52 protein-coding genes and 3 pseudogenes (1 of these 55 running past the window's edge) are annotated in these 56369 nt (G+C 64.9%); 32 read left to right on the top strand and 23 right to left on the bottom strand.

Annotated features, from left to right (window positions below; all coding sequences use genetic code 11):
- Positions 1-393: 393 nt before the first annotated feature.
- The 3 genes from PX554_RS17485 to PX554_RS17495 form a co-directional block, all read right to left on the bottom strand.
- Positions 394-978: a TetR/AcrR family transcriptional regulator gene (locus PX554_RS17485; RefSeq protein WP_093226553.1), complete on the bottom strand. Its 585-nt coding sequence runs from the start codon at positions 976-978 to the stop codon at positions 394-396.
- Entirely contained in the window at positions 975-2111 is a 1137-nt protein-coding gene (locus PX554_RS17490) for an MDR/zinc-dependent alcohol dehydrogenase-like family protein (RefSeq protein ID WP_275503842.1), read from the bottom strand. Before PX554_RS17490 ends, PX554_RS17485 begins: the two co-directional genes overlap by 4 nt.
- Before the next feature lie 453 nt (positions 2112-2564).
- On the bottom strand, positions 2565-3500 hold the full coding sequence (locus tag PX554_RS17495) for an SDR family oxidoreductase (protein WP_093226550.1): 936 nt from the start codon (positions 3498-3500) through the stop codon (positions 2565-2567).
- An 80-nt stretch (positions 3501-3580) separates the two neighbouring features.
- Here PX554_RS17495 and PX554_RS17500 point away from each other — a divergent pair, with 80 nt between their 5' ends.
- A complete protein-coding gene (locus PX554_RS17500; RefSeq protein ID WP_256326362.1) occupies positions 3581-4207 on the top strand; it encodes a TetR/AcrR family transcriptional regulator in 627 nt (208 codons plus the stop codon).
- Positions 4208-4373: 166 nt separating this feature from the next.
- Here the strand turns inward: PX554_RS17500 and PX554_RS17505 are convergent, their stop codons facing one another.
- Positions 4374-5213, bottom strand: a complete 840-nt coding sequence (locus tag PX554_RS17505) for an RMD1 family protein (protein WP_275503843.1) — start codon at positions 5211-5213, stop codon at positions 4374-4376.
- 139 nt (positions 5214-5352) lie between these two features.
- Here PX554_RS17505 and mobF point away from each other — a divergent pair, with 139 nt between their 5' ends.
- The 4 genes from mobF to PX554_RS17525 are packed head-to-tail and all read left to right on the top strand — an operon-like array spanning position 5353 to position 8710.
- Positions 5353-6087 carry a MobF family relaxase gene (mobF, locus tag PX554_RS17510; protein WP_275503844.1) on the top strand — a complete coding sequence of 245 codons (735 nt, stop codon included), beginning with the start codon at positions 5353-5355 and terminating at the stop codon, positions 6085-6087.
- 48 nt (positions 6088-6135) lie between these two features.
- Positions 6136-7572, top strand: coding sequence for a cytochrome ubiquinol oxidase subunit I (locus tag PX554_RS17515; RefSeq protein WP_093226546.1), 1437 nt, complete (start codon positions 6136-6138; stop codon positions 7570-7572).
- Positions 7572-8579: a cytochrome d ubiquinol oxidase subunit II gene (cydB, locus tag PX554_RS17520; protein ID WP_093226544.1), complete on the top strand. Its 1008-nt coding sequence runs from the start codon at positions 7572-7574 to the stop codon at positions 8577-8579. The genes PX554_RS17515 and cydB overlap by 1 nt, the downstream gene beginning before the upstream one ends.
- Positions 8579-8710 carry a DUF2474 family protein gene (locus PX554_RS17525; protein ID WP_143023420.1) on the top strand — a complete coding sequence of 44 codons (132 nt, stop codon included), beginning with the start codon at positions 8579-8581 and terminating at the stop codon, positions 8708-8710. The genes cydB and PX554_RS17525 overlap by 1 nt, the downstream gene beginning before the upstream one ends.
- Before the next feature lie 159 nt (positions 8711-8869).
- Here PX554_RS17525 and PX554_RS17530 read toward each other — a convergent pair whose 3' ends face one another.
- The 3 genes from PX554_RS17530 to PX554_RS17540 all read right to left on the bottom strand — a co-directional run bounded on the left by PX554_RS17530 (position 8870) and on the right by PX554_RS17540 (position 10419).
- Complete coding sequence (locus PX554_RS17530) at positions 8870-9160, bottom strand: hypothetical protein (protein ID WP_275503974.1); 291 nt, start codon at positions 9158-9160, stop codon at positions 8870-8872.
- A complete protein-coding gene (locus tag PX554_RS17535) occupies positions 9132-9638 on the bottom strand; it encodes an Rrf2 family transcriptional regulator (RefSeq protein ID WP_093226543.1) in 507 nt (168 codons plus the stop codon). The genes PX554_RS17530 and PX554_RS17535 overlap by 29 nt, the downstream gene beginning before the upstream one ends.
- Positions 9639-9738: 100 nt before the next feature.
- A complete protein-coding gene (locus tag PX554_RS17540) occupies positions 9739-10419 on the bottom strand; it encodes an alternative oxidase (protein WP_093226562.1) in 681 nt (226 codons plus the stop codon).
- A 162-nt stretch (positions 10420-10581) separates the two neighbouring features.
- Between PX554_RS17540 and PX554_RS17545 the strand changes: the two genes are divergently transcribed.
- Genes PX554_RS17545 through PX554_RS17565 form a run of 5 tightly spaced genes read left to right on the top strand, consistent with a single transcriptional unit; the run spans position 10582 to position 13015 of the window.
- Positions 10582-10959 (top strand): group III truncated hemoglobin, encoded by a 378-nt coding sequence (locus PX554_RS17545; protein ID WP_093226541.1) that lies wholly within the window; start codon positions 10582-10584, stop codon positions 10957-10959.
- A 22-nt stretch (positions 10960-10981) separates the two neighbouring features.
- Positions 10982-12196 carry an NO-inducible flavohemoprotein gene (gene hmpA / locus PX554_RS17550; protein ID WP_093226561.1) on the top strand — a complete coding sequence of 405 codons (1215 nt, stop codon included), beginning with the start codon at positions 10982-10984 and terminating at the stop codon, positions 12194-12196.
- 4 nt (positions 12197-12200) lie between these two features.
- Positions 12201-12434 carry a hypothetical protein gene (locus PX554_RS17555; RefSeq protein ID WP_093226539.1) on the top strand — a complete coding sequence of 78 codons (234 nt, stop codon included), beginning with the start codon at positions 12201-12203 and terminating at the stop codon, positions 12432-12434.
- A 12-nt stretch (positions 12435-12446) separates the two neighbouring features.
- A complete protein-coding gene (locus PX554_RS17560; protein ID WP_093226559.1) occupies positions 12447-12806 on the top strand; it encodes a TehB family protein in 360 nt (119 codons plus the stop codon).
- Positions 12794-13015 (top strand): hypothetical protein, encoded by a 222-nt coding sequence (locus tag PX554_RS17565; protein WP_093226538.1) that lies wholly within the window; start codon positions 12794-12796, stop codon positions 13013-13015. The genes PX554_RS17560 and PX554_RS17565 overlap by 13 nt, the downstream gene beginning before the upstream one ends.
- A 224-nt stretch (positions 13016-13239) precedes the next feature.
- Here PX554_RS17565 and PX554_RS17570 read toward each other — a convergent pair whose 3' ends face one another.
- Entirely contained in the window at positions 13240-13821 is a 582-nt protein-coding gene (locus PX554_RS17570; RefSeq protein ID WP_093226536.1) for an NADPH-dependent FMN reductase, read from the bottom strand.
- A gap of 319 nt (positions 13822-14140) precedes the next feature.
- On the opposite strand from PX554_RS17570, the gene PX554_RS17575 reads away from it, so the two are divergent.
- Both PX554_RS17575 and PX554_RS17580 read left to right on the top strand, forming a co-directional pair.
- Positions 14141-15424 (top strand): sensor histidine kinase, encoded by a 1284-nt coding sequence (locus tag PX554_RS17575; protein WP_093226535.1) that lies wholly within the window; start codon positions 14141-14143, stop codon positions 15422-15424.
- An 87-nt stretch (positions 15425-15511) separates the two neighbouring features.
- Positions 15512-15775, top strand: a pseudogene (locus tag PX554_RS17580) (acetyl-CoA hydrolase/transferase C-terminal domain-containing protein); the annotation flags it as partial.
- 126 nt (positions 15776-15901) lie between these two features.
- Here PX554_RS17580 and PX554_RS17585 read toward each other — a convergent pair.
- The 3 genes from PX554_RS17585 to PX554_RS17595 all read right to left on the bottom strand — a co-directional run bounded on the left by PX554_RS17585 (position 15902) and on the right by PX554_RS17595 (position 19187).
- The gene (locus PX554_RS17585) at positions 15902-16696 is read right to left on the bottom strand and encodes an NAD(P)H-dependent oxidoreductase (protein WP_275503845.1); all 795 of its coding nucleotides are present in this window, start codon (positions 16694-16696) and stop codon (positions 15902-15904) included.
- Positions 16697-16780: 84 nt separating this feature from the next.
- Positions 16781-17260 carry a carboxymuconolactone decarboxylase family protein gene (locus PX554_RS17590; protein ID WP_093226532.1) on the bottom strand — a complete coding sequence of 160 codons (480 nt, stop codon included), beginning with the start codon at positions 17258-17260 and terminating at the stop codon, positions 16781-16783.
- A gap of 460 nt (positions 17261-17720) precedes the next feature.
- Entirely contained in the window at positions 17721-19187 is a 1467-nt protein-coding gene (locus tag PX554_RS17595) for a mechanosensitive ion channel family protein (protein ID WP_275503846.1), read from the bottom strand.
- 482 nt (positions 19188-19669) lie between these two features.
- Between PX554_RS17595 and PX554_RS17600 the strand changes: the two genes are divergently transcribed.
- Positions 19670-20356, top strand: coding sequence for a response regulator transcription factor (locus PX554_RS17600; RefSeq protein WP_338061605.1), 687 nt, complete (start codon positions 19670-19672; stop codon positions 20354-20356).
- 18 nt (positions 20357-20374) lie between these two features.
- Positions 20375-20824: a response regulator gene (locus PX554_RS17605; RefSeq protein ID WP_093226527.1), complete on the top strand. Its 450-nt coding sequence runs from the start codon at positions 20375-20377 to the stop codon at positions 20822-20824.
- Here the strand turns inward: PX554_RS17605 and PX554_RS17610 are convergent.
- The gene (locus tag PX554_RS17610; RefSeq protein WP_093226600.1) at positions 20821-21486 is read right to left on the bottom strand and encodes a response regulator transcription factor; all 666 of its coding nucleotides are present in this window, start codon (positions 21484-21486) and stop codon (positions 20821-20823) included. The two genes, PX554_RS17605 and PX554_RS17610, sit on opposite strands and share 4 nt — an antisense overlap.
- A gap of 210 nt (positions 21487-21696) precedes the next feature.
- Here PX554_RS17610 and PX554_RS17615 point away from each other — a divergent pair, with 210 nt between their 5' ends.
- From PX554_RS17615 to PX554_RS17625, 3 genes are read left to right on the top strand one after another with little or no spacing between them, the layout of a single operon-like run.
- Positions 21697-23277 carry an MFS transporter gene (locus PX554_RS17615; RefSeq protein ID WP_275503847.1) on the top strand — a complete coding sequence of 527 codons (1581 nt, stop codon included), beginning with the start codon at positions 21697-21699 and terminating at the stop codon, positions 23275-23277.
- Complete coding sequence (locus PX554_RS17620; RefSeq protein ID WP_275503848.1) at positions 23274-24452, top strand: HlyD family secretion protein; 1179 nt, start codon at positions 23274-23276, stop codon at positions 24450-24452. The genes PX554_RS17615 and PX554_RS17620 overlap by 4 nt, the downstream gene beginning before the upstream one ends.
- A complete protein-coding gene (locus PX554_RS17625) occupies positions 24449-25852 on the top strand; it encodes an efflux transporter outer membrane subunit (protein ID WP_275503849.1) in 1404 nt (467 codons plus the stop codon). Before PX554_RS17620 ends, PX554_RS17625 begins: the two co-directional genes overlap by 4 nt.
- A 312-nt stretch (positions 25853-26164) precedes the next feature.
- Here the strand turns inward: PX554_RS17625 and PX554_RS17630 are convergent, their stop codons facing one another.
- From PX554_RS17630 to PX554_RS17645, 4 genes are all read right to left on the bottom strand, one after another.
- Positions 26165-26842: a sensor histidine kinase gene (locus PX554_RS17630; protein ID WP_275503850.1), complete on the bottom strand. Its 678-nt coding sequence runs from the start codon at positions 26840-26842 to the stop codon at positions 26165-26167.
- Between the two features lie 71 nt (positions 26843-26913).
- Complete coding sequence (locus PX554_RS17635) at positions 26914-27342, bottom strand: cupin domain-containing protein (protein ID WP_275503851.1); 429 nt, start codon at positions 27340-27342, stop codon at positions 26914-26916.
- A gap of 54 nt (positions 27343-27396) precedes the next feature.
- The gene (locus PX554_RS17640) at positions 27397-28158 is read right to left on the bottom strand and encodes an SDR family oxidoreductase (RefSeq protein ID WP_275503852.1); all 762 of its coding nucleotides are present in this window, start codon (positions 28156-28158) and stop codon (positions 27397-27399) included.
- 822 nt (positions 28159-28980) lie between these two features.
- Positions 28981-30057, bottom strand: coding sequence for an AraC family transcriptional regulator (locus PX554_RS17645; protein WP_275503853.1), 1077 nt, complete (start codon positions 30055-30057; stop codon positions 28981-28983).
- Here PX554_RS17645 and PX554_RS17650 point away from each other — a divergent pair.
- Positions 30012-30974 carry an oxidoreductase gene (locus tag PX554_RS17650; RefSeq protein WP_093225838.1) on the top strand — a complete coding sequence of 321 codons (963 nt, stop codon included), beginning with the start codon at positions 30012-30014 and terminating at the stop codon, positions 30972-30974. The two genes, PX554_RS17645 and PX554_RS17650, sit on opposite strands and share 46 nt — an antisense overlap.
- A gap of 479 nt (positions 30975-31453) precedes the next feature.
- Positions 31454-31576, top strand: a pseudogene (locus PX554_RS26680) (DUF6961 family protein); the annotation flags it as partial.
- A gap of 72 nt (positions 31577-31648) precedes the next feature.
- Here PX554_RS26680 and PX554_RS17655 read toward each other — a convergent pair.
- Positions 31649-33199 carry a PAS domain-containing sensor histidine kinase gene (locus PX554_RS17655; RefSeq protein WP_176787235.1) on the bottom strand — a complete coding sequence of 517 codons (1551 nt, stop codon included), beginning with the start codon at positions 33197-33199 and terminating at the stop codon, positions 31649-31651.
- A 400-nt stretch (positions 33200-33599) separates the two neighbouring features.
- Here PX554_RS17655 and PX554_RS17660 point away from each other — a divergent pair, with 400 nt between their 5' ends.
- Positions 33600-35141: a winged helix-turn-helix domain-containing protein gene (locus PX554_RS17660; RefSeq protein ID WP_275503854.1), complete on the top strand. Its 1542-nt coding sequence runs from the start codon at positions 33600-33602 to the stop codon at positions 35139-35141.
- Positions 35142-35971: 830 nt separating this feature from the next.
- Here the strand turns inward: PX554_RS17660 and PX554_RS17665 are convergent.
- Positions 35972-36721, bottom strand: a complete 750-nt coding sequence (locus PX554_RS17665; RefSeq protein WP_275503855.1) for an SDR family NAD(P)-dependent oxidoreductase — start codon at positions 36719-36721, stop codon at positions 35972-35974.
- Positions 36722-36813: 92 nt separating this feature from the next.
- Here PX554_RS17665 and PX554_RS17670 point away from each other — a divergent pair, with 92 nt between their 5' ends.
- Positions 36814-37689, top strand: a complete 876-nt coding sequence (locus tag PX554_RS17670) for a LysR family transcriptional regulator (RefSeq protein WP_275503856.1) — start codon at positions 36814-36816, stop codon at positions 37687-37689.
- 475 nt (positions 37690-38164) lie between these two features.
- Positions 38165-41200: a sensor histidine kinase gene (locus tag PX554_RS17675; protein ID WP_275503857.1), complete on the top strand. Its 3036-nt coding sequence runs from the start codon at positions 38165-38167 to the stop codon at positions 41198-41200.
- On the opposite strand, the gene PX554_RS17680 is transcribed toward PX554_RS17675, so the two are convergent.
- Positions 41197-41829, bottom strand: coding sequence for a response regulator (locus PX554_RS17680; RefSeq protein WP_093225847.1), 633 nt, complete (start codon positions 41827-41829; stop codon positions 41197-41199). The two genes, PX554_RS17675 and PX554_RS17680, sit on opposite strands and share 4 nt — an antisense overlap.
- 392 nt (positions 41830-42221) lie before the next feature.
- Between PX554_RS17680 and PX554_RS17685 the strand changes: the two genes are divergently transcribed.
- Complete coding sequence (locus PX554_RS17685; RefSeq protein WP_093225848.1) at positions 42222-42650, top strand: DoxX family protein; 429 nt, start codon at positions 42222-42224, stop codon at positions 42648-42650.
- A gap of 263 nt (positions 42651-42913) precedes the next feature.
- Here the strand turns inward: PX554_RS17685 and PX554_RS17690 are convergent.
- Positions 42914-43175: pseudogene (locus PX554_RS17690) on the bottom strand (catalase); the annotation flags it as partial.
- Between the two features lie 421 nt (positions 43176-43596).
- On the opposite strand from PX554_RS17690, the gene PX554_RS17695 reads away from it, so the two are divergent.
- Positions 43597-44427, top strand: a complete 831-nt coding sequence (locus PX554_RS17695) for an alpha/beta fold hydrolase (RefSeq protein WP_218123163.1) — start codon at positions 43597-43599, stop codon at positions 44425-44427.
- 405 nt (positions 44428-44832) lie between these two features.
- Here the strand turns inward: PX554_RS17695 and PX554_RS17700 are convergent, their stop codons facing one another.
- Positions 44833-45594: an SDR family oxidoreductase gene (locus PX554_RS17700; protein WP_275503858.1), complete on the bottom strand. Its 762-nt coding sequence runs from the start codon at positions 45592-45594 to the stop codon at positions 44833-44835.
- Between the two features lie 130 nt (positions 45595-45724).
- Between PX554_RS17700 and PX554_RS17705 the strand changes: the two genes are divergently transcribed.
- From PX554_RS17705 to PX554_RS17725, 5 genes are all read left to right on the top strand, one after another.
- Positions 45725-46222: a carboxymuconolactone decarboxylase family protein gene (locus PX554_RS17705; RefSeq protein WP_275503859.1), complete on the top strand. Its 498-nt coding sequence runs from the start codon at positions 45725-45727 to the stop codon at positions 46220-46222.
- Between the two features lie 478 nt (positions 46223-46700).
- On the top strand, positions 46701-47240 hold the full coding sequence (locus tag PX554_RS17710; protein ID WP_275503860.1) for a fimbrial protein: 540 nt from the start codon (positions 46701-46703) through the stop codon (positions 47238-47240).
- Positions 47241-47436: 196 nt separating this feature from the next.
- The gene (locus PX554_RS17715) at positions 47437-48183 is read left to right on the top strand and encodes a fimbria/pilus periplasmic chaperone (protein WP_275503861.1); all 747 of its coding nucleotides are present in this window, start codon (positions 47437-47439) and stop codon (positions 48181-48183) included.
- A 9-nt stretch (positions 48184-48192) separates the two neighbouring features.
- Entirely contained in the window at positions 48193-50847 is a 2655-nt protein-coding gene (locus PX554_RS17720; RefSeq protein WP_275503862.1) for a fimbria/pilus outer membrane usher protein, read from the top strand.
- Positions 50844-51857: a fimbrial protein gene (locus PX554_RS17725; RefSeq protein ID WP_275503863.1), complete on the top strand. Its 1014-nt coding sequence runs from the start codon at positions 50844-50846 to the stop codon at positions 51855-51857. Before PX554_RS17720 ends, PX554_RS17725 begins: the two co-directional genes overlap by 4 nt.
- A gap of 104 nt (positions 51858-51961) precedes the next feature.
- Here the strand turns inward: PX554_RS17725 and PX554_RS17730 are convergent, their stop codons facing one another.
- Together PX554_RS17730 and PX554_RS17735 are read right to left on the bottom strand one after the other, a co-directional pair.
- Positions 51962-52417 carry a hypothetical protein gene (locus PX554_RS17730; protein WP_275503864.1) on the bottom strand — a complete coding sequence of 152 codons (456 nt, stop codon included), beginning with the start codon at positions 52415-52417 and terminating at the stop codon, positions 51962-51964.
- 153 nt (positions 52418-52570) lie between these two features.
- The gene (locus tag PX554_RS17735) at positions 52571-53341 is read right to left on the bottom strand and encodes an AraC family transcriptional regulator (RefSeq protein WP_275503865.1); all 771 of its coding nucleotides are present in this window, start codon (positions 53339-53341) and stop codon (positions 52571-52573) included.
- 163 nt (positions 53342-53504) lie between these two features.
- On the opposite strand from PX554_RS17735, the gene PX554_RS17740 reads away from it, so the two are divergent.
- The 3 genes in view from PX554_RS17740 to PX554_RS17750 are tightly spaced (each overlapping or abutting the next) and all read left to right on the top strand, a layout consistent with a single transcriptional unit that may run on beyond the window.
- Positions 53505-55541: an FUSC family protein gene (locus PX554_RS17740; protein WP_275503866.1), complete on the top strand. Its 2037-nt coding sequence runs from the start codon at positions 53505-53507 to the stop codon at positions 55539-55541.
- Positions 55538-55753 carry a DUF1656 domain-containing protein gene (locus tag PX554_RS17745; protein WP_275503867.1) on the top strand — a complete coding sequence of 72 codons (216 nt, stop codon included), beginning with the start codon at positions 55538-55540 and terminating at the stop codon, positions 55751-55753. The genes PX554_RS17740 and PX554_RS17745 overlap by 4 nt, the downstream gene beginning before the upstream one ends.
- On the top strand, positions 55750-56369 hold the 5' portion of the coding sequence (locus tag PX554_RS17750) for an HlyD family secretion protein (RefSeq protein ID WP_275503868.1). The gene runs 277 nt beyond the window's last position; 620 of the gene's 897 nt are visible here — the first part of the coding sequence; its start codon is at positions 55750-55752; the stop codon falls past the right edge of the window. The genes PX554_RS17745 and PX554_RS17750 overlap by 4 nt, the downstream gene beginning before the upstream one ends.

Consider the following 56369-nt stretch of genomic DNA (forward strand, 5'->3'; position numbering starts at 1 on the left):
GCCCGGTAGCTCGTCAGGCTCATAACCTGAAGGTCACAGGTTCAAATCCTGTCCCCGCAACCAATCACCACACGCCCATGACCGCCCGAGATACCTCAGGGCGGCTTTTTTGTGCGTTTCTCCCTGCCTTGTGCCGTCTCGGCAGCTTCGCGCGTGTCTCGCCATATGTCCATGCGGCAACCGGACGCCGGTTCATGCCCGCTGCGACGTTCCTGCCTTCCTGCCGACCTGACGTGACCCCCGTCTTTCATCCAGCGGCAACCAGAGACCGACCGTTGTTCGGTGGTGATGAGGGCAAAGGCCCCCAAGGCCAGGACATAGAGGATTGCGGGCATCGGGAATGTCTCTGAATGACGGAACGAGCCGTATCGGGTATCGTGCGACCGTCTCCGGTCAGGTGGCGGCGCCGAGCCCGTTCATCACCAGCACGGCGATCTTGGCCACAGCGCGTTCGTCGATCGGGCCGTCGCTCGCCAGCAGGCGGTAGTAGATCGGGCTGTACAGCGCGTCGATCGCCGCATCGGCATCGACATCCGATCGGAACTCCCCGGCTGCCTGACCGCGCCGGAACACGGCGCGTGCCGCTTCCCGTCGCGGTGCCAGGAACAGATCGTGGAACGCGCTGCGCATCGCGGGATCGCTCTGGCTGGAACCAATCATCTCCCGAACGAAGCGGCCGGTCGGCCCACGGTAGAGTTCCGCGAGCGCCTGCATCTGGGCGATCATGTCCTCTTTCGCCGAGCCGGTTTCACGAAAGGCGATCGCCGGCTCCACCATCGTTAGGAACGCCTCGACCGCGAGCACGCCGCGGCTTTCCCACCACCGATAGATGGTGGTCTTGCCGACCCCGGCCCGCGCCGCCACACCCTCGATCGACATGCGGTCGAAGCCGACTTCCTCCATCAGCGCGAACGCCGCCTGGAGGATCGCCAGCCGCGAGCTCTCGCTGCGTTTCCGCCCGGCCTTGAGCTCGGTCATGGCAGGCCACGCTGCGGTGCGATCAGATACTTCTCCCCGGTGGCGCGTCGAGAATAGGCGCGGATCACATCGAGCGACAGCGCCTCGGCCAACCCGATCTCCGCCGTATAGCGGCTCGCGAAGATCGTGCCGAGATTGTCCGCGACGCGCTGCCTGAGCCGTGCCACGTCGGTCGCGGGCAGGGTGTCGTAGAACCAACTCATCAGCCAGCCGCCGACACCCCACGACATGCCGATCGGTCCGCCCAAGACCTTGGGACCGGGATCCAGGACACCGTAGATATAAACCTGCTTGCGGGTCGGCGAGCCGTAGCGGCTGTATTGCGTGAGCTTGCGCCCGGCGACCGTCTCCATCGCGATCAGGATGTCGGACGCCATCCTGCCCCCGCCGATCGCATCGAAGGCGAGCGTCGCGCCGGTCTTCTCGAGCGCATCGACGAGCTTGTCGGCGAAGCCCGGCGCGGTGCTGTCGAGCACGTGGCGCGCACCCTGGTCGCGCAGCAGCGTCTCCTGCGTGGACGATCGGACGATGTTGACGAGCGGAATGCCGTCGGCGAGGCACAGCCGGTTGAGCATCTGCCCGAGGTTGGACGCGGCCGCCGTATGGACGAGGCCGACATGCCCCTCGCGCCGCATCGTCTCGGTCATGCCGAGCGCGGTCAGCGGATTGATGAACGCGGCGGCACCCGCGCGCGCGGTCAGGCCGTCCGGCAGGACGAGGCACCCGCCTGCCTTGACCCGCTGATATTGGGAATAAGTGCCGGTGGACGCGCGCAGCGCCACGAGGCGGCCGACCAGATGCTCGACATCGCGCCCCGCGCGAACCACCGTTCCGGCGCCTTCGTTGCCGACGGGCAGGGACCGATCCACGCGTCCGGCGATCGCGGGCAGGACCGCCCGAGGGACGGTCCCGTCCACGACGGCGTCGAAGCCCGACCCCGACGCCCGCAAAGTGGCGGGATCGGCCGGACCGAACAGGAGCAGGACGTCGGACGGATTGATCGGCGCCGCCTCGATCCGCACGATCACCTCGTCGGCAGCGGGTTCACCGACGGTGGTACGCTCGAACGACAGCCGAAGCGCACCTGCCGCATCGATGCGCGAACGCATCTCCAGGCTTGTTAGATCGGACACGGCCACATGCCTCCAGCGATGCTGCTTCAAACGACACGGTGAATATATTACGATACGCATCGTTTCACAATAGACGTCGGCGATCTTGCTGGTCTCATACTGAGCCGGCGCAATCAGACGAACGGCGCCGCTGGCGAGCGAATTTCTCGCCACGTTCGTCACGTCGGGCGGCACGGGCTCTCCGCGTCAACCGCATCAAGTGCATACACTGGATCACCCCCCCCGTTGCGTTGTTGAACAACCAGCGAGGCTACCAGCTCCATCGTGTGGATTCGGGGCATTGGTTGGCGGACATCAAGGTGCTGGACCAAGTCGACCGGCCCGGCGGGCGATTGAAGAGCCTCGCGACCTATGTGGTGGAGCATGGTAAGCCCGGCCCGACACTATCCTGACGCGCGTTTGACGAGCGTCGCCGGTACGGATGCACAGGCCCTGGGACGTCGACAACGCTTCTTACGCGGCACGTGGCTGCGAACGGCCGTCCGGGAAGCGGACGCCGGTAAGCTCCTCGGAGACCTGCCAGAGGCGCGCCGCGACCGTCCTGTCCGTCGCCTGCGCAGGCACCTTCGCCGTCGTTGGATATCCACGCACCTCCGCGATGCCGTCCGGGCCGTAATAGGCGCCGCCCTCCGCGTCGTGCGCTGTCGCCGCGTAGAGCGTGGGCAGTGCCCCCCGATCGGCCGGCTGGAACAGGAACGGCAGAAGCGTTCTCGCAAGCCCATGAGCGCTGTGGCGCCCCGGACCGTTGTGGAGGAGGTCTGTCCGCGCGATCCCGGGATGCGTCGTGATGCTGCGGACGCCCCAGCCCATGGCGTCGCTCCGCCGCTGGAGCTCCAGCCCGAACATCAGGCAGGCGAGCTTCGACTGGCTGTAGGCTTTCATCGCAGCGTAGCCTTGGGTCGCGTTCAGGTTGTCGAAGTCGATGGCGCCTGCCCGTGCGGCGACGCTGGAGAGCGAAACGACACGTCCGCCCGCCCGCAGCAGCGGCAGCAGGTGTGCGGTCAGAGTGAAGTGGCCGAGGTGGTTGGTCCCGAACTGGAGTTCAAAACCGTCGGTGGTGACTTCACGGCGAGGCGGCACCATCACGCCGGCGTTGTTGATCAGCACGTCGACGCCCGCGTGACGTTCGGCGATCCGGGATGCGAACGCCGCTACTGAGGCGAGGTTAGCGAGGTCCAGTTCCTCGAAGGAAACGTTGGCGGGAGGAACGGCCGCACGAATCCTGCTCAAGGCTTCGGCGCCTTTGGATCCGCTCCGTCCCGCAACGACGACGGACGCACCTGCACGCGCCAGGGCGAGTGCGTCCTCGAAGCCGAGCCCGCCAGTACCGGTGACGATCACCGTTCGGCCATGCTGCGAGGGTATGTCGGCTTGTGTCCACCTTGTCATCAGCGGTCCTTCTCGGTAAATCTGCACCCGGTGTAAAACTAATAATGCACTGGGTGCAACTACATATTTGAAGGCTCTTGGTGATCGACTCTCCCAGCACCCCTCCGTTGCCGGGCACTCGCGAGCGCAAGCGTCGGGAGACGCACCGGCGGATCGCAGATGCCGGGGTATCCCTGTTCATCGAGAAGGGCTTCGACGGAACTACGGTTGAGGAGATCGCCACCGCTGCGGGCATCTCGCGCCGAACCTTCTTCCACTACTTCGATTCGAAGGATGACATCCTGCTGTCGCTGCAAAGCGACATCGGCGGGCTGTTTGCCGCCGAAATCCGCAAGGCGCCCGCGGGTGGTTCGCCCTTCATGCTTGTACGCGACGCCGCGCTGAGCGTCTGTGCATCAATTTCGCACGACGACATGCTGGCCCTGGACCGCCTGATGCGCGGCAGCGCCTCGGTGCGAGCGCGCAAGCAGGCGAGCTATCGATTGCAGGAGGAGGCACTGTTCGCAGCACTGTGCGAACGATGGCCCGAGCCCGAGCGCGAGACGAGGCTTCGGGTTCTTGCGATGATCGCTGTCGGCACGACGCGCCTCGCGTCCGAGACGTTCAACCAAGAGGGCGGAACTCGGCCGTTCGACGTAGTGCTCCGCGATGCGTTCGACGCAGTAGCCACTGAGTTCAGCGCCTTCCCGCCATCATCAGGCGCCTAGTGCGCGCTCGCGGCACGTATCTGGCGTGGCTTTCGTTAGATCATTCCATGACCGAGAATGCTGACCCAGACGCGGCCGTTCTGGACTCCTCAACGGCTTCTTGAAACTTGGCCCCTGTTCACATCCGGGGCGGCGATGACACGCCGCATGATGGATGAGGCCAGCGTTAGTGAGGCCACCGAGACGCGATCTCGTAAAGACCAATGGCCACTTCGAAAGCGATGAGTCCGATTACGGACAATTCGAGGCGCAACGAGCGTTTGTCCTGCACCAAGTCCAGCAGCCACTCGGCCGAGTCGCCGAGTATCTCGAGCTTGCGCTCGATGGTGCGCGTGCGATCGCCCAGCTCGTATTCGGCCTCGAGGCGTCCGTAAAGACGGTCGAGCTCCGGATGCTCCCAGAGCAGATCCGGCTTTTCGCCGATCCGCGCTCGTCCGACGACGCGGTGCTGGGCGGAGAGGACGCTGCCGATCTGGCGCATGATCTGGCGAATGGGCAGATGAGCGCGACCATGCTCCCGCATATCGGCAAGAAGCGGCTCGATCCGGTCGAAAGCGTCCGCGATGCGAAGCTCGTCGCGCGCGAGGACCACGGAGCGCGCTAGAACCGTGGCGGCGAGCAGCAGCCGCTCGGCAGTCGCCTCTCGCAGCCGGATGCGTCCGTCGGCGAATACCGTCTCCTCGCCGTCGTCACGGAGTTCGATACGAGCGGTCTCGATCTCAGGCGTGGCCGGCGGATCAGAGGCGTGCGGCGCGACCTGCGCCAGGATGCCCGCCTCTTCCGCAGATGTTGCGCCGACGATGACAACGGCGCCGTAGCGGAAGACGAAGGCGCCCGCGCCTTGCAGCTCAACTGTCTCGGGATCACCGAATCCGGTGAGCGCGCGCATGTCGATCCGCGTGCCCAGAAGGTGCGCGCGCATCTCGACCTGGTCACCTCTTCCGGGCAGCGGTGCAACAAGCGCCTCCGGCGCGGCCGTCGGACGCAGGGTCGGTATGTCGGTCACGAGCATATCCCCTATATCGGGCGGCTCTCGAAAGCATGGATGTTCCCTGCGATTCGCCGCAGCCACACCGCAGTCGTTCCGCCATATACCTGGAACGCGTGACCGTGACAGAGGCGACGGACGTAGGCCTTTCCGTCCGATGGCGCGAACCCGTCGTCGCGCGCTAGATGAACGAACATCCGCTTACGCCTCGTTGCCGCCGAAAGCGAACACGCGGCTCTCCACCGGAATGACCTCAAAAACAGCCGGCCAGGTATTTCGCGTCCGACAATTACTACACCGTAGAGCGATCCTCCGAATATTCGGCATGGCGCGGGGAGGGGGTCGCCGGGCTTGGCCTGGGCGGCCGGTCAATAATCTCGCGGCCGTCAAGGACACGATGGCCTGGGCGGAAAAGACCATCGCCGAAGGTCGCTGCTACGCGCGGATCAAGAACGGCAAGGCGGTCCGCACCGGCAACCTCGTCTATGCGCTGTTCCAGCACGACACCAGCCGCAAGTTGGACCCCAACGGCCACATCCACGCCGTCGTCGCGCCGGTCACACAGCGCGCCGATGGTACGTGGGTCGCGTTGGGGAACAACCAGCTCTTCACGAAGAACACCACGCTTGGCTTGATCCACGCGGCTGCGTTTCGGGGAAGGATCCAGGCGCTCGGCTACGAGACCGTCTCGACCGGCAAGCACGGCCGGTTCGAGATCGCCGGCGTCTCGCGCGAGGTGATCGAGCATTACAGCCAGCGCCGCGTCGAGATCATCGAGAAGGCCAACGAGCTGCGCATTTCGACGCCGCAGGGCATGGATAGGCTAGCCTTTCGTTTGAATGCTGCTGAACCAGTGGCTGATTGCGAGAACCCTGGTTCAATTGGAGGTTAGATGAACGGAAGGCGTTATCGCTGTCTTCGGCTGAGAATTGGGGGTGCCATGTTAGATGAACTTGATGGGGTAATGCTCGCACGAGCCCAGTTCGCGTTCACGATCACCATCCACTTTCTGTTTCCCGGGTTCACGATCGGGCTGGCGAGCTATCTGGCGGTGTTGAATTGGCTTTGGCTGCGAACCCGGCAGGCCCGGTATCTGAACCTGTTCAACTACTGGGTTAAGATCTTCGCGCTCGCCTTTGCCATGGGCGTCGTCTCCGGCATTGTCATGTCCTACGAGATCGGTACGAACTGGGCGACCTTCGCCGACAAGGCCGGTCCGGTGATCGGTCCGCCAATGGCCTACGAGGTGCTCTCGGCTTTCTTTCTGGAGGCAGGCTTCCTCGGAATCATGCTGTTCGGCCGCGATCGCGTGGGCCCCGGGCTGCACATGTTCGCCTGCGCCGCCGTTGCTGTGGGGACCTGTACGTCAGCATTCTGGATCCTTTCCGTGAATAGCTGGATGCAGACGCCGACCGGCTACACGATAGACCCGGCGACGGGCCGGTTCCTGCCGGTCAGCTTCTGGCTGACAGTGTTCAACCCATCCTTTCCCTATCGTCTGCTTCATACGGTTTGCGCTGCCTACCTTGGAACGGCGTTCGTAATTGGGGGCGTCGGGGCCTGGCACCTTCTCAAGGGCAGGGCCGATGCCGGCGCTGCCGTCCGCACGATGTTCTCGATGGCAATGTGGATGGCGGCCATCGTAGTTCCGATTCAGATCGTCATCGGCGACCAGCACGGACTGAACACCCTCGGACATCAGCCACAGAAGGTGATGGCGATGGAGGGACACTTCGAGAGCCACCCGTCGGGCGCTCCGTTGTACCTGTTCGGGGTGCCAAACGAACGTGAGCGCCGAGTGGACTATGCCGTCGCGATTCCGAAGCTGGGAAGCCTGATCCTCAAACACGATATCAACGCGCCGCTTGCCGGCCTCGACACCATACCGCGAGATCAGCAGCCGCCTGTTGCGATTGTTTTCTGGTCCTTCCGCGTGATGGTTGGCCTAGGGTTACTGATGCTGGCGTTGGGCGTCTGGGGTTTGTGGTGCCGCTGGCATCGCACGCTCTATTCGAACCGCGCGCTGCTATGGACCGCGGTGGTGATGAGTCCGGCGGGCTTGGCCGCGATCACTGCCGGCTGGATCACCACAGAGGTTGGACGCCAGCCCTATACCGTCTTCGGTCTCCTACGCACACGAGAGAGCGTCGCGCCTGTGTCTGCTGGGGCGGTCGGCGCAACCCTCATCGCCTTCATCCTGGTCTACTTCGCGGTATTCGGCGCCGGGACGCTTTACATGCTTCGCCTCATGGCGAAGTCACCACATACCGGTGAGCCAGGGCTTGAGGCGGCAACGCGCAAGCCGCTGCGGGCGGCCGGAATCACGCCGGCGCCGGCGATGGACCCGCGAACGCTCCCCAAGCCTGAGGATCTGTGATGCACCTCGATCTCACAATTGTTTGGGCGGCGATCATCGCTTCGGCAATCGCCGCCTATGTCGTCCTTGACGGGTTCGATCTCGGGCTCGGCATCCTGTTCCCACTCTATCCTGGAAAGCCAGACCGAGACGTCATCATGAACAGTGTTGCTCCCGTTTGGGACGGCAACGAAACCTGGCTGGTGCTGGGGGGCGGGGGGCTTTTCGCAGCCTTCCCGCTGGCGTTCGCGATCCTCATGCCTGCCGTCTACCTGCCTGTGTACATCATGTTGCTTGCGCTGATCTTCCGCGGCGTAGCCTTCGAATTTCGCTGGCGCTCCGAACGTCGGCGAGGTTGGTGGGACGCCTCCTTCATCTGCGGCTCGACGATCGCCGCCTTCTTTCAGGGCGTGACGCTCGGCGCGGTTCTGCAGGGCGTGAAGGTCAATGGGCGGATGTTTGGCGGTGGGCCGTTCGACTGGTGCACGGCCTTCTCGGTTCTGACCGGTCTCGCGGTTGTCGTTGGCTATGCTCTACTCGGTGCCACATGGCTCGTCATGAAGACCGACGGACCCCTTCAGGACCGCGCACGCCGGATGGCGTGGCCCTTAGCCGTTGGCACCGTGTTTTTCATCGCTGCAATCAGCCTTGCCACCCCGGCGCTTGAGCCAAGTTACCACACGCGATGGCTCTCGATGCCGAACCTCGTGTTCACGGCTCCGGTCCCGGTCGCTGTCGCGGTCGTCACTGGGCTCCTGTTCCGGTCGCTTCAGGTCCACCGGCACGAGTACCGGCCCTTTCTCTTGGCCCTCGCCCTTTTTGGGCTGACGTTTTTCGGCCTTGGTATCAGCGTCTTCCCCTACGTGGTTCCGGCCAGGATAACGATCTGGGAGGCCGCTGCCCCGCTGATGAGTCAAGCCTTCCTGCTGGCCGGCACCGCCATCTTACTTCCGATGATCCTCGCCTACACCGCCTATGCTTATTGGGTGTTCCGCGGCAAGGTCGGCGCCGACCATGGGTATCACTGATGGCGAGCTGCCCTACGTCCAAGCGGTTCGGATGGCTCGCTCGTCTCGGCTGGTTCGCCGGGCTCTGGCTGGCAAGCGTGTCCGCACTTGGTATCGTCGGTTTGCTGATCCGCATGGTGCTCCGGACGTGATGATCGCCACCACCGGGATGTCTGAGACGGTGACAAATTTGGTATCCCGTCACTCCGAGCGCTCGACGGATGCAGACAACCTCGCCGGGGGCTTACCGCGTCAATTGGATCGCGTCCCACAGCCCGTGGGCGACATAGCCGGCAGGGATGATCCAAGGGTTACCAGAGTCCGGCAAGCGCTACCGTCACGAAGCCGGTCGCGACGAGCGCTTCGGCAACGGTCTGGACGACGGAGCCGCGCTGGAGCGCGAAGCCAACGTAGATGGCGCCGATCACCGCGACCACAATTGCTGAAAGGTCCACGGATTGGCGTGCGTCGAGCACAAGGTGGAGCGGCAATGTCGCAAGGCTGAGGACGATGCCGACCACTGCGCCGCCGATATGGACATGCCCCGCATGGGCGTAGCGTGAAGCGGTTGCGTCAGGTATCGGTGGAGGTTCTTTCCGCATCGGCGACGTCGGGTTCCGCCTTCTCGGCCACCCGCTTGATCGTCTTCGCCAGGGGCTGGAAGCCGCCGAACAGCCCGCGCAGGTCGGCGCGCCGGCTGAGGACATCGGCAAGCGTGTAGCGGTCGAGCACGGCCAGGAACGCCTGGGTCGCCTCGTTGAGGATGTTGGGTAGCCCGCAGGCCGGCGCGATGATGCAGGAGCTACAATCGACGAGGTCGAAACCCTGTTCGGCGTGCCGGACGATCTCGCCGATGGTGATCGCCCTGGCGTCCCGGCCCAGCTTCAGCCCGCCATTCCGGCCGCGCACCGTCGTGAGGAATCCCGCCTGGCCGAGGTCCTGGACGACCTTCATCAGGTGGCTCTTCGATATGCCGTAGATGCTGGCGATCTCGGAGATGGACGAGAGGCTACCCTCGTCGCGCGCTCCGACATGCAGCAGCACGCGGATGGCATAGTCGGTATAGCGGGTTAGCTGCATCGGATGCTCCTAGCAGAAAGCCCGCGCCGTTTGTCGCATTTCATGCACGCGGGATGGCCCGGCGCCTGCAAGGCCATCCACGGTAGGGTGCTGGACGGGATCAAGCCGCCATGTCGAGCTGTGCGGCGTGCTCGGGGTACGGAGCGATGCCCTGCACCTGCCGGCCGCCCAGTTCGTCCGCAAAGCCGTGGTTCACGTCGCGATGGTGCGCTTCGTCCGCGCGGACCTTCAGGACGACGTCCCGCAGCGTCGCGCTCTGCGGCATTTTCCAATAGTGGCACGCGATCGCCGGGGCGGGACCGTCCGGCATCCTGCCTTCGTCGATGGCATGGAGGAAGTGGGTGTAGCTGATCACCGCTTCTTCCTCGAAATAGCCCACCACGCGGTGCGCGATACGGGGTGCGACCAGGTAGAGGCCGAAAAAGGCGCAATAGAAGCCCCACTGCACGAGCAGGATGAGCAGGCGCTCGAGGATGTTGGGCTGCGCCACCTTGATGAAGGTCATCAGGTGCATGCGTTCGTTCTCGGCTTCCTCCATCAGCGTGCGGATCCAGCCGTTGTCGTCGCACATCCGGCGCAGGCAGCGCAGATGGGTCAGGGTAGCACCGACCATGCCGGGTACCGCCGCGACGGTCTCGATCACGATCGCGCGGTGGCCATGCCGCTCGCGGAAAAAGGTGTCGGCGAAAAAACGCATCGTCTTGGTAAAGCCCAACGCCACGCGGTCGCCGAGATTCTCCGGCCGGCGGTGTTCGATGCGTACGGGAACGTGGTCGATCATCTTGTCCTCCCTTGATGCGCGGCGCGTCACCATGGCGAGTCGCATAAGGTGCATGCAAGATGATCCTTTTCTCCGGGCCGCGCAACCAAAAGATTCACTTGCGGTAGATCATTTACTCGGAATAGATGTATTCAAGATGAATGATTGATTCGGAGCATAGCCATGGGCGGCGCCAAGCTTGAAGAATCCGAGATTCGGCCGGTGGTCGAACGCTTCTACGATCGCGTGCGCGCCGACGAGGCGCTCGGGCCGGTGTTTGGGGCAGCGGTCCATGACTGGGACGACCACCATGCGCGGCTGGCCGATTTCTGGTCGTCCGTGATGCTCACGAGCGGGCGGTACAAGGGCAACCCAGTCGCGCTGCATCTTCGCCATGCCGACGCGCTCACACCCGCCGCTTTCGCGCGGTGGCTGACCCTATGGGCCCAGACGACCGACGAGATGCTGCCGCACGCGGTCGCCCAGGCGATGCAGGCGAAGGCCGCGCGCATCGCCGAGAGCCTGCAGCTCGCCATCCAGTACCGGCGCACCGCCGCCTGACGCCATTCCCAAGGAGAAAATGATGACCCAACCCCTCAGCCCCGCAACGATCGCGGTCGTCAAGGCGACCGTGCCCGCACTTTCGGAGCATGGCACCGCCATCACGACGGCCATGTATGCGCGCCTGTTCGAGACCGACCATATCCGCGCGCTGTTCAACCAGGCCAACCAGGGCGAGAGTGGCGCGCAGGTCCACGCGCTGGCGGCGGCGATCCTGGCCTATGCGCGCAACATCGAGAATCTCGGCGCGCTGGCGCCCGCCGTCGAGCGGATCGCCTACAAGCATGTCGGCTACCACATCCTGCCCGAGCACTATCCCTATGTGGCGACGGCGCTGCTCGCCGCGATCAAGGAGGTTCTGGGCGAGTTGGCCACCGACGAGGTCATCGCCGCCTGGGGCGAGGCATATTGGTTCCTCGCGGATATCCTCAAGGCGCGCGAGGTGGTGCTGCGCGACGACATCCTGCACGCCGAGGGCGGCTGGAACGGCTGGCGCAAGTTCGTCGTTGCCGAGAAGATCCGCGAGAGCAGCGTGATCACCTCCTTCGTCCTGCGCCCTGCGGACGGCGGCCCGGTGCTGCGGCATCGCGCAGGGCAGTATCTGACGTTCAAGCTGAACCCGGCGGGGCAGCCCGAGCTGAAGCGCAACTACTCGATTTCGTGCGCGCCCAACGGTGAATTCTATCGCATTTCGGTTAAGCGGGAGGAGCATGGTCAGGGCGGCTCGCGCTTCCTGCACGACGTCGTGCAGGTCGGCGACGTGCTGGAGAGCACCCCGCCGGCAGGGGACTTCTTCCTCGCGGAGACGCCGCAGCGTCCCGTTATCCTGCTGTCGGGCGGCGTCGGCCTGACGCCGATGGTGAGCATGGTGGAGGCGATCGCCGCCGATCACGATACTCTCGAGGCCCACTTCATCCACGGAACGGTCAACAGCGACACGCACGCGATGGACGCGCATGTGCGTGCGCTGGCCAAGGGGCACGGGAACATCTCCGTAGCGACATTCTACAGCGAGCCGCAGGAGAAGGACCGTCTGGGCGAGACGCACGAAGAAGAGGGCTTTATCTCGATCGACTGGCTCGCGCAGCGCACGCCGCTCCACGATGCCGACGTCTATCTGTGCGGGCCCAAGCCCTTCCTGCGGGCTTTCGTGAGCGGTTTGGCGCTCGCTGGCGTGCCGACCGAGCGGATCCACTACGAGTTCTTCGGCCCGGCCGACGAACTGATGGCAGCGTGACGGCATGATCCTCGAGGAGGAGCTCGATCGCGTACGCGTCGTCGGGGACGATGGCAGCTGGCTGATCGCGATCGAGTTTCGCCTCGTGACGGTGAAGAGCTCGCCGCGTGGCGACCGGCGGGAGATCGGCAGGCGCGCCTGGCGCCTGAGTACGGGCGAACCCCTGACGATCGTGGATCGAGACAACTTCGAGATGCCGGAGACGGGCGAACTTCTTCGGCGAGCAGACACGGAATGAAGGAGGTTGGCGATGCGTGACAGCGGCGGCACACTATCGGAACAGGAAACACGTCGGCACATCCGCAGCGCGGCTTCACGCCCGCCATCGCTGCCGTACCGGTCCTCGCCCGTGTTCACGCAGGATAGCTTGCCCAAGGCGCTACAGCAGGAGCACCGGACCAAGCGCGGCGTCTGGGCGGTCATCAACATCCTGGAGGGCCAGTTGCGATACTGCCGGATGGACGGCGGTCCGGCGGTCCTGCTGAGTCCGGCTTGCCCTGGCCTCGTGCGCCCCGATCAACCGCATTTCGTCGAACTGATCGGTCCCGTGTCGGTCCGCATCGACTTCTTCGATCATCCGCCGGTGGGAGAGGGACCATGGACTTGCTGAGCATTGCCGCCGAAACGGGATCGATCGAGGGTTGGGTCGATCTGGGCTCCACGCGCGACGCGACCCTCCTGCACGCGGCATACGAGATCGGCGCTGCGGACGCGCGCAACGGCGTCCGGGTGCGAACGAGGTCGGGCTCCAGGATCGTCGAAGCGTTGCGCCTGGTGTCCGCTCAAGGCATAGCGACGCGTCCACGGCCACCTTGGTGACCGTGTTGCTGTGGGCGAGCTGTTCGATCTGAAAGCAGGCGATCACGCGAGCGGCGGATCGATATCCCGGCCATGTGCGACCAGCTTGTCCCACGTCGCCGATGGCGGCGCCGCCGGCGGATTGTGGGGAGTGGACGACGCATAAGGCCGTCCTGTGCCATGACGGCAGTGGACATCAGGGTGGCGCCGAGAAGCATCAAGCAGATCGCGCGCATCGGGCCGGACTATGCTTCTGACCGGGCGCGGGTGAGAGAAAGCCATCCCGCGTAAGCGTCGACGATCTTCGACAGGAGTTCCCTCAGCGGCTCGTCAGTCACGACACCATCCGCACCGAACTTCTCGGGCGTGACCCTGCCCAGATAGGCCTCCGGCTGCTGGAGCATCGGCATGTCAAGAAATGCGCAGAGCTGTCGCACCTGGTGGTTGGCGCCGAAGCCGCCGATCGGGTAGGGCGAAACGCTGATGACGGCGGTCGGCTTCTCGGCCCAGACGATCTCGCCAGGGGGACGCGAGCCCACGTCGATGGCGTTCTTCAACGCTCCGGGCACCCCGCGATTGTATTCGGGAGTGCAGAAGACGACGCCGTCCATCCGGGCGATCTGCTCGCGGAAGCGGCCCCATTCGGCGGGTGGGGTGGGATCGAGATCCTCATTGTAGAGCGGCAGGTCGGCGATGTTCGCGATCTCGAAATCGATGCGGTCGCGCGCGAGCGCCGCGATGCTCTTTCCGACCTTAAGGTTGAGGCTTTCTGCACGCAGGCTGCCCACGACGATGGCGGCCGTGAGACGACGGAACTGTTGGGCCATAGAGCTTCTTCTCCTGAAAGGATGAGGGAAGGCGATCCGTCGGGAGATTGCCAAAGCCGGTGCCGACTGCAATCATGCGAAGGTCGAGGATGCCGTCGTCCGCCGCCGCTCGAACGTGCGGATCCGGAAGCCCTCCGCAGACGGATCGCCCGTTACCCGTTCGGGGATTGCGTTGTTGCTGAGGTGTAAGCAAAGCGCGGATCCGGCCACCTGACGACCGAATTTGGCCGCGGCCGGACCTAGGGAAGGCCGTGCAATTCGGATCGCGTGGAACGAGATCGTCAGGGGACGCCATCGCCTGCAGGCCGGGAGTCGAGGAGTGAGTAGTCTGTTGCCAGAGGCGCACGCCGCCGTTCTCGCGCTCGCCGACGTCTTCGAGCCCAATATCGACGACGCAAGCATCAACCTAACCTTCTCCCGGCTGCTGCGGCACATGCCGATCGCGCTGTGGGTCGTCGATTCCCGCAGCGCGGCTGCGGCCTTCGATCGGCTGAGGGCGGAAGGCGTCGAGGACATCGAGGCGTATCTGCTAGAGCATCCCGAACTGGTCGAACTCGCCTGCGACACGGTCATGGTGTCCCGTGCCAACGATGCTGCGCTGCGTCTGATCGGTCAGGACGACGAGTCCTACTATCCGCGGTCCGTCCGCCACATGTTCGAGGCGACGCCTCAGGCGGCAGTTCGTGTGATGACGGCCCACTTCAACGGTCTTCGCACCCACGTCGAGGAGCTCCGCATCAACGCGTCCGGCGGACGCGTGGTGGATGTGCTCTTCCTGGTCACCTACCCGAGGCCGCCCGAGCGGCTGGACGTCACATTCATCATCATGGTGGAGATCACCGAGAGGTTGGTGGCGGAGACGCAGCTGCGCCAGCTGCAGGCGGACCTCGCCCATGCGTCCCGGGTGTCGACCCTCGGGGAACTGGCGAGTTCTATCGCGCACGAGGTCAGGCAGCCGCTGGGAGCGATCATCCTCAACGGCAACACCAGTATCCGCTGGCTCGACAAGCCGGAGCCCAATCTCGACAAGGTGCGGCATCTGCTCGAGCGCATGGTGGAGAATGCGACCGAGGCAACGGAGATCATCGACCGCATCCAGGGTATGGCGTCGAAGCGTATTCCCATCCGGAGCCGGCTCTCTCTGAACGAGATCGTCGACGTCGCCCTCCGCTTCATCCACCAAGAGAGCATCCAGCGCAACGTCGCGATCAGACCGTCGCTAGGCGTGGACCTTCCTCAGGTCATCGGTGATCGAATCCAGCTTCAGCAGGTCGTCGTCAACCTCCTGGTCAATGCAATGCATGCCATTGATCATCGGGAAGGGGTCGGTCCGCGCCAGATCGTCGTGACGACGGAGCACGAGGTCGATGGGCTGATCACCCTTACGGTGGCGGACACCGGGCCGGGAATCGCCGAAACGCACCTCGACAACCTGTTCGATGGCTTCTTCTCGACCAAAGACGACGGGATGGGGATGGGGCTGACTATTTGCGCCAGCATCATGCGGGCACACGAAGGCGAAATCACCGCGGCCAACAGGGCGGACGGCGGGGCCGTGTTCAGCTGCAGGCTCCCGGCCGCCGGGGACGAGGCGACGGTCTGACGCGCGTTGGTCGCAGGCTTCAGCCTGCGCCGTTAACCGGACAGTCTCCGTCGGAACCCGGCGCGACGTGGAGGGCGGCCGTCAGGTCATGTGAGCCATGCCGACCACATCTCGCAGGACGTGCAGGTGCTGGTGACAGAGCAGGGGTTCGCCGATCTGCGCGGCCTGGGGCCCGCGAGCCCGCGAAGGTCATCATCTCCAACCGCGCGCACCCCGCCTCCCGGCCGGCGCTCTTCGACTACTCCAATCGGGGGCTGAAAGGATTGCTCGGCCTCCAGTCCCCCCTCGCTCCCGTCCGAGGCGTTGTCTTGGCATCAGCGGTTTATCGAGACCAGGACGATGCGCACCTGAGCCGGATAGCGTGGCGACCGGTCCGCCTGCGGGCAGACTTCAATTCGCCGCGTGCCTGCCCACCCAGCATAGATCGCAACCTTCGGGCAACCGGACGCTCCACTACTTGCAGGTTCGTCATCTGCCTCATGCCTCCGCCCCTTGCGGGCGGACCAACTCGACGAGCCGGCCCGCCCGTGACCGTGCCTGCCGGGGAGGGCGATGGCAGCACGGCGTGCTCGGAGTGGAGGGAGGTTCCAAGCGATCTAAAGATGCTCGGGTGGCGAGGTTCGCGATATCAGACCAGCCGCCAGCGCCCGTCATCCAAGGGTATAGTGCTCCCGGCGAAGATTTGGGAAAACTCGCTCGCGGGCGCACCGGTTCCGAAAACTGCATCCTGTTCGATCGTTCGGGCGCAGTCCGCCGCCACCTGCTCGGCCCGCACCAGACTGGTGATGCCTCGAGGCAGACGAACCTGAGGTCGTGGATGCCAACGGTCGACAGAACGTCGCCGAGGTATCCGGTGAGATAGTCGGGCTGGATTCTGCCGTCACCGCTCACGATCCCGCCCGCTGTCACGACCACGAGGGTCGGACGGTCCTTGAGGGGGCCGGTCTTGGCGCCGTCGATCGGGGCGGAGCTGCGTCCGTAGCGCAGTACGAAGTCGATCCACATCTTGAGCGATGCAGGCACGGTGTAATCGTGCATCGGGGTCGCGATCACGACGACCGCGGCGCCCTCGAGTTCTCGGATCAGCTCCTCGGACAGGACAAGGGCCTCCGCATCATGGGCCAAGCCGCCGACGACGGCCTCCGCGTAGCTCGAAGGGATCGTCGCGGTCGCGAGCGCCGACAGGTCCCGCACGACGAAGTCGAGCGACGGATGGTTCCGCTGCAGGTTCTCTACTGCCCGCGACGATGGATGCCATGTGCGGTGTTCCACTTCGTAGTCGGGGTCTCCTTGGTCGCCGACCGCTTACCAGGGATGGGCGCGCGGGCGGGCGGGCCGCTCACGCGGTGGGTGCGATTAGGACAGGTTTGCCTTGTCGAGGCCGAACGCCTTGTCCTGCGAGCCCGGGACGGACCGGAAGGCAATCGACCCGCGATTCCAGGCGTTGATGACCATGACCATGTAGGTCAGGTAGACGGTCTCCTCCTCGGAGAAATGGGCGCGGACGGCGTCGTAGATCTCGTCCGGGACGCCGTGGGGCGACAGCTTGGTCAGAGCTTCCGTCCACTCGAGTGCGGCGCGCTCGCGGGCGCTGAACAGGTTGGACTCGCGCCAGATCGCCAGGTGATGGAGGCGTAATTCGCGCTCCCCGTGGATCTTCGCCTGCTTGATGTGCATGTCGAGGCAGAACGCGCATCCGTTGAGCTGCGAGGCGCGGATCTCGATGAGGCTGAGCACGCTGTGCTCGACGGTGCCCTTCTGCACGGCGAATGTCAGTTCGCTTAGCTTCTGGGTCAGCGTCGGCACGAGCTTGAGGTGGTCGATTCGCTGGGTCATTCTCCGGTCTCCTTCACGTTGTTCGATAGCGCGGAGATACGGTGAGGTAATTCATACGATCAGGTAGGTGAATGTCATCCGATCGATGCCTGGAAGCGCCACATAGAGATTGACGATCTTTGCCAAGCAACCGTGGCCAAATTTGCCTGAACTGCCGCAAATATGAATGCCGACCACTTCAGCTCTGCGGACGAACTGATGGCGGTATGGCGTTGCAGGCGAGGAGGAGCTCGAGTCCGGGCGCGCGCGTCGTCAGCGACGATCGCAGCTGGTCGTCGCGATCGAGTTCCGTCCGATCGAGCATCGCTCGACCGGACGGTTTGAGGAAAATTCTCTTCGCCAGTGGCGGCTTTCGACGCGCGAGCGGCTGGAGCGTCGTAGGCGCGGACGCGTTACTGGTCAGCGCGACCGGGAAGATACTTCGCTCGGTCGTGCCGTGACTTCGGCGAGGCGGACAGCGCTAGCTGTCGAAGCTTTGCCGTTCGACTTCGGGCGCGGGCGCTCTAGCGGGGTCGAAGAACGCCCGCAGGCGGGGAAGGAAGTCGGTGAGTCCGTGTGGATTCGCCGTCCGCCGGGTGATCCTGCCGCGCTCCAGCAAGACGTCGCCGCGCTTCACCGCCGCTTCGAAGGCCTGCGCTAGGGCTGGCGAGGATTTCAGCAGCGGCTCCAGCGTATCCTTGGTGAGGATCTGCACGACTGTCCGCGTCTTCGCGACGGCGGAGACCTCCTTGCTCGCGCCGGTCACCAGCCCGATCTCGCCGATGTAATCGCCGGGTCCGATTCTGCCGCCGATCTCAAGCGCGCCGTCGCTTCCTCTCCGACTGACCTCGAGGACGCCGTCGGCCACGATGTAGAGGTTGGTATCGAAGTCGCCCTGCCGGAAAAGAGCGTCACCCGGCGCCATCTCCCGGACGGTGAACGTCCTGCTGAGACAATCGAGCTGCTCGGCGGTCAAGCTCTCGAAGAGCCGCATCGAGGATAGGGGGGGGCCCCGATCCATGTGATGCGGGTCGCCGGGTCGTTCCAGCAACCCGGCCCGCAGGAGCAGCGACCTGACGTGGCACAGCGCTACGCTCTTGGCCTGTCCAAGCTGCTTCGGGCTTTCCACGAAGAAGTGCACCTTGTGTGTGCTGGTCTTCATGCCGAGGCGCACGAGATTTATCGATGGCGCGGGCTTCTCGAGGACCGCCGGCGTCAGCAGAAGCGCCTGTGCGATCAGATCCTGGACCCGTTCGGGATCGGCCGCCGTGCTTGTGGTGATCCCGAAGGCGGCACCCCGCCGCGATGTCGGGAAGCTGCGGTTGACGATCCTGGCCTTTGCCACCGTGCTGTTCGGCACGATCGCGACATCGTCGTCGTCTGTGGAGATGCGGATCGAGCGCCAGTTGATCTGCGATACGCTGCCCTCGATGCCGTCGCCCAGACTGATGCTGTCTCCGAGGCGGAATGGCTGTTCGATACCCACCGCGATGCCCGAGAAGAGATCCGCCAGCGTGCTCTGCAGGGCGAGGCCCAGGACGACGGCGACGATGCCCGAGGTGGCGACCAGCCCGGAGAGCGGCAGCTTCAGGACGAAGTCCATCACGGCGAGCAGCGCCCCGAGATAGACGCCGGCCGACAGCAGGTCCGACATCAGGCGGCTCTGCCGGGATCTGCCGTCGTGACCCAGCGTGTATTGGACTACGAACGACAGTCCGCTCGCCGCCAGCACCCACCATAGACCGGCGATCAGTTGATCCACCGCTCCATGGCTCGTGGTAGGGTCGCCCGGGGACAGGAGCGGTGTCCGCCCTTCCAGCAGGAACGCTACGCTGAGCGCGGTGAGGAGCGCTCCGACCGCTCCTGTGCGCCACCTCGAACCGCCGCGACGGACCCACGCGGCGAGCATCGCGGCGATGCCGATGGCGACGCCGATGAGCAGGAGCATGTGCGATGGGCTCACCTCCTATACGGCCCTTGCATCGCCGTTGAGCGGGACCGACAGTGGTCGCGAGCCGGAGGATTGTGGCTCCTGACCGTTAGGGCGCTCAGGGTCGGGCGATCTGCGCGGATCTCGTCTTCGCGGCGCGTCAGGAGATGATCCGCGCCCGCGAGGCAGGCGAAGCTCTTCGGGGGGCGGGCTGCCGCATAGATGCGAGATGCGTGTCCGACCCCGACGACCCTGTCGCGCGGCGGCCCGGCGGGCAGTTCGATCCGACCCACGAGATCGTTCGCGTCTGACCCACGGAATTTGTAGGTGTTCGGCATCTTCCCGCCCATTGTTTCTGGTCCCGGAACGATACCGCATCCGCGGCGCGGCTCCTTCCCAGGAGAGGGTCGCAGCCTACTCATACGAAAGGCTATGTGCGGGCCTTCCTCCTTGGTGGCACCTGGACGCTCTGCTAGGACTAAGGCTGGAGGTCCAAGGCTTTGATCGAGGATAGTTCGCCCGCTACAGGCGTCGCGCCGAGTTTTTCGGCCGTCGATGCCGACGAACCGCTGATCGTAATCGCCGACGACAACGTCGATCAGCGCGAGGCGATGGAGGAGCTCTTCGATTCCGTGGCGATTGAGACGCTGACCTTCGCCAATGCCCGAGTTCTTCTGGACAGCCCGCTTCCCGACAGACCGGGGTGCTTCATCCTCGACGTCCGCATGCCAGGGCCTAGCGGCCTCGATCTTCAGGCGCAACTCGTCGAGAAGGGGCAGTTGATGCCTATCATCTTCGTCACCGGCCACGGCGACGTGCCGATGAGCATCCGTGCGATCAAAGCTGGGGCGTTCGACTTCAAGACGAAGCCCGTGCGCGACCAGGACCTGCTCGATGCCGCGACCACGGCCATCGAAGCTGACCGCTCTCGCCGCGCGATTCACCGCGTCGCGCAGGACAGCCTCGCGAGGTTCAGCAGCCTGTCGGCGCGGGAGCGCCAAGTACTCGAACTGATCGTCGGCGGATCCCTGAACAAGCAGATCGCTTATGAGCTCGGTGTTACCGAGGTCACGATCAAGCTGCACCGTGGGAACGTCATGAAGAAGATGGGCGTGAGGTCAATCGCGGAACTTGTCAGGATGTGGGATCACATCCCTTCGCCGTTCCGTCGGGGCGATGCCGGATAGACGTCCGTATGGCTTCACATGCGCCGGACGATCGCCGATTTGACGGTGTCCCGGTTCCCGGCTTTTGAGGAACACCGTTTGCAGCGAAGTCATCTGATTGCGGTCGTCGACGACGATGCCGGCATGTGCGATGCGATCGCCGAGTTGTTGGAGGTGCTCGAGTTCGACAGCGACCAGTTCTCCTCTGCCGAGGCCTTCCTGTCGGCGCTCGCGGAGCGCTCGTTCGACTGCCTGATCTCCGACATCCGCATGCCCGGCATGGACGGCCTCGAGCTCGGATGGCGGACCGCGATCCTGGTCCCGGAGATGCCGGTGATCTTTGTCAGTTCGATGGACAACGAACAGGTTCGCAGAAAGGCGTCTCGCCTCGGCGCGGTGGCGTTCCTGCGGAAGCCGATTGATGTCGACCAGTTGCAGCTCCAGGTGGAGCGGGCGCTTCGACGGACCCACCCGTCCACTGGTTGCTAATCTTCCGGCGTCTCGGCGTGGACGTTTGCCCCGCTGAGGACGAAATCCAGGAGCCGGTCCATCCGGACGAGATCCTGGACGTTGTGGGCACCAAGCTTGCGCATCGCGTTGCTGCGGTGGATCTTGACCGTGATCTCGCTCAGTCCGATATCGTCGGCCACCTGCCGGTTCTTGCGACCGGCGAGTATCAGCGAGGCGACCTGCTTTTCGCGTGTCGTAAGCGAGGCGAACAGCAGACGCGCCTTCCCGCCCTCGACCGCGAGCACCCGTGAGTGTCGGTCGAACTCGATTGCCGCGTTCGCCGCGTCGAGCACGTCCTGATCGCGCAGCGGCTTAAGGAGGAAGTCGCGTGCTCCGCCCTTGAGGCCGCGAACCGCCATTGGGATATCCGCGAAGCCGCTCATGAAGACGACGGGAAGCAGGAAGCCGTGGGACGCGAGACGCTCCTGCAGTTCCAATCCGCCGAGCTGAGGAAGCCGCACGTCGCTGACGAGGCATCCGGGTAGCAGTGGGTCCGCGCGGTCGAGGAAGTCGATCGCGGTCGCGTAGCTGCGTGCCTGCAGGCCGACGGACAGGAACAGATCCTCCAGCGCATCGCGAATGCCGTCGTCGTCGTCCACGATGTGGACGACCGGCTCGGTGCTTGGCGACTGCGCTTCCATCGTCCCCTCCGGCTTTGACGGCGAACGAGCCGGACCCAGGACCGGCATTCTCGCGAGCAGCTTAACCGGCCGGACGGCCGGAAGCCATCATACGAAAGGTGAGGCATTCCTCGCTGATCGGCACCAGTGACCTGCCGGTTGGGCCGATAATCGAAGCAGTTGTTCGACCCTATCCTCCGGGTGTCGTGAACGCCCATCCGGGAGACGTGCGTGTCCTCTGCCGCAGAACAGAAACCGTCCTACGCGGCGCTCGCCGTGGCCGGCTACGGCGCAGTTCTCGGGTCGCTCTTTCCTCTCGTCGCCGTTTACTCCGTCGCGGACATATCCGGCGGGCTGCACGTCGCGGCCGACAGCGCCGCCCTCGTGAACACCTTCCAGAACGTAGGTGCGATCGGCGGCATCCTCGCAACCCCGGCGCTCGCGTTCGGGGTCGGACGGGGACGGGCGATGGCCGTGATAGGCGCCGGCTTCGCAATCAGCTCTGCGCTGTGTGCGATGGCACCGAACCTGCCGGTCATGCTCTTCGCGCGCACGCTGCACGGCGTGTTCGGCGGAGCGATGCCGCTGATGTTCATGCTGCTCGTGATGACGACGCTGATGCCGGGCAGGGGACGCTTCGAGGGCATGGCGCTCTTCGCGACGTCGACCTCCCTGTTCTTCGGATTGGCGGCGACGGTCGGCGGGGCGCTCGTCGATGCGTTCGGCTGGCGGAGCCTCTTCTGGGCCCAGGCCATCCTGGCGCTTCCCTACTGGTTCCTCGCGCGTCGGGTCATGGCGCAGGAGAGGGGACGGATCGAGGTATTGAAGGGGGCGGACTGGCCGGCCTTCACGCTGCTCTCCCTCGGCCTCGCGCTGATCGTCATCGCCGCCTCCGAAGGCGAGCGCCACTTCTGGTTGGAGGCCTGGTGGGTGCCGGCGCTGCTGCTCGGCGGCAGCGTCATGGCGGGGTCCGCGGTCGTCCGCATGCTGAGGACGGAGAAGCCGCTGCTGTTGCTGTCGGTGTTTCGCCGGGCGACGTTCACCTGGGGGATCGTGCTCTCCGTGTTCTTCCGCTTCGGGCAGATGTTCGCCGTCTACATCGTGCCGTCATATCTCGGGCGCGTGCAGGGATACCGCCCGATCGACACCGGGGCCGTCCTTCTCGCCATGATGCCGAGCACAACGATCGCCCTGGTGATCTCGTATCTCTGGGGTCGTCGTCTCGACAGCCGTTGGCTGCTTTCGGCCGGGCTGGCCAGCTTTGCAGCGGCAGCCGCGCTGTGCGTTCAGCTGACCCCGGATTGGGCGGCCGATCAGTTGCGCGTGGGAGCGGCCGTCGCCGGGTTCGGCATGGGCTTGTTCAGCGTCGCCGTGCTCCGGTTCGCCACCTATCAGGTGACCATGCAGGACGGCCCGACCGTCGGCATGATCTTCAATCTGACCCGCGTCTTCGGCATCGTGTCCGGCCTCGGTATCCTCTCGCACCTCGTGGTTGAGCGCGAGAAATTCCATTCCGCGATCCTCGTCGAGGCGATCGGCGCGACGTCGCCCGAAACAGCGCAGCGGCTTGCCCAGACGACCGGTGCCTTCGCGCGGTTTAGCAGCGATGCGGACGATGCGCAGGCGGCGGCCCTGACGGCACTCGCCAGGGCATCCGGTGGACAGGCGTTCACACTCGCCTTCTCCGACGCCTTCTTCGTCTCCGCGATCGCGCTCGGCTTGGGCACGATTCTCGTCTGGGCGCTGCCCGCTGTGCCGTCCGAGGAGCCGGTTCCTTCCAGGAAGACCGAAACGAAGGGGAAGACCGCATGAGCACGACCGCACCTTCACGCCCGGAAGCGGTGGCGGGCGGCGCCCCCGCCGCGCCGGCGCCCACGACCTGGAGCGCGGGGGCGCGCGTCGTCGCGGCCGTGCTGCTCGGCGGTGCCGCGATCCTCTCGGTGGCGGGCCTGTATGCCTATGGCCCGGGAAGCGTGGCGTTCGTCTCGACCGACAACGCCTATGTGAAAGGCGACGTCACTTTCGTGTCCCCGAAGGTGCCGGGATATGTGACCGCCGTCCTGACGGAGAACAACGCGAAGGTCTCGCCGGGACAAGTGCTGATACGGATCGATCCGACCGACTACAACTCGGCGGTCGCCGACACGGAGGCGGCGATCGCCCAGGCCAAGGCGTCCCTCGGTCAGATAGCCGCGCAGCAGCGGTTGCAGGATTCCCAGATCCGGGCGGCCGACGCGAGCGTGACGTCTGCGAAGGCAAGTGCGGTGCGCAGCGGCGCGGACTTCGAGCGGTCGAACGCCTTGGTCGGGCAGGGGGCGGTCAGTCGCCAGCTGTTCGAGGCGGCGCAAGCGGAGAACGTGCGGTCCCGGTCAGCCGTCACCCAGACCGTCGCTCAAGCCGACGTCGCCCGCAAGCAGCTCGGCGTGCTCAGCGCCCAGCGCCTCACCGCGCAGGCGCAGCTGCAGAGCGCCGAGGCTAAGCTCATGCGCGCCCGCGCCGACCTCGGCCGGACCGCGATCGTCGCGCCGCGCGAGGGCCGCGTGGCCGCGCGCAACGTGCGGCTGGGCGAATACGTCAACACTGGCACGCGTCTTCTTGCGATCACACCGACCACCGGGCTGTGGATCGAAGCGAACCTGCGTGAGACGCAGCTCGCGCGCATCCGGCCGAGCGACCGGGTTCAAGTCGGCATCGACGCCGTCCCGGACGTGACGTTCTGCGGCGTCGTCGAAGGCACTTTTGGTGCCAGCGGCTCGGAGTTCGCGGTCATCCCGCCCGACAACGCGACCGGCAATTTCACGAAGATCGTCCGCCGGTTCACGGTCCGCATCCTGATCGATCCGAAGCAGCCGGGTCTCGACAGGCTGGCGACCGGCATGTCGGCGACGTCCCGCATCGAGATCGGCTCGCACGTCGACGGCCGGTCGCATGGCGGGCTGATATCGTGGCTGGTGGGTGGTTCCTTCCGTTGCGGGAGGCCGTCGTGAGGTCGCCGATCGCTTTGGCCGTCGCTGGCCTGCTCGCGGGCTGCGTCACACCGCCGCATCTTGGGCCGGCGCCCGAGGTGAAGGCACCCGCGACCTACCGCGGCGCGGAGACCTTCTCGGCGGCCGGAGCGGCCTGGCCGATCGACGACTGGTGGGCGGCCTATGGCGACCCTCAACTGAGTTCGCTGATCGAGGAAGGGCTCTCGAATGCGCCCACCATGGCCCAGGCATCGGCCCGCCTGCGCCGAGCGGAGGCGCTGGCGGGAGTTGCGAACGCGGCCCTCCTTCCTTCGGTTTCTGCAGATGGCTCTCTTACGGTGAGCAAGCCCAGCACCAATGACGGGATACCGGTCACGCCGGAGCGGCGGGGCTATCACGACAGCGGTCGCGCGAGCCTCGGTTTCAGCTGGGAGCTGGACTTTTGGGGCAAGAACCGGGCCGCGCTCGCGGCCGCGACTTCGGATGCCGAGGCGGCGCGGGCAGACGCCGCAGCGGCGCGGCTGGTCGTTTCGGCATCGATCGCCGCGACCTATGCGGATCTCGTCCGCCTCTACAACGACCGCGACGTGCTTCAGGAGACGCTTAAGGTGCGGCAAAAGTCGCTCGAGCTCGTGAGCGCTCGGGTGCAGCACGGGTTCGATTCCGACTCCGATCTCGCGCAGGCCCAGGCTGGACCGCCGGCGGCGCGTTCCGAGCTGGCGCAGGCCGACGAGGCGATCGGCCTCGCGTGCAATCGGCTGGCCGCGCTTCTCGGCGCGGGGCCGGACCGCGGGCGCTCAATCGCGCGGCCGATGACGCCGGCTCTCAAGGCATTCGGCCTGCCTGCCAACCTGTCCGTCGATCTGCTGGGGCGGCGTCCCGACATTGTCGCGGCGCGGTCCCGGGTAGAGGCTTCCGCCAAGCGGATTAAGGTCGCCAAGGCACAGTTCTATCCAAACGTGAACTTGCTCGGCCTGATCGGCTTCCAATCCCTCGGTATCGGCAACCTGCTCAACAGCGGCAGCGACATCGGTACAGCCGGACCTGCGGTCAGCCTTCCTATATTCGACGGTGGGCGCCGACGCGCGAACTACCGCGGCGCACGCGCGGACTACGACCTGTCAGTGGCGACCTATGACGAGACCCTGACGCAGGCGCTGCGCGAGGTCGCCGACGTCACAGTCAGCAGCAGGCAGCTCACGGAGGAAGTCGCGGGTGCGAATACCGCCCTGACGGCCACCGAACGCGCCTATCGACTGGCGCAGTTCCGCTACACCGAAGGCGCGGCCGACTACCAATCCGTGCTGATCGTGGAGGAACGTCTCCTGCTTCGCCGCCGTGTCGCCGCCGCGCTCCAGTCCCGGAGCTTCATCCTGGACGTGGCGCTTGTCCGCAGCCTCGGCGGAGGCGTGATGCGCTAAGGCGATTGCTCCGCCTTCGACGCCGGCCGCCCTCGGTGGCGAGACCAGTTCCGCGACCAGGATCCCGACGCTGATGGCGTGTTCGGCCGACAGGTAGCGTGTCTCGGTCTGGATGGTGCGCTGACGCCGGCGCCGGGTGTCCTGGCAGACCGTTTGCAGGTCGTCGCCGAGGTCGTTGAGGTAGCTCGACAGGTCGATCCAGCCCTCGCGGTCGGCCTGGTAGAGCCTGCGGTGGATGTTGCATGCGCCGGCGGGCGGGCATCGCCGAGACGGCGAATTCGGATTATACGAAGGTGGAGCGCCTCCGTCGGCCTACTCTAGAGGATCGCCGTTCGTTCGGCCGGGCGGCCGTGCCTCGAGCGTCGGACCGTAGTGCATGACGAACCGCGTGCCGGGCATGGCGTCCTCCCAGCGGCAGGTCGCACCGAGACGTCCGACGCTGGCACCGATGATGCGCGAGCCGAGGCCCGCGTTCGAACCCGATGGCCCGGGCGAGTAGCCGCGCCCCTCGTCCTCCACCGTCAGGCACCAGCCACCCGCTTCCAATCCGGAAAGGCCGATGCGGACGACGCCGGCTGCCGATGCGGGATATGCGTGCTTGCAGGCGTTGCCGACGAGTTCAGCGACGAGGATGCCGATCGCGCTCGCCTCGTCGGGGGTGACGAAGACGCTGGTGCCCTCGAAGTAGAGGCGGCGCTCTCGCCCGGCGTTCTCGCAGACGCTCCTGAGATCGCGCGCGAGATCCTCGATGAAGTCGCAAAGGTCGAGGTGGTCGATCGCCTCGATCTTGTAGAGGCGGCGATGGACGTTCGCGATCGCGTGAATGCGGTTCCGTGCGGCCTCGAGGACCACGACGGCGCCCGGGTCGGCGATCTCACGGCTATCGATCTCGATGAGCGAGGCCAGCAGCGCGAGGTTGTTGGCGATTCGGTGGTTCATCTCCGCCGCCTCGTGCGGAGATGCCGCGAACGCCGTGGTCGTCCCGGTCATCACGTCGTCTCCCCCGAGGTGTTGGGTAGTTTCTCCGGGCCTCGCTTGGATGGTGGCCGGCGGAGTTGATCTCAGTGGTGCTCGTCGGGCACGGTCAGCGGTCCGTCATTGTCGTCAACGACGAAGATGGCGAGCAGCTTCGCGGGCTTGGTCTTGCTCGCGTTCGCGCTGACGCCGTGCTTGTCACCCGGGCTCTCCGTCCAGTATTCGCCCGCCTTGAAGGTCTGCGGTTCGCCCCCATTCACGCCGCTGATGATCGCGCCCTCGAGGACATAGGCGACGATGAAGGCGGATTTAGCGTGGGTGTGTGCGGGCGACTTGTCGCCCGGGGCGTAGGTGACGAGTACCGTCTTCACCGATTTGCCGGGGATGTTGGTGATCCGATGGGAGAATTCCGGCTTGATCGAGGTGAGCACCTGGGCCGCCTTGGCGGTCTGGGCGTTCGCCGCGTTCGGGGCGATGAGTGTGGCTGCGAGCATGGCCGCGAGGGTGGAGCGCATCGATGTTCCTCTCTGGTGAGCGAGTGGGTTGGTGGAGCCTGCCTTTGTGCGCGCTCAGGCGGCGGCGGGCATTCGCTTGCTGGCCAGCCAGTCCTCGAAGGTGGTCGCCTGGATGTGGACGTCGGTTCCCGGCAGCAGCGTGTCGTCGGCCAGCGGGGCACCGAAGTAGGTGCCGTTCGGATCGGCCTCGATCTTCACGGTGCCGCCGGTTTCGCGGACATAGCGTTGGGCGAGCTCGTCTATGCGGAAGACCTCGGGACCCGCGATCTCGTATGCACCGTTGACCGGGTCGGCGAGGACGCGTTCGACCAGCGTCTCCGCGACGTCCTCGGCCGCGACGGGCTGAAACCGTGCGTCGGCGAGCCGGGCGACGCCGTCGACCGCTCCCATCTCGACCATCATGGGCACCAGTTCGAAGAACTGGGCCGCCCGCACGAGCGTGAAGGGAATGGGCCCCCGGAGGATGTGCGCCTCTTGCGCGACCTTGCCGGCGATGTAGCCGCTCTCAACCAGCCGGTCGCTGCGTAGAACCGAAAGCCCGACGTGGTGGCGGACGCCGGCGGCGATCTCCGCAGCCATGATATTGCGTGCTGCGGTCTCGAAGAAGCCCATGGAGGCCCTGCGGTCCATCGTGATCTTGTTGGTGACGTCTACGACGACTTGCGCACCGTGAAGGGCATCGTCGAGCCCATTGCCGGAGATGATGTCGACGCCAGTGTCCGGCGCCGCGGCGACCGCCTCGTGGCCCAAATCCCTCAGCTTGGCAACGACCTTCGAACCGACCTGGCCCGTGCCTCCGATGACGACTACCCGCATCACATGCCTCTCAGTTTCTGATTGCGTGGCGTTCTCAATAGCGGGCTGACCGGTCGGTTTGGATTATAGCTAGGTCCCGTTCCGGCTATACGAAGGTCGAGGCCCGTCGCCCGTCAGCGCGGCCATCCTAACCCCAGCGCCCCTGCATCTCCGACCGATCCCGGATCGTGAGCGGCTGGGGCGACATCCAAACTTCCGGACGATCCGGCTGCGCCCACCGCGTGGTGGTGAGCGCAGGGAGCCGCTTCCCGTATCGATCGGTCATGAAGCTGGGAGCGCCTCATGGCGGTGGGTTCGGCACGACTCGTTTTCTGTCTGCCGATCGCTCTCGGAACGCGCAGCAGGCAATGCTCGCGACCGACATCGTCGCGTTGATCGAAGCGCCGGGATCAGGCGCGCCACGCTTGGCGGCTTCGACTGGGGCGCCCGCTCGGCCTACATCGCGGCGGTACTTTGGCCGGGACGGTGCGCGGGTCTGGTGTCCGTAAGCGGCTATCTGATCGGAAGTCAGAAGGCGGAATTGGCCTGTTGGTATCGGTTCTACTTCGCGACCGAGCGCGGCCTCGCCGGATAGGCGCCCAGGTGCAGGGCCTTCAATGAGCAGATCTCGCGCGTCGCGTCACCGCGGGCTTGCCGACCATCACGACGGCGGGTGAGGCCAACGGCGCGCCGCATCCCGAGCCTGTCGCCTGCCATGCCAGGCTCACGTCGCGATACGAGCATCGGCTGATCCGCGGCGGGATCGGTCACAACCTCCCGTAAGCGGCGCCGAGGGAGTTCGCGCAGGCGATCCGGTCGATCGCGTCGGGCGCGTGAGATGCATCAGGCCGCCGCCGTTTCAGGATCTGCCGTCAAGACGGCTTCCGACGTCGCGCGAGGACCGGCCTTTGCCCTGTATTGTCCCGGGGAGACGCCGAACTTCCGCTTGAACGCCGCTCCAAATGCGCTGTCCGACAGGAAGCCGATCGAACGCGCGATGGACGAGGCGGACTCGCGACCTGCCCTGAGGCGCGAGGCGGCGATGGTGAGCCGCCAGCCTGTGGCGTATTCGACCGGCGTCGCGCCCACCCGTGCGCGGAACCGGGCCGCGAATGTCGAGCGCGACTGCCCCGCGACGTCCGCGAGATCCTCCAGCCGCCAGAGTCGGGCGGGATCGGCGTGGATCGCCCGGATCGCCGCGGCGAGTGGCGGATCGGAGAGACCGCCGATCCAGCCGAGTGCGTTTTCGCCCCGGCTTTCGAAATCGGCCCGGAGCGCGTGGACGAACATCAGGCGGAGGATGTCGTCGCAGGCCGCACGGGATCCGGCCTTGCCGCTGCGCCATTCACTGTCAAGCTGGTCGAGCAGCCAGCCCAAGGGTGCCGCCGCCGTCGCCGCGCCTTCTATTACCAGGGTCGATGGCAGGAGGTCGAGGATCTGCGATGCGCCGTCCGGACCAAATGTCACGCTCCCGCCCAGCAGGTCGACGTCGTGCCCAACGCCATACCGTCCGGCCAGCGCGTCGTCGCCGAACGCCAGCGCCGCATCGACCGGCTCGAGCGCTGGATCGCTGGTCAGGACGAACTCTGCACACTCCTTGATGACGACGCAGTCACCAGCGCGCAGATGTCGCTGGTCGTTGCCGACCACCAGCCAGCACTCCCCCTTGCGCACCACGTTGAACTTGCAGCTCTGCGGCCTGAACCGCAGCGACCACGCGCCGCCCGCCTCGAGCCGGACGGAGCAGGCGGGTTTTGCGTGCACCATCTCGAGAAGGTCCGAAAGCGGATCGACCGGTGCGTTCTGGATTATCACGACAGAAATTCCGACGATGGATGATGTCTCGTCCAGGCCATATGGCGTAGAATAGCGGCATGACAACTCCTCAGACCCCAATCCGCTCGGGCTTCGGACCCGCATCGACCGCAGGCGATATCATGAAGGACATCGATCTCGCCGGCACCACCGCTATCGTCACGGGAGGCTATTCGGGTATCGGCCTCGTCACGACGTTCGCGCTGTCAGATGCCGGTGCCACCGTCATCGTGCCGGCGCGCGACATGGACAAGGCCGCAGCGGCCATCGATGGACGTCCCGGTGTTGAACTTGCCGCGATGGATCTCACCGATCCGCGCTCGATCTCAGATTTCGCCCGGCGATTCCTTGACAGCGGCCGTCCGCTCCCGATCCTGATCAATAGCGCGGGCGTCATGGCGACGTCACTGTTCCGGGATGCCGACGGCCACGAGGGGCAGTTCGCGACCAACCATCTCGGCCACTACCGCCTGGTCTGTGCTTTGTGGCCGGCCCTGCGCGCGGCGGGCGCGCGCGTCGTGGCCGTGTCGTCTCGGGGGCATCAAATCTCCCCGGTGCATTTCGACGACATCGACTTCCGGGATCGCGAATACGACAAGTGGCAGGCCTATGGGCAGTCGAAGACCGCCAACGCGCTGTTCGCGCGCGGTCTCGACTGTCGCGGGGCAGAGCATGGCGTCCGCGCTTTCTCCCTTCATCCCGGACAGATCATAACCGACTTGGCGCGCCATCTTTCGAAGGAGGAACTGAACGGCTTCGATGCCTTCGATGGCGAGGGTCGGCCGAAGATCGATCCGGAAGCGGGCATGAAGAACGTCGAGCAGGGTGCGGCCACCAGCCTGTGGTGCGCGACGAGCCCGGCGCTCGCCGGCCTGGGCGGCGTGTATTGCGAGGACTGCGACATCGCCGGCATCAACGAGAAGGAGGTGGGCCGCAAAGGCGTCGCGCCTTGGGCCGCGGATGACGAGGCGGCTGAAAGGCTGTGGTCTCTGTCCGAGGACTGGACCGGGGTGAGTGTCTGAACATTGCGAGGATGCTTCGTCGCGCAAAGTCTGTCGTTGTCCGTCGCATCGGCTCGAGATACCTTGAGATCCACCCTTTTTGCGCATCGTTTGATACGTTTCTGCCAGATCCTGGGATTTAGAACGATCCGTTTTGATTGCAGTGTTTTCTCTGAAGGCGATTTGCGGCTGATGGTCAATTCGAGCAACCCGGACAGGTCATCGAGGCGCTGGACGATCACTTGGAAGACCTTGCTCTCCATCTGGTCCACTGCCCGCGCACGCCCATCAATGACGCGCCGAGCACGATCCGCCGGTGCCGCTCGAGGGGCTTGGGCCACATAGCGAGGTATGCGACGTCCATTTCGTCCTCCAGTGTGATGAACGTCGTGCCCTGGGTGGATCCTCGCTTCTGGCGCAACACTGTTGCTGGAGCGCAAGGCGCCTGTGGATGGAGCGCCGCTCCTGTAATGTCCGAGGAGGAGCGATAGGCCGAGACGCTGGCCGTCGAGCGCATGCGCGGCGACCGCCCGAACGGTCATGTCGCCGAGCGGATCGGGGAGCTGACCATCCGCCGTGACGAGGCCGGCGTCGCGCCGTGGAAGGCGATCGCCGAGCGCCTCGACGGCCTCTCGGGGTGGAGGAGGCGCGGCAGTAGCCACGCCATGCGCCCCGTCCGATCCGTCGGCGATTGTTCAGCCGCGTGTCTGGGCGAGGAAGACCTGACCCACCCCGTCCGGCAGCGCCGCGACCTTCTCGGCGGTCAGGACGATGGTGGGCAGGCGGACGGTGAAGACGGCTCCGCCGAGGCCGCCGTTCGATGCCAGGAGCGAGCCGTTGTGGGCCTCGACGATGGAGCGCGACACGGCCAGTCCGATCCCGAGCCCAGCGCTTTTCGTGGTGAAGAAGCTGTCGAAGATGCGCGTCAAATGGGCCGCCCCGATGCCCGGGCCGCTGTCCTTCACCTCGAGCGCCAGCCATCCGTCGTCGAGGAGGCGCGTCACGATGTCGATCGCGGGCCTAACGGACCCGGACTTCTCCATCGCCTGCATCGCGTTGATGATGAGGTTCACCATCACCTGATTGAGCTGGACGTGGTCGCCCGGCAGCGTGGGCAGTTCCTCGTCGAGGTGCAGGCGCACCTCCACCGCCTTTGCGAGTATTTCGTCGTTGAGGATGAGGAGGGCTTCGCGCACAACGGCGTTGAGATCGACATCCGACCGTTCGACTAGGACGCCCGATGACATGTCGCGCATGCGACTGATGACGACGTTCGCGCGCTCCGCATCGTCCAAGATGCATTGGATACGGCTGGCCGCCCGCCTCAAGTCGGGGGGTGACTTTGAGAGCCAGCGCAGGGCCGTAGCGCCGTTGGTGGCGATCGACGACAGCGGCTGGCTGACCTCGTGCGCGATCGAGGCTGCGAGCTCGTTCGTGGTGGACGTGCGCGCGGCGTCCGCGAAGCGGGCCTGCGTGCGCCGCAGCTCCGCCTCAGCCCGTATCTGGCCGCTCATGTCGATCATGCCCATCAGGCTGTTCCCCAGCCGCGGGTCGTTGATGGGAAATGCCATCGAGAACAGGACCGGCACCCGCTGGCCGGCGACGCCGCACACGACTGTCTCCTCGATCACGTCTCGGCGACCGGAGTATCGCGCCATGAGGATACGTCGGAAAGTATCCGGGCGGGCCTGCCAGAAGACGCGCACCGGCCTCAGGATCGAACGGGGCGTGCCGTCGCCGAACATCTTCTCGGCATGCTCGTTCGCCTCCGCGATGCATATCGTGTCGAGTGCGCGCTCGAAGGCGGCCGGGTTCGCCCGCAGATAGGCGTCGAAATCCGTCACGCCTTGGCGGCGCGACTCTTGGAACATCGCCAGGCTTCCCCGAGAGTCGATGCGCAGAAGCGCGATGGGCATCGCATGGAAGAGCTGACGGTAACGCTGCTCGCTCGCGCGCAGGCGGGACGCGGTCTGGTCGATTGCCTCGATCATGGCGAAGACGAGCCGGATCGAACCGGGCTCGACCAGCCTCGCTCCGACCCTGACGGGCACGTGGTCGCCGGGAAGAGTCCGGGCGGAGATCTCGACCGGGGTAGGGCAGGCGCCGGTCGCAGCGGCCGCGAGAAGCGACCAGAGGGCATGGAAGTCCCGGCCGGAGACGATCTGACCGAGCGGCTCGCCGACGAGGTCGCTCGGGTCGAAGACGCCGAGGAGCTCTAGCGCGCGCGTGTTGGCGCGCTCGATCATCCAGGAGAGGTCAGGTGCGCTACCGACGCATCTCAGGAGGAGCGATGGCGTAAGGTCCTCGATGAGATCAATGTAGGGATCGGCATTCGCGATCGATGGTGGAGATTGCGCAGGTGGACTTTGGAGCGGGATTGGCCCCCCTTCTGGTATCGTGCGCCGGTTGGACATGTCTGGAACCCCTCGGCCACCGACTTGGATGTGTCCTGCGATTCTACCGACCGCCGAAATCGAAGTCCTTGTCTCCGTCTTGTCTTTCCATCGTTGCGGAGCATTCCGTTGGGAATACCCAAACGGGTAAGGCTACGACGTGCGGGATGGGTTAGGATACTTGGTCACGCCTCGTCACGTCGATAAGACAGCCCAGTGTTACGGCCGGCGAGGCCCCGGAGAAGCCACCCGAATGCAGTTGCGGTTTGAGGATTTCATCTTGGATAGCTCGCTGCGCGAGTTGCGGCGTTTGGGTGTCGAGGTGTCGCTGCCGCCCAAGGTCTTCGATCTGCTGTGCCACCTCGTGCAGCATCGTGATCGCGTCGTCACGAAGGACGACTTGCTTGCCACGGTGTGGGAGGGCCGGTTCGTCTCGGAGTCGACGCTCGGAAGCCATATCAACGCCGTTCGCCGGGCGCTCGGCGACGACGGCGTCCAGCAGCGCGTCGTGCGCACGATCGCCCGCAAGGGTTTCCGCTTCGTTGCCGAAGTCGCCACGGATCAGGGCCGTGAACTGATCGAGAGCCCGCGATACTCGGCTCTGATGATGCGGAACGCGGAGGCGGGTGGGCTGCCGTCCATTGGCGTGAGGCCGTTTGCGACCGAAGCCTCGGACTGGTTCCAGAATCAGGTGGCGGAAGGCGTCCGCGAGGAGCTGCTGGTGGCGCTAACCCAGGAGCCCATGCTGCACGTCGTTGCGCTGGGGCGTGGCGACGAACCGGCAAACCGCAACGACGGTGTCGACTATCTCCTAACGGCGAGCGTCCGGGGGGCGGGGGACAGGTTTCGTATTTCGGTGCGGCTGCTCGACGCTTCGAGCGGGCGACATCTCTGGGCGGCCAGCTTCCTGTCGTTCCGCGAGGATTTGCTGGGGCTCGAGGAAAGCGTTTCCTCGCGCGTGCGCGCCGCCGTGAGGGGGCAGTTGGAGCGGGCCGAAACGGAAAGGGTGCGCCGCAAGCCCGACTCTGCGCTCGGCGCCTACGATCACTTCCTTATCGGACAGGCTCTCATGGGGCGAGGAGGGCGCGCCGACGTCGACGCGGCGATGTCACACTTCCGCGTCGCGCTGACCATCGATCCGGAGTTCGGGCCCTCATACGGCGGGCTCGCCTGGTCGCATGTGCTGCGCAAGCACGGGCTGTGGATGGACGACATCGACCGCGAGAGCGCCGAGGGCGCCCGCATCGCCGAGTTGGCGGTGCGCATGAATGACGACGACCCGACCGCTGTGATCCGCGGAAGCTATGCGCTCGGTCACTTCGGTGAGGATCTCGGGATATGCGCCGCCTACATGGACAAGGCGCTACGGGCGGATCCGCGGTCCGCGCTTGGTTGGTATCTCAGCGGGGGCCAGTTCCTCTCGGCGGGGCGCCGTGACGAGGCCATGCGTCGGATCGCGCGGGCGGCCCGGGCTAACCCGAACGAGCGCGAGAGCGCGGACATAGCCATCCTGACGACTCTCGCGCATCTTCTCGATGGCCGCGCCGACGCGGCAACCGCGAACGCCGAGACTGCATTCTCCCTGGCGCCGAGCAACCCACGCGCCTTCGGGCTCCTGGCGGCGAGCAACGCACAGGGCGGTCGTCGGCGCGAAGCGGCACACGCTATGCACCTGCTCCTGCGGCACAGCCCCGAACTGCGGGTCGGCAGCGTCAAGTCGTGGATACACCTGCGTCACCGGGAGGATCTCGAAATCTTCGTGGACGGCCTCCGGAGCGCCGGGCTCCCGGCGTGACCGATTTCCGGACGGGCGGATCCGACAGTTCAACGACCATTCAATTGTTCTTGATTGCGCCTAAATCCCGCGTCTCGCCACCGGCAGGGAGACCTACATGAAGGCGACGACGCTCATGCTTGTAAGACAATTGGACTTGGAAGCGGCCTCGCTCATTTGGTGCGCTCCGGACAGCGAAGGCTCGCGGTCGTTGCGGCATCAGGGTGTCCGCGCACTGGACCGTAGGCTCTACACCGCCACCGGGGCCCCTCGATCGAGATGACAAGGAGATGGTCATCTTCCATGCATCACATGCAGCGACCCGAAGCGAACTCATCGAGGCGCGGGGCACTTGAGTGCCGCACGCGCATCTCGCCCGGGTGAAAATTCAGACGCGCATTGACCGGCAAGATCCGATCGTCGCGCGGCTGGTGCCGCGGGCGTTCCATGGGCCTGCAGCTGCTCGGAGATACCGTGGCGCGACTACGGATTCGATGGAAGGGGCCTTGCAACCCACTTTGTCAGGCCGGGTTCTACAACGGAGCGCACCGGGACAGCGACAACGTCGATAGCACGATTGCGCGTCTCGCGCAGGAGGGGAGGGACGGCGACCGCAAGGTCTGGTAGATCGAGGTGGTCGGCCCTGCGCCAGAAGAGTGGTGGTTGGCGGCGAACGTCTCCGCCGTTTCCACCAATCCCAAGGCGCTCGGCCTTGAATGGATCCGCATCACTAATCGCGAGCGCTGGGCATCCTAATCGCGTCGTATCACTGAAGGGGCGGCCGAATCGAGTGCAGGCAACACGGACTGGCTGCGTTGGGCGATTGGTCAGGGATTGTCCCCAGAATCACTTCACGCAAGGGTGAGGCCACCGTCCACAGCGAGGTTCACGCCGGTCACGAACCTGCTGTCGTCTGAGGCGAGGAACAGTGCCGCGCGTGCCAGATCGTCTGCACCACCCATGCGGCCGAACGGAATCATGCGGGCGGACTGCTCCTCTATCATCGGCGCCGCCTCGGCGGGGAGTCCGAGCTTGCCGATGATGGGCGTGTCTGTCGGACCGGGGCTGAGCACATTCACGCGGATGCGCCGGTCCTTGAGCTCGAGCGCCCAGCTGCGGGCGAACGCTTCGATGGCCGCCTTCGTCCCACCGTAAACGGCATGACCGTCGAGCACCTTGTGCGTGGCGATCGAGCTCACGAGGATGATGGATCCTCCGTCGTTGAGGAGCGGCATGATCCTCTGTACGCCGAAAAAGGTGCCGCGCGCATTGGCGAGAAACTGCATGTCATAGTCGGCTGGCGTCACCTCGGCGGACGGCTGTATGCGGATCCCGCCCGCGTTGGCGACGTAGATGTCCGCCTTGCCGAATCGCTCGGAAACGAGGGTAGCCACCCGGTCGTGCGTCTCGATATCCGCGACATCCCCGATAACGCTACATGCGCGTCCGCCAAGCTCGGCCACCGCCGCCTCTATCGCATCGCCGCGCCGACCAACGATCACGACCTGCGCGCCTGCCTGGATGTAGGTGCGCGCGGTCGCGAGCCCGATTCCGCTGTTGCCGCCGGTGATGACGGCCACCCTTTTATCTAGCTTGTTCATCATCAACTCCGTTTCCTGGCGACGATGTGATGATTCCCGTCTTGGAGCGCTAGCGCTTCAAATGGCAGTTAAGTTGTTCCATATTGTCTCCAATGGACCATCTCAGCGTCTTTATCCGCGTCGTTGAGGCGGGATCGTTTACGGCTGCGGCGCGGATAACGGGAACGACCCCTTCCTCGATATCGAAGAGCATGGCTCGATTGGAGGCCCGACTGGGTATCCGGCTGTTCAAGCGGTCGACGCGCGCGTTCGGTCTGACGCCGGAGGGCGCCATCTATTTCGAGCGTGTCGCACCGCTGGTTCGCGGCATCGAGGAGGCGGGAGATGAGGTATCCGGCCCGGCCGCTGCGACGGGCCAACTCCGTATCAGCGTGCCAGCGGACTTCGGGCGGTTGCTGGTCAACGCGTTGACCTGTCGTTTCCTCGAAGAGAATCCCGGCGTGCGTCTCGATCTCAGCATGAGCGATCGGCATGTGGATGTGATAAGGGAGGGATACGATGGCGCGGTCCGCGTCGGGTACGTGGCCGACACCGGACTGATTGCCAGGCCGCTGGGCGTCCTTTCGCTCGTGCTGGTCGCATCGCCGCAGTATCTCGGACGGCGCGGGATGCCAGAATCGATCAGTGCTCTCGGCGCTCACGATCACGTCCGCTACATGCTGGCGGGACGGCCCTTCCCGATAGCCTTCGAGCGCGGCGACTTCGTCCCGCCCACGGGACCTTTCGATGCGGATAGCGGCGAGGCGCTTCGGCTCGCTGCCGTGAATGGGTTGGGCATAGTGCAGATACTGCGCGCCTCGGTTCACGAGGAATTGCTTGCTGGTAGGCTTGTGCCAGTCCTGGCGGACCATGCGCTTCGGCCGGTGCCAATCCAAATCCTGCATGCCTTCTCGCGCATCGTGCCCCTCAGGGTTCGGGCGCTTTTCGACTTCCTGGATCTGGAGATTGGACGGCTGCGCTCGTTGTGAGTCGAACGCATCAACTCCTATCTGGACCTGACGCCTGTCGATTGCGCCGCGTGCGGATCACCTGTCGATCATACGAACCGGAAGGTGCCGACGGCGGGCCTCGAACGGCCGCTACGGCATGCCCCTACCGGCCGCCGGCGTGACCTACCCATCCGTATGACTACCGCGGCGGGACCTTGGGCCTAAGCTGGCGTGGTGCGGGCCGCCGGGGCGTCGTGTCGGGTGACGATCTTGCGGCAGGTCCGGTCGGACCGCGTGTTGGTGCCAGGTGGCTTGCCTCTCGTGCACACATCATGAGTATAGGGCGGTGAGCGGGTGTTTTGCGCGGCCACGCCTTCGTCCTACAACAGGGTTCGTCGCGAGGGCTGCGTCGCCGCACGATCTGTCGGGAGACCGCGTTCGCGGTAACGGCGAGGCCGCGAAAGGGTGGGGTTTGTCCGGTCGCTGGAGTTTGGGAACACTGCTGAGGTGGTTCGTGCTGGTGCTGCTTTCGCTCGGGCCCGGACCGGCTGCGGCCGCGGAAGAGCCGGCATCGTCAGCATTCGCCGCCTACACGCATCAGAAGTGGGGCCGCGAGCGCGACGCGCCCAAGCAGATATATTCCGTAGCTCAGGGGCGCGACGGATATCTCTGGCTCGCGACCACGCAGGGCCTCTACCGCTTCGATGGCGTCCGGTTCGAACGTGTCCGAGCGCCGGACGGACCAAGCAACGGCCCGCCGTCGGCCGTCATGGTGACGCGTGCTGGCGACGTCTGGACGAACTTCTCGGAATCGCATCGGTTCGCCATCTACCGGGGTGGGCGTCTCAGGACGCTGCCGCCGTCGCCCGCGACACACCGGGTCTCCATCATGCGGGAGGGGCCCGACGGGTCCATCTGGGTGCTGACGGACGCCGAGGACGAACCGCTGCTCCGCTACAAGGGCGGCAGGTGGCGCGTCTACGGTCGGGCGCAGGGAATCCCCACCGGCAACCCCTTCGACATGGTTGTCACGAAGGATGGCATCGTCTGGCTCACCCATGCCGAGACGGTCCTGAGACTCGACGTCGCACGCGACGCGTTTTTCGGGTTCGCTGGCCGGGACGCGACGATCGCGCGCCTCTCGATTGATCCCGACGGACGGATCTGGCTCAGCGACCAGCTAGGAACCCACCCGATTACCGGTCGGAACGGACGCGGCGCGCCGCCTCGGCTGCGGGTACCCTACGCGACGGACAAGCCCCAGATCCGGGGCTTCACGATGTTCGATCGGGCAGGCAATTTCTGGATGGGGACCGAGTATCGCGGTGTCCAGCGGATCACGCGACCCGACCCTCGCGGTGCGAGGACAAGGTCCGAGGCAGGCTCGGTGGTCGAGCGATTCACGACCCAGAACGGTCTAACGTCGAACATCACGCATAGGCTCTTGCAGGATCTGGAGGGCAACATCTGGGTCGGCACCGAGAAGGGCGTCGATCGGTTCCGTTCGGCCTCCGTCGTGACCGAAGCGAAACTCGACGATCCACACGTGTTCGGCGACATCCTCCTCGCGGCGCGCGACGGCAGCGTTTTCATCGCCCAAGCCAAGAATATCTATCGCGTGCCGCCGGGCGCACGGCCTGTGCGGATCCTGAATGCGGGGATCCTCCCAAGCACAATGTGCGAGTCGCCCAACGGCGAGATCTGGATCACGCTGGATAACCAGGTTGTGGTCTGGCGAGGTGGTAGGATAGTCGGCCGCAGAGCCGACGTGCCGACCTTTACCACCCTCTACGACTGCGCCTTCGACGCTCGCGGCGACTATTGGATCAGCGCCGCGCGGGGCGGACTGTTCCGCCTTCGTGGCGATCGGTGGGAGCGTAAGTTCGGGAGGACGGGTCTGGACTTCCGACCGCGGTCGATGCTCTCGGATGCGCAGGGGCGTGTGCTGGTCCAGTGGAGCTACCGCACGCTGCGCTACGCCACCTCGTCCGGCGAGATGGCCATCCCGTTCTCGATCCGCGATCCGCAGCCGGTCACCCTCTACGTTCCGCCAAGGGGTGTGACGGCGGCAACCCTCTACGTCGGCGGTCCGCTCGGGGTGGCGCGCCTGGTCGGTGCCCGGTGGCAGTGGCTGGGGAAGGACCGGGTGCCGAGTCTCGTCGACGTGAACGGCATCGTCGTGACACGCGACGGCGACCACTGGTTCGCGGGCAGCGCGGGCGTTCTCCGAATTCGGGCGTCAGAGGTGGACGCGGCCTTCCTGACCGCAGGTCGACGGCCGAAGGTAACGCATTTCGACGAGGACTCCGGCCTTCGCAGCATGCCCCACGATCACAGCCGGCATTCGATGGTGCAAGGCGGTGACGGCCGGCTCTGGATCGCCACGCAGGGCGGCATGTCGTGGATCGATCCGGCGAGGCTCAGCCGGAACCCGTTCGCGCCCAAGCTGTCGATCCGGGCGGTCCGCGCCGGCCAGCGGATCTTCCATGACCCGAAACACGTGCGGCTCAAGGCCGGCCAGTCCGACGTCGAGATCGATTTCGCGGTGCTGAGCCTGTCAAACCCGGATCGGACTTCGGCTAAATACCGCATGGATGGCCAGGACGCGCGCTGGATCCCGAGCGGGCATCGCCGCGAGGCGTTCTACACGAACCTGAAGCCCGGCACCTACCAGTTCAGGCTGGTCGCTGCGAACGAGGATGGCGTGACGAGCGCAAACGAGGCGTCGGTGACTATCGAACTCGTCCCCACGTTCGTGCAATCAATCTGGTTTCTGGTCGTGCTCGCGGTCGCGACCGTTCTGATCATCTGGTTTCTTCTGCGGCTGCGTGCCCTTCAGGTCGCATCGCAGATGCGCGTCCGGTTGGAGCAGCGTCTGATTGAGCGCGAAACCATCGCCCGTGACCTGCATGACACACTCCTCCAGGGCGTGCAGGGCTTCGTGTTCCGCGTCCAGGCGGTGGCCAACCGGCTCGCGGCCGGCAGCGACGAGCGCAAGGCGCTGGAGCAGACGCTCGACCGAGCGGATGAACTCGTTTCGAAGGGCCGCGATAGCGTGCGCGACCTCAGGGTGAACGACGGACGGAACGACCTGCGCTGGACGCTGCAGGAAGCTGTCGACGAGGCGCTTCTGGACGACGCCGTCGACGTCCAGATCACCGAGATCGGCACCCCGGAGACGATCCACCCACTCGCGCTGAAGGAGATCAAGGCGATCGTCGGAGAGGCGCTGTTCAACGTCGGTCGGCACGCGGGTGCGAAGGAGGTTGAGCTGGTGGCGAGCTACGGGCGACGGACTTTTCGGCTGCGTGTGCAGGATGACGGCCGGGGCATTCCGGACGAAGTGCTCGGCAGCGGGAGCAGGGACGGCCACTTTGGCTTGGTCGGAATGCGCGAGCGGGCGGGCATTATCGGCGGAAGGCTCGCCGTGCGTAGCTCGAAGGGGGAGAGGACCGAGGTCGTGATCGATGTTCCGAGTGCGGTTGCCTACGACAGGCTCGTCCGCGGGCGGTCGTGGCTATCAAGGTTCTGGTTCCGCCGTGACCGCTAGAGTTCGAGAAAGCCCCGGCGCGTCGCGGTGATCGCCGCCTGGGTGCGGTCGGTGGCGTCCAGCTTGAAGAAGACGTTCTTGAGCGCGACCTTAACGGTTTCGGTTGAGACGCCGATGTTCTTTGCAATTTCCTTGTTCGTGAGGCCGCGGGCGACCATCCGCATGATCTTGATCTCGCGGCCGCTGAGGTGCTCGCTCACCGGGTGCTGCTCGAAGTCCTCCAGTATCTCGTTCTGGACGTAGGTGCTTCCTGAGTGAACCCGCCTGATGGCATCCAGCAGCTGAGTCCGAACGCCGCTCTTGAGCAAATAGCCGCTGGCGCCGGCTCTGAGGAGAGAACGCGCGGGAACGTCCCCCTGGTAGTTCGTGAGCACAATGATGCGGCCGGCGGGAAACTCGTCGCGGATCGCGATCACGGCGTCGAAGCCGTTCATGCCGGGCATCTGCAGATCCATCAGGGTGACGTCCGGCCGCAGTTCGCGGTACCGTTCCAGCGCCTCGATCCCGCTGGACGCCTCGCCACACAGTTCGATGTCGTTCTGACCGCCGACTAGCGCCGATATGCCGTCGCGAAGCAGCGGATGATCGTCCACGACGAGAATGCGAATAAGGGAATTCACGGCAACCATAGCACCCGTCTCACCTTCTCTCTCGGGCTTGTGCCTGTCTAACTGCAATCCGTTCTCCAAGCGACCGGATTAAATTTCCGACCGCCACCCACTTGGGTATTCCAAAGCTCACGGTCTCGATCAAATTCTCCCAGCGCCGCTAGCTGTGGTCCGTATTGGCGCGGTGAAGGGGGCGCGGATCCGGTCCGAAATGAACTTCGCCATGATCTCGCCGCGGATGTCTCGCGAACATCGGCTGGGGCAGATGTGGAGATGGCGGCAAATGTGCGGATGACGCGTAGCACCTTGATGCGCGTGGGCGTCGATCGCGGCCGTTCTCGTGTCGTTCGGCCGCAAGCCACCCTTGGTGCCAAGCAACGCCCGCGAGGTCGCAGGCAGGATAGGAGCCGGAGATGAATTCGAGTTCGACGGAACGCGCGAGACGTTTAAACCCGGAAGCGACAGCGTTGACTGATGCACTGGCGGTGGTCGGCCGTATCGCCATCGCACCGCTATTCCTGCTGAGCGGGATAGCGAAGCTGACGAACCCGGCGACGTTCCTGGCCTACATCGGGTCCGCCGGCCTACCTTTTCCAGCGGGAGCTCTCGGCGCGGCGATCCTTATGGAGTTGATAGGAGGAGCGCTGCTCGTTGTCGGCTATAAGACGAGGGTGGTTGCCGCCATGGTCGCGGCGTTCACGTTGCTGACTGCAGTGGTCTTTCATCACGACCTTGCCGACCAGACCCAGTTCCTGTTCTTCTTCAAGAACGTGGCAGTCACTGGCGGGCTGCTTCAGATCGTGGCGTTTGGCGGCGGCCGATGGAGCATTGATCGCAGCTGATAAGATGGCCCGGCTGCGCGGTTGAATATGGGTTATGCTCAGATCCTCCGGGGGAGGCGAGCGCCATCCGGACGATCCGGGGTACGGGTCGCTCAGCATTCGCGCGCCCTGGCCACCATCGTTGCGGTGCGTGCGGCGGCGTTCGTCAGGTTCGCAGGTGCCTCCTTGGTAATGGCCGCATCGACCGTGCGGACAGTGGCCTTCGCCATTTGACCATCGGTCAGGCCGCCGAAGTCAGGATTCTTCAACAATGCTGAAGCGGTGTCGCGCTCGGCCTCCGCCGCGCCGCGTTCACCGGCAATGGTCCAAAATCGCTGGAACACCTCGGTACGCTTGCCAACCTGCGAGAACAGCTTCCTTGGCATGCATGCGCCGTTCCGGGATCGCTTCGCGGTCGAGATGGGTAAGCTTCTCGAGCAACCACACATCCTGCAACAGGGCCGGCCCGCGCGGCCCGGCGGTCATGATGTTGATGTTGTCGACAACCGGGGCGCCCGCCGCGTTCGTCAGGTCCTTACGGCCCATGAAATCCTCCTGTGTTCAAACGGGGCCGCGCGTTCGGTCTTTCGTACGGTGACACGGCACCGGCATACGATTGGGATCAGAGTCTAGGATTGGCTATACGAAGGGCGAACCTCGTTCCGTTGCGCCCTCGACCTTGGTCCAAAGCGACCCATACCTAAGCTCCTCTCCGGCTCGCACCCTGTCCGATTGGGGCACGGTTCCTGCCGCGCCATAATTGCGGTTATCGGAGGCGTCTGTCTTCCGATCCAAACCGTCAGGAGGGTTCATGCCGAACCATTCAAGATCGAGATCGGTCGAGATCGACCGCCGTGATCTGCTAGCCGGAGCGATCGGCGTTGTCGCTGCGGCAAGCTTGCCGTTCGCAGCCAACGCCAGCACTCCCCCCAGCCGCGCCCCCGCATATCGCAAGAGGACAGATACAATGAGCTACGTGACCACAGCCGATGGCGTAGAAATCTTCTACAAAGATTGGGGTCCCAAGACCGCCCAGCCGATCGTCTTCCATCATGGCTGGCCGCTGAGCGCGGATGACTGGGATGCACAGATGATCTATTTCCTCAACCAAGGCTTCCGCGTTATCGCACATGATCGCCGCGGTCATGGCCGGTCGAGCCAGGTCAGCGATGGCCATGACATGGATCATTACGCTGCCGACGCCGCTGCGGTGACTACGCATCTGGATCTCCGCAACGCCATTCATGTCGGCCACTCGACCGGCGGGGGCGAGGCGACCCATTATGTCGCGCGCCACGGAAAGGGACGCGTCGCCAAGCTCGTACTGATCGGCGCGGTGCCGCCGATCATGCTGAAGACGGCGAGCAACCCGGGCGGCCTGCCAATCGAAGTGTTCGACGGCTTCCGCGCGGGAATCGCCAAGGATCGCGCGCAATATTACCTCGATATCCCGAGCGGTCCATTTTACGGATTCAACCGACCTGGCGCGAAGCCCATCCAAGGAGTGATCGAAAATTGGTGGCGCCAGGGCATGATGGGTAGCAGCAAGGCCCATTATGACGGCGTGAAGGCCTTCTCCGAGACGGATTTCACCGAAGATCTCAAGATCATCGACGTCCCGACGCTCCTCATGCACGGCAGCGACGATCAGGTCGTGCCGATCGCGGACAGCGCCATGATCGGGATCAAGCTGCTCAAGCACGGGACGTTGAAGGTCTACGAAGGCTTCCCTCATGGGATGGCGACGACCCATGCGGACGTCATCAACCACGACCTGCTAGCCTTCATCACGCGATGACACTCGGCGGGAGGCCGCAGTCCGATGCGACCGCGGCCTCCGTTCGCACTCCGGATTACGCGATCGTCCTTCAGAACTCAGATCGAATGTCCGTACGCCTCTCGCCGAATGGGTGAATGACACATTCGCTGTACTCAAGCCCTGTTGGTCCAACTCTCGACCCACACAAGGCTAAGTACCAGCAACGTCTGAGAGGCTACCGGCTCTCTGCGGGCAACGAGAAGCACCGCGGTGCGAGTTCGCCGATGCGGTTGGCAGGGTGTCCATCGGCAATTTCGTGATCGCCACGACCCGGCGCATCGCTGGCTGCGTAACCTCATCAGCGCGGTCGCGGCAGCGCTGTAGCGCGCATTGCCAGGCGGCAGCGGTTCCGAGTCGGCGGCGCGTGTGAGCGGACGCTCCGGCTCATGCTGGCCGCTCCTGCGCCTGAGCGGTGAGCCAAGTCTCGAAGTGCGTGGGTGCGATCCGTGCGTCGTCGCGCGGAACCAGCGTGTGGTCGTCGGCGGGCGCGCCGAAGTAATCGCGTTCGGTGGTCACCACGATCCGACGCGGATCGTCGCGCGCGCCAAGCCAACTGGCGGTAAATTCAGCCAGCGGTGCGCGCTCCGGCCCCGCGACTTCGACGATGCCGTTCGCAGCGCTAGCCACAGCTACGTCGGCGAGCAACGCCGAGACATCGGCGGCGGCGACCGGTTGAAGGGCGATGCCCGGCAGGTGCACGGCGTCGTCCTTCGTATAGCCGTCCGCGATAGCCGACAGGAACTCGAAGAATTGGGTGGCGCGCACGATCGTGTAGGGCACGCCGCCGGCGGCGATCAACTGTTCCTGCGCGAGCTTGGCGCGGAAATAGCCCGATGCCTGGAGACGATCGGTGCCCACGACCGAGAGCGCGACGAGGTGGCGCACCCCCGCGTCGCGCGCCGCTTCGAGCACGTTGGCGGTGGTGCCGCGAAAGAAGGCCAGCGCCGCTGCATCCTCGAACGTGGGGGCATTGCTGACATCGACCACGACCGCGGCATCCGTCAGCGCTTGAGCCAAGCCCGCGCCGGTCAGCGCATCGATGCCCGTGCTTGGTGAGGCAGCGACGACGTCATTGCCCTTGGCCTGCAGCAGGCCAACGAGAGGCCGGCCGATCAGTCCCGTGCCGCCGATGATAACGATCTTCACGTTCACGTCTCCCATGCAAGTGCCTGCCTGCATGACGAGGGTGGCGCGACCAGCGTGACATGGAACGGCGCCGGCACCGAAAAAATGCGCGCCGGTATGTCACGGCGCATCTGCCTGCCTCGTCAAGGCGATGAGCGCGCCGATGGTCGGCGCCCATGACGAGGAAAGCATCATGTCCGAGGTGAAGCGTTTGAATTGGTCCGAAATCGCGCCAGAAGGGGCCAAGGCGCTCTTCGGGATTCATCAGTATGTGACGCAGAAGACGAACCTTCCCGAAGAGCTGATCCACCTGGTTTTCCTGCGTGTTTCGCAAATCAACGGCTGCGCGCATTGCATCGACATGCACACGCGCGATCTGCTCAAGACCATGCCGATCGACAAGGTCGCGTTGATCCCGGTCTGGGCGGAGGTGCCGCATCTGTTTTCGGACCAGTATCGCGCGGCGCTGGCCTGGGCTGAAGAGGTGACCAACGTCAGCATTACCCACGCCTCGGACGATGCCTATGCGGCCGCGGCCGCCGCTTTCGTGCCGAAGGATCTGGTCGATCTCACGCTCGTCATCGCGGCGATGAACGCGTTCAACCGTTTGGGCGCGCCATTCCGCCTTCCTGTTGCAGCAAAGCCATGAACCGGCGGGGGCGGGCGCATCCCCTTGCTCCCGCCCCCGGCAGCAAGCGACCCAGCCTCTTTCGGTGACCCGTGATCGCCAGGTGGCTGCTTCCGACGCAAGCAGCGCCGACCAGGCCGTCATTCAGCATGGCGGCGTGCCATTATGACCAACCGCCCGATCGGCATCGTCGAATATCGGCGATACTCCAGAAGGTGCGCGAGATCGCGGCACTGTCCCTTCGTAACGTGGCGCTCGAAGTCGATCAGCAGATAACCAATTCGGTCCTTTTTTGGCGTGAACTACTTAGTCCCACCTAATATCATATCGACCAATCTCATCGCAGGATCTTCATGAGGATTTAAATCCGTAATGGATATATTCACCTTTTTAGGTAGATTCCCTAATGTCAGTATGCGGAAATTTCGCATCTTTAGGGTACTGTCTATCGGAATATGTTATGTTGCTGGCACCCCGATAACATGGAAGGAGGAAGGTCATGTCTCGTAAGTCGATTTTCATACCTGCATCAATCGCCATGTTTGTTCTTTGCTCCGCTCCGGCCTATGCATCCGATGGAACAATCACGTTCACCGGGTCGCTTACGGCTACGACCTGCACGGTTGCTTTGAATAATGGAACCGCCAGCGGTACGGTGGTACTTCCAAACGTATCGACCAGTGTTCTGAAAGTCAGCGGCGACGTCGCTGGCGCCACCAATTTTCAGTTGGATTTGAGCAACTGCACGGTCAGTTCAACTGTGAAAGCCTATTTCGAGGCGGGCCCGACCGTGAACACGGTGACCGGCGCCCTCATCAACGCCGGCACTGCGAGCAATGTAGAGGTGCAGCTCGTGACCGACGGGGGAACGCCGATCGCCATCGGCAACTCCGGCCAGGCGACCTCGACTGGTGTGACGATCACGGTTCCGGGCACCACGTCGGGCGCCCTCAATTACGTCGCGCGCTATCGTGCGAAGGGCGTAACGACGGCTGGCACGGTGACGAGCTCGGTTACCTATTCGCTGACCTATAGCTGATCGCGAATTGCGCCAGATCGGAGCCGATTTCCGGGTAATCGATAATCGGCTCCGACTGCTCCGCCGTGCGCACGACATCGACGATGCGTGCCATGCGGCCACCACGCTCGGGACCGTGCGTCGTACGACGCGATCCGAACGCCCGGCCGTTTGCCAGCACATCTCGCAAATCCGGAGGCTTCCCATGGCTCGCCGAATGCCGTTTCGCGCCTGCCGATCCGCCGCCCTGCTCCTGTGCGTCAGCGTCAGTCCGGGCGTTGCGCAAGCGGGTGTGGTTATCAACTGTACCCGCGTGATCTATCCGGCCAATCGCAAGGAAGTCTCGGTCAACCTGCGCAACGTCGGCGAAGCGCCTTCGCTCGTTCAGGCCTGGATCGATGCCGGGGAGGGGAGGGCGGAACCGGCGAACGCGAGCGTACCCTTCGCGATCGTCCCACCGCTTTTCAGGCTTGATCCGACCAAAGGGCAAACCTTGCGCATCATGTACTCGCAGGCGGCTTTGGCAGCCGATCGGGAAACGGTTTTCTGGCTGAATGTGCTGGATGTCCCGCCGCGCGTCCCGGTCAATCCAGACGCACCAAATCGCCTCGAAATGGCGTTCCGCCACCGCCTCAAACTTTTCTTTCGCCCGACTGGACTGCGGGGCAATCCGGCGGACGCGGCCAAGCAGATTGAATGGATATTGACGCGCAAGGACGGCAAGCTTGCAATCGAGGCGCGTAACCCGACCCCCTATTTCATCTCGCTCACGAGCGCGACAGTGACGCTCGGTGCGCCAATCGCCGCGCTCGCCCCGCCGATGCTGGCGCCGTTCTCAAGTTCCGTGCTCGCGCTCGCGCAAACTGCCGCCGGTCTACCCGGCACTGCCACCGTAACGTATAGCTTCGTCAACGATTTCGGCGGCGTCGTTACGGGCGAGGCGACCGCCAGGACGGCTGCGTGATCTCCCGCCATGCGCCGCGCACCCATCGGCCGGAGAACGCGTCGGACTAGGGCAATCGCTGCGGCTGTCGTGCCTTTGGCGAATGCGCTGGTCTTGTCGAGCGGTGCCCGCGCCGCATCATCGGCCGCCCCCGCGTCTCCGCCCGGCGCAACCGCTCCAGCCTCACCAAACGTGCAATTCAATGCCGATTTTTTACGGGGCGGCCTCGGGCCAAATACCGACCTCGCCAGGTTCGAAAAAGGTAATCCCATCGCCCCCGGCGACTATCTGGTCGATCTGCTCGTGAACGACACTCTCGTCGGGCGATTCAACGTCCGTTTCAACGCCGAACATCCCGGCGACAGTGCCCAACCCTGTATCGATCGGATGTTGCTCGAAAGGATCGGGCTTACGGCCGCTCTGATGAATGGCGCTGCCGTTACGCAGGCGCCCGGTGGGTGCGTCGACCTCAAACGAATTTCGCCGGACGCCACGGTCAATTTTGATCTGGGCACGCTTCAGTTGGCAATCGGCCTGCCCCAGGCGCTGCTAAGACGCACGGCGCGAGGCTATGTCGCCCCCCAATATTGGTCAAAGGGCATACCCGCAGCCGTCTTGGCCTATGACGCGAGCCTGTTTCGCACCGCGAGCGCGGGTCGCGTCACCACCAGCATGTTCGCGGGGCTTACCGCTGGAGTGAACATCGGCGACTGGCATTTTCGCGACCGGTCGGCGATCAGCGCGACGAACGGTGCCTGGCGATTCCAGTCGGTCGCCGCCTTCGTCCAGCGCGATCTACCCGCGATACGCGGAAACCTGGTTATTGGCGACAGCTTCACCGACGGCCAGGTGTTCGACAGCGTGGGCTTCCGCGGGATCTCACTGTCGAGCGAAGATCGCATGCGGCCCGAATCGCAGCAGGGCTATGCCCCGGTGGTGCGCGGAATCGCCCGGACCAACGCGCACGTCCGTATCACCCAGGACGGCAACGTGTTGCTGGAAACGAACGTGCCACCGGGACCATTCACGATCGATGACCTTTATCCGACCGGATATGGCGGCAATCTGTTGGTCCAGGTGCTGGAAGCTGACGGAACCCAGCAGAGTTTTTCGGTACCCTACGATTCGCTGGTCCAGTTTTTGCGGCCCAAGATCTGGCGATATAGCCTCGCGGCGGGTGATATCGCCATCGGGGGCAGGCGCACGGGCAATCATTTCGTTCAGGCTGCCCTCCAATATGGCTTCGCCAACGGTCTGACCGGCTATGCCGGACTGGCATTTGCCTCGGGCTATGCCACGGGCCTTCTGGGCACCGCCGTGGAAACACCACTGGGCGGGTTTGCCTTGGACGCCACGCTTTCCAAAGGGCAGTCGTCCCAGCAAGGCTATAGTCTCAGGCTGGGGTATAGCTATGTCATCCCCGGCCTCGGGTCGCACATCGCGCTCGCCGCATATCGCTATTCCTCTCACGGCTTTCGCTCGCTGACGGACGCGGTGCTGGAGCGCGATCTTCTGAAAGGGCGGCACGCGCTTGGGGAATTTCCGCGCGAGCGCAACCGCTTCCAGGCGAATGTGACACAAGCGCTCGATCACGGTTGGGGCAGCTTCTACCTCAGTGGGTCGCTCACCAATTTCTGGAACCAGCCGGGGACGAGCACGCAACTCCAGGCGGGGTATAACAACCGGGCGCGGATCGGGCCGACCAACCTCGACTTCGGTCTCGCGTTCGCGCGGCAGCGCAACGAGACCACAGGGCAAACCGACGACCGCGTTTTGCTGTCGATCGGCTTCGCGCTCGGGCGCAGTGCCAATGCACCGCGCGTCACCGCCAGCGTTGCCCCCACCTTCACCAACGGGCGAGGCGACACCAGCGCCCAAATCACCCTGAGCGGAACCCAAGGCTCCAACAACGAATATTCGTATTCGGCCAGCGTTGAACAATCGCCCGGATCCCGCTCGATCAGCCTGGGCGGCGGTATGCGAGCGCGTTTCGCCAATTTGTCCGCCGGTTTCGGCGCCGGCACGGGCTTCACGCAGTTTTCGCTGGGCGCGAGCGGCGGGATCGTGGTCCACTCGGGCGGCGTCACGCTCGCCAACCAGATTGGCGACACCATCGCGCTGGTCGAAGCGAAGGGCGCACGCGGCGCGACGGTTTCGTCCGGGAGCAACGTGCGGATCGACGGCGCGGGCTATGCGGTCGTCCCCTACCTGATGCCTTACCGGCTCAACGAGATCGCGGTCGATCCGGCGGGCACAGGGCGAGATGTCGAACTCGCGGTTACGAGCCAGCAGGTCGCGCCGCACGCCAATGCAGTCGTCAAACTGAAATACGATACCGTGACGGGCACCGCCGTCTTTATCACCGCCCGCCTGACCGGTGGCGGGTTCGTCCCGTTCGGCGCAAGCGTACTCGACGCCCGACAGACCGAAATCGGCTTGGTCGGCAGCGACGGCGCGATCTTCCTGCGCGGAATTCCGGCAAGCGGCACTCTCGATGTCAAATGGTCGGACTCCCCCGACGCGCGGTGTCGGATCGTTTACAGCTTGCCTCCTGCCTCGCGCACGGCGCCGGATGCGGCAGTTCGCATGGAGGTGCCGTGCCGGCCAATAATGCCGTCGGAGACGGATGCCAAAAGCGGCGGGCATCCGCCGCGCTCACCCAAGGCGTCGGAGGACATCAAATGAGCAACCGAACGGGGGAGGGCCGGGCCGTTTTTGACAGGATGGCGCGTGTTCTGGGGGTTTTGGCGCTCTTGGCGAGCGCGTTGTTGTGGAGCGCTCCCGCCGGCGCGGTCTCGGTCGTGGTCAGCCCGGCATCATTGCCGCTCAGTCCCTCGGGGCCGTATTCTGCCGCGCGGGACAAGCCGGTAGGGACCGTGATTGCCACATCGAGCGCGATCATTTCCGCGACCGATATCAGCGGCACCTGCGTGGTGACCGCGCTGATCCTGTCGGGGGCCGCCGCGAACGGAGATATTTTCACGACCGGCGTCGCGGGACTTGGGGTGAAGCTCTACTATTACAACGGTTTGACCCGCGTGCAGCTCGCGCCGAACATTCAGGTCAGCGTGGCGGCAACGCTGTCTGGACCCGGAACCGTAAGCACGGTGGAAGCAGAGCTGGTCGTGACCGGCCAAGTCTCTTCAGGCACGCTCAACGCGCTGCCATCAGTCAACCTGACCTTCCTTGCCGCCGGCGCCGGCTGCGGGGTGGTCACACTGGCCGACAAGACGCTGACCGTGACCGCAGGTAACGGCACCGTCACCGCGTCGAGCTGCGTGGTCACCAGCCCGGCGATCGCAGTCGGCTTGCCCACAGTGTCCACCCAGCAGCTTGACGCCGCCGGAAAAACCGCGGGACTGACCCAGTTCACGATTCCGCTCAACTGCAGTTCTGTGACCGCGGACGTCTACGTCACGTTGACGGACGCGACAGACGCGTCGAACACCACGTCGTTGCTGACCCTGCAGCCGGCCGCGACCGCCGGCAACGTGAAGCTGCAAATCCTGCGAAACAACGGCACCGCGGTTTCCTACGGCCCGGATGCCGCGACTGCGGGGAATACCAACCAGTTCTTCGTCGGGCCAGCGAGTACGGTGAGCAATATCCCGCTCGGCGTGCAATATTACAGCACGGGCGTCGCGACCGCGGGATCGGTGCACGCGGCGGCAACCTTCACGATGAGCTACCAATGATCTCGATCTATGCTTTTCGAGTACAAAGCCGCGGCGGCGAACGGCTCATCCGCCAAGGGTTGCGCGAACTGCCGCTCGGCCTCAGCCTTGACGGCGCCGGAGTCTCATGCGCTTGACCCATTGGTTTTCAACAGCCCGCGTAACGCTTCGATGTTCGCCTTGAACGCCGCTTGGTCTTCGGGCCGATCCGACGCGCCCAGCAGTTCCAGATCCTGGCGCAAGCGCTGAATGCGATCGATCGCGGCTTCGTGCTTTATCCGATCGATCCTCGTCGCCAACCCAGAGATCTCGATGAAGGCCTTATTGCTGTCACGATCGGGCTGTGTTTTGACCAGCTCGTTGACGGCGTCCAGCAGCTTTCCGATCTGTCGGCCGTAGCTTTCGTGTGCGAGGATGATCTGTTCGGTTTGGGGCGCGCTGGAGTTTTGCTCGTTTATCGTGACGCTACCAAAAGACCAGCCCGAGTTGATCGACTGCCAGAGTTTTTGTGGTGCAAACGCGGCCGAAATCCAGGGAAACCAACTATTTGCCCAGAGATCGGCAGAAGCGGGCTCGGTCATCTCGGCTCCGATCGTGATACGGTGCGAGTCATTCGTTGACATATTGAACCATCGTCGGCCGAACTTCCAGTGCCTCGAGGATCTGCTGAACACCGTGCCAAGTGGGCGAGATGATCCGGATCGTTGTCCTGCTCAGCTTCCGGATTGAAGCATTTATGGCCGGTTCTCTCGCCGGGCGGTGAAAAAACGCGCAGGCGTAGTTCCCAGCGCCTTCTGGAACATCGTTATGAAGGCGTTGACCGACTCGTAGCCGAGTTCCGCTGCAACGCCTTGCACGGTCGCGCCGCCCGCCAGTTCGCGAAGCGCGGTGAGGAGGTGGAGTTGCTGGCGCCAGCGACCAAAGGTGAGGCCGGTTTCCCGGATCAGCAGGCGTGACAAGGACCGTTCGCTCATTGCCACGCGCTTTGCCCATTCCGCCTGCGTGGCGCGATCCGACGGGTTGGTCGTCAGCGCATCGGCGATCGTGCGGATTTTCGGGTTGCTCGAGACGGGCAGGTTGAACCGCTCGTGCGGCATCTCGGCCAGTTCGTCGAGCAGCACGCGCGCGATGCGCGCGGCATGGCTGTCGCGCGGATAGCTATCACCATCCACCGCCAGTCGATCCATCATCGCGCGGATCACCGGGGTCACCGACAACGCGCAGCAATGGTCCGGCAGGTGCGCCGCACCCGGCTCGACGAAGAGGTAGCTGAGACGCGCGTTCGGCGTGGCGCGCGCGCTATGCGACGTGCCCCCGGGAATCCAGATCCCGCAGTTCGGCGGAACGATCCAGAGCTGGTTGTTCGCCACGCAGGTGACGGCACCATGCAGCGCCAGGATCATCTGTCCCTTGCGGTGCGTATGCGCAGGTACCTCCGCGGCATAGTCGGCGAAATCGAGATTGCGCGCGACCGCAGGCCTGTCGGTCGCGTCGGGGTCGAACACGGCAATGGCCGTTCGGGGAGAATGCATATGATTGACCGGATTTAGGGACCGATTGGCCAGATAGCGAATTTATAAAACTTTGAGAATCGTTATCAACAAGCCAATGGGTCTTTGGCTATTTTATACGCACGGTTGGGTGGGGCCACGTCCAGCGCTCCCAACATTGGGCAAGCTGCTGCGCGCGCCCGCGCTGAGGGCCGATGCGGACGCGCTGCTGTTCTCGGCCAAGACCTTCGCCGCCGCGATGCTTGCCTATTACATCGCGCTGCGCATCGGGCTCTCCCGCCCGTCCTGGGCGATCATCACGGCGTATCTGGTTTCCCAAACCTCGGCCGGTGCGTCGCTCAGCCGCGGCGTCTATCGTCTGGCGGGCACACTGGTCGGTGCGGCGGCGACGGTGGCGATCATCCCGACCTTCGTCGGCGAGCCGATCGTTTGCAGCCTGGTGCTGGCCGGCTGGATCGGTTTCTGCCTGTTCCTGTCGCTGCTCGACCGCACCCCGCGCGCCTACGCGTTCGTGCTGTCCGGCTACACCGCCAGCCTGATCGGCTTTCCCGGCGTCGCCGAGCCGCAGGCGATCTTCGACACCGCGCTGCTCCGGGTGCAGGAAATCGGGCTTGGCATCCTGTGTGCGGTGCTGATCCACCGCGTCGTGATGCCCCGGCCAATGACGGGCCAGTTCGTGGGCAAGGTGGCGACGATGCTGCGCGATGCACGGCGCTTGGCCGGTGACGCGCTGAGCGGCGCCTCGGGCGTGCGACAGCGCTCCGACCGCCATCGCCTCGCACTCGATCTGCTCGCCCTGAACGGGCTGGCGACACATCTCCCCTACGATCCGGCTACCGCCAAACCCCGTCGCGAGACGCTGCGGCGCCTGCACGATCGGCTGGCGCGGCTGCTCCCCTTGGCGACGGAAATCGAGGAGCGGCTGGCCGCAATGAACGACCCCGAGGCGCTGTCGGACTTACTGCGCGACATCGGCCACTGGATCGACGCTGCCGGTTCGCCGGATGCGGACGCTACCGCGCTCCTTCTGATCGATCGCGCACATCGTGCGCGGAAGGCGGCCTATGCCGAACCGGGGCGCGAGGGGAACCTGCCGACAGGCAATCTCGCCGGCCATCTCGCCGAGCTGGTCGGCCTCCTTCACGATTGTGACCGGCTGGGGCGTGAGATCACGAGCGGCGGTGCAGCACGAGATCGAGGGAGGTTCGGGGACATGGCGGCCACGGGCTATGTCCATCACCGCGATCCGGTCATGGCGGCACGTGTTGCAGCCGGTGCGGCAACCGGAATCCTGGCCGGCTGCCTGCTCTGGATCTGGTCGGCGTGGGCGGATGGCGGGCTGGCGGTATCGGTGCTAGGCGTCACCTGCGCCCTGTTCGGCAATGTCGACGCGCCGGCGCCCAACGTGCGCAAATACATGCTGGGATCGCTCTACGGCGTGGTGCTCAGCCTCGCGTACAGCTTCATCATCCTTCCGCGCGTCACGGACTTCCCGACGCTGGTCGCCGTTCTCGCACCGGCCTTCTTATGGGGCGGATCGCTGCAGGCGCGGCCCGCCACCGCCTATATGGCGCTGGGTATCACGCTGACGATCCCGATCTTGTCCGGACTGGGCGCCCGCTATGCCGGCGATTTCGCCGAGGCGCTCAACAGCAGCGTGGCCTTGTTCGTGGCGACCGGCTTCGGGGCGGCGAGCATGAGCCTGCTCCAGACCATGCCCGCCGATACGGCGATAGAGCGCCTCTTGCGGTTGAGCCGCCGAGACGTTGCCCGGCGAGCGCTCGGTCGCGGACCCGCGGAGGCGGGCTGGACGAGCCTGATGGTCGACCGAACCGCACTGATCCTGCCACGCCTCGCCGCCTCGAAGCGGTCGCGCGCCGACACGCTCGACGAAATGGTGCGGCAGCTTCGCACCGGTCACGCTGCCGCCGGGCTGCGGCGCGCGCTGGGCGCGGCGGGTGGGGCGATCGACGATCAGGCGCGGCAAGTGCTCGGCGCGCTCTCCGACGCTTTGGCAACTGGTTGCGATTTGAATGCCGCCGCGGCAGCCGAGTTGGACCAGCGCATCGAGGCGCTGACGTTGCTCGCCGCAAGCGAGCCGAGCGAAGGGAGTTTGCGGCTCCTCGACCCGCTCCTTGATCTCCGTCACGCGCTGGCCTCCGCTGCGGCGAGCGACCCGGAGCGCGCGGCGTGATTTCCGATCTGAACATCGAGGGCATCTTGGTTCCGGGGCTGCTGGTGCTGGCCTGCCTTGCCCTGGTCGCGACGGTGATGCTGATGCGGCTTCTCGCCGTCACCGGCCTGTCGCGCCGCCTCGCTCTGTCGGCGCTCACCGAGATCGCCGTCTTCATCATCCTCTACGGCCTGCTCGTGCAGGCCCTGCCTGTGACCGGATCGTTCCTATGAAGCCGATTGTCTCGTTCCTCGCGCGCTACGGCGTAACGCTTGTCGTTGTGGCGGGTGCCGCCCTGGTCGGGTGGCAGCTCTGGGATCGGCATCAGCAGACGCCCTGGACGCGCGACGGTCATGTCCGTGCCGACGTGGTGCGGGTGTCGACCGATGTCGGTGGGCTCGTGACGCAGGTCATGGTCCGCGACAATGAGGCGGTCCGCCCCGGACAGCTCCTGATCGTACTCGACCGACCGCGCCTCGCCGCAACGATCGAGCGCGCGGACGCCGCCATCGCCGAGGCGCGCGCGCAGCTCGATCAGGCGCGCAAGGAGGCCCGGCGCGATGTGGCCCTTGGCGACCTTGTCGCGACCGAAGCGCGCGAACAGAGCATTGCCAAGGTCAAGACGTCCGAAGCCGCGCTGACCCGCGCCATCGCCGACCGCAACGTCGCCAAGGTCGATATCCGGCGTACCGAAATTCGCGCAACCGTGGCGGGCATCGTCACCAACCTCGACATCCACCCGGGCGACTATCTTGCCGCCGGCGCGCAGGCGATGGCGCTGGTCGATACCGCCTCGTTGCGCGTCGAAGGGTATTTCGAGGAGACCAAGCTGCGTCGGGTGTCGATCGG

The sequence above is a fragment of the Sphingomonas pollutisoli genome (assembly GCF_029167165.1).
In the GTDB taxonomy this organism is placed as follows: Bacteria; Pseudomonadota; Alphaproteobacteria; order Sphingomonadales; family Sphingomonadaceae; genus Sphingomonas; species Sphingomonas pollutisoli.

Excerpts from the sequence above, each read along its gene's own strand:
- PX554_RS17485 (WP_093226553.1), bottom strand. The coding sequence starts at position 978 with ATGACCGAGCTCAAGGCCGGGCGGAAACGCAGCGAGAGCTCGCGGCTG.
- PX554_RS17495 (WP_093226550.1), bottom strand. The coding sequence starts at position 3,500 with ATGACAAGGTGGACACAAGCCGACATACCCTCGCAGCATGGCCGAACG.
- mobF (WP_275503844.1), top strand. The coding sequence starts at position 5,353 with ATGGCGCGAACCCGTCGTCGCGCGCTAGATGAACGAACATCCGCTTAC.
- PX554_RS17515 (WP_093226546.1), top strand. The coding sequence starts at position 6,136 with ATGTTAGATGAACTTGATGGGGTAATGCTCGCACGAGCCCAGTTCGCG.
- cydB (WP_093226544.1), top strand. The coding sequence starts at position 7,572 with ATGCACCTCGATCTCACAATTGTTTGGGCGGCGATCATCGCTTCGGCA.
- PX554_RS17525 (WP_143023420.1), top strand. The coding sequence starts at position 8,579 with ATGGCGAGCTGCCCTACGTCCAAGCGGTTCGGATGGCTCGCTCGTCTC.
- PX554_RS17530 (WP_275503974.1), bottom strand. The coding sequence starts at position 9,160 with ATGCGGAAAGAACCTCCACCGATACCTGACGCAACCGCTTCACGCTAC.
- PX554_RS17535 (WP_093226543.1), bottom strand. The coding sequence starts at position 9,638 with ATGCAGCTAACCCGCTATACCGACTATGCCATCCGCGTGCTGCTGCAT.
- PX554_RS17540 (WP_093226562.1), bottom strand. The coding sequence starts at position 10,419 with ATGATCGACCACGTTCCCGTACGCATCGAACACCGCCGGCCGGAGAAT.
- PX554_RS17545 (WP_093226541.1), top strand. The coding sequence starts at position 10,582 with ATGGGCGGCGCCAAGCTTGAAGAATCCGAGATTCGGCCGGTGGTCGAA.
- hmpA (WP_093226561.1), top strand. The coding sequence starts at position 10,982 with ATGACCCAACCCCTCAGCCCCGCAACGATCGCGGTCGTCAAGGCGACC.
- PX554_RS17555 (WP_093226539.1), top strand. The coding sequence starts at position 12,201 with ATGATCCTCGAGGAGGAGCTCGATCGCGTACGCGTCGTCGGGGACGAT.
- PX554_RS17560 (WP_093226559.1), top strand. The coding sequence starts at position 12,447 with ATGCGTGACAGCGGCGGCACACTATCGGAACAGGAAACACGTCGGCAC.
- PX554_RS17565 (WP_093226538.1), top strand. The coding sequence starts at position 12,794 with ATGGACTTGCTGAGCATTGCCGCCGAAACGGGATCGATCGAGGGTTGG.
- PX554_RS17570 (WP_093226536.1), bottom strand. The coding sequence starts at position 13,821 with ATGGCCCAACAGTTCCGTCGTCTCACGGCCGCCATCGTCGTGGGCAGC.
- PX554_RS17590 (WP_093226532.1), bottom strand. The coding sequence starts at position 17,260 with ATGACCCAGCGAATCGACCACCTCAAGCTCGTGCCGACGCTGACCCAG.
- PX554_RS17595 (WP_275503846.1), bottom strand. The coding sequence starts at position 19,187 with ATGCTCCTGCTCATCGGCGTCGCCATCGGCATCGCCGCGATGCTCGCC.
- PX554_RS17605 (WP_093226527.1), top strand. The coding sequence starts at position 20,375 with ATGCGCCGGACGATCGCCGATTTGACGGTGTCCCGGTTCCCGGCTTTT.
- PX554_RS17610 (WP_093226600.1), bottom strand. The coding sequence starts at position 21,486 with ATGGAAGCGCAGTCGCCAAGCACCGAGCCGGTCGTCCACATCGTGGAC.
- PX554_RS17620 (WP_275503848.1), top strand. The coding sequence starts at position 23,274 with ATGAGCACGACCGCACCTTCACGCCCGGAAGCGGTGGCGGGCGGCGCC.
- PX554_RS17630 (WP_275503850.1), bottom strand. The coding sequence starts at position 26,842 with ATGACCGGGACGACCACGGCGTTCGCGGCATCTCCGCACGAGGCGGCG.
- PX554_RS17635 (WP_275503851.1), bottom strand. The coding sequence starts at position 27,342 with ATGCGCTCCACCCTCGCGGCCATGCTCGCAGCCACACTCATCGCCCCG.
- PX554_RS17640 (WP_275503852.1), bottom strand. The coding sequence starts at position 28,158 with ATGCGGGTAGTCGTCATCGGAGGCACGGGCCAGGTCGGTTCGAAGGTC.
- PX554_RS17650 (WP_093225838.1), top strand. The coding sequence starts at position 30,012 with ATGACAACTCCTCAGACCCCAATCCGCTCGGGCTTCGGACCCGCATCG.
- PX554_RS17645 (WP_275503853.1), bottom strand. The coding sequence starts at position 30,057 with ATGCGGGTCCGAAGCCCGAGCGGATTGGGGTCTGAGGAGTTGTCATGC.
- PX554_RS17655 (WP_176787235.1), bottom strand. The coding sequence starts at position 33,199 with ATGATCGAGCGCGCCAACACGCGCGCGCTAGAGCTCCTCGGCGTCTTC.
- PX554_RS17660 (WP_275503854.1), top strand. The coding sequence starts at position 33,600 with ATGCAGTTGCGGTTTGAGGATTTCATCTTGGATAGCTCGCTGCGCGAG.
- PX554_RS17665 (WP_275503855.1), bottom strand. The coding sequence starts at position 36,721 with ATGAACAAGCTAGATAAAAGGGTGGCCGTCATCACCGGCGGCAACAGC.
- PX554_RS17670 (WP_275503856.1), top strand. The coding sequence starts at position 36,814 with ATGGACCATCTCAGCGTCTTTATCCGCGTCGTTGAGGCGGGATCGTTT.
- PX554_RS17680 (WP_093225847.1), bottom strand. The coding sequence starts at position 41,829 with ATGGTTGCCGTGAATTCCCTTATTCGCATTCTCGTCGTGGACGATCAT.
- PX554_RS17685 (WP_093225848.1), top strand. The coding sequence starts at position 42,222 with ATGAATTCGAGTTCGACGGAACGCGCGAGACGTTTAAACCCGGAAGCG.
- PX554_RS17695 (WP_218123163.1), top strand. The coding sequence starts at position 43,597 with ATGAGCTACGTGACCACAGCCGATGGCGTAGAAATCTTCTACAAAGAT.
- PX554_RS17705 (WP_275503859.1), top strand. The coding sequence starts at position 45,725 with ATGAGCGCGCCGATGGTCGGCGCCCATGACGAGGAAAGCATCATGTCC.
- PX554_RS17710 (WP_275503860.1), top strand. The coding sequence starts at position 46,701 with ATGTCTCGTAAGTCGATTTTCATACCTGCATCAATCGCCATGTTTGTT.
- PX554_RS17715 (WP_275503861.1), top strand. The coding sequence starts at position 47,437 with ATGCCGTTTCGCGCCTGCCGATCCGCCGCCCTGCTCCTGTGCGTCAGC.
- PX554_RS17720 (WP_275503862.1), top strand. The coding sequence starts at position 48,193 with ATGCGCCGCGCACCCATCGGCCGGAGAACGCGTCGGACTAGGGCAATC.
- PX554_RS17725 (WP_275503863.1), top strand. The coding sequence starts at position 50,844 with ATGAGCAACCGAACGGGGGAGGGCCGGGCCGTTTTTGACAGGATGGCG.
- PX554_RS17730 (WP_275503864.1), bottom strand. The coding sequence starts at position 52,417 with ATGACCGAGCCCGCTTCTGCCGATCTCTGGGCAAATAGTTGGTTTCCC.